This window comes from Eggerthella sp. 1_3_56FAA, assembly GCF_000185625.1.
Lineage (GTDB): Bacteria > Actinomycetota > Coriobacteriia > Coriobacteriales > Eggerthellaceae > Eggerthella > Eggerthella lenta.
Map to the genome: position 1 here is coordinate 870,917 of NZ_GL622580.1, position 42,478 is coordinate 913,394.

Annotated in this window: 35 protein-coding genes; 31 read left to right on the forward strand and 4 right to left on the reverse strand. The window is 61.7% G+C overall.

Annotated elements, in window-relative coordinates:
* The 24 genes from HMPREF1023_RS09010 to HMPREF1023_RS09125 all read left to right on the forward strand — a co-directional run.
* Positions 1–1,542: FAD-dependent oxidoreductase (locus HMPREF1023_RS09010; RefSeq protein WP_009305939.1), on the forward strand; the 1,542-nt coding region annotated here is incomplete at its 5' end.
* A 469-nt stretch (positions 1,543–2,011) separates the two neighbouring features.
* Positions 2,012–2,446, forward strand: a complete 435-nt coding sequence (gene rplM, locus HMPREF1023_RS09015; protein WP_009305940.1) for a 50S ribosomal protein L13 — start codon at positions 2,012–2,014, stop codon at positions 2,444–2,446.
* Positions 2,447–2,449: 3 nt separating this feature from the next.
* Entirely contained in the window at positions 2,450–2,842 is a 393-nt protein-coding gene (rpsI, locus tag HMPREF1023_RS09020; protein ID WP_009305941.1) for a 30S ribosomal protein S9, read from the forward strand.
* Between the two features lie 277 nt (positions 2,843–3,119).
* Positions 3,120–3,602, forward strand: a complete 483-nt coding sequence (locus HMPREF1023_RS09025) for a protease inhibitor I42 family protein (protein ID WP_009305942.1) — start codon at positions 3,120–3,122, stop codon at positions 3,600–3,602.
* Between the two features lie 19 nt (positions 3,603–3,621).
* A complete protein-coding gene (locus HMPREF1023_RS09030; protein WP_009305943.1) occupies positions 3,622–4,674 on the forward strand; it encodes a PASTA domain-containing protein in 1,053 nt (350 codons plus the stop codon).
* Between the two features lie 171 nt (positions 4,675–4,845).
* Positions 4,846–6,657 (forward strand): sensor histidine kinase, encoded by a 1,812-nt coding sequence (locus HMPREF1023_RS15040; protein ID WP_181870455.1) that lies wholly within the window; start codon positions 4,846–4,848, stop codon positions 6,655–6,657.
* Positions 6,654–7,448, forward strand: a complete 795-nt coding sequence (locus tag HMPREF1023_RS09040) for a response regulator (protein WP_009305945.1) — start codon at positions 6,654–6,656, stop codon at positions 7,446–7,448. Before HMPREF1023_RS15040 ends, HMPREF1023_RS09040 begins: the two co-directional genes overlap by 4 nt.
* 93 nt (positions 7,449–7,541) lie before the next feature.
* Positions 7,542–8,078 carry an N-acetyltransferase gene (locus HMPREF1023_RS09045; protein WP_009305946.1) on the forward strand — a complete coding sequence of 179 codons (537 nt, stop codon included), beginning with the start codon at positions 7,542–7,544 and terminating at the stop codon, positions 8,076–8,078.
* A gap of 395 nt (positions 8,079–8,473) precedes the next feature.
* Entirely contained in the window at positions 8,474–8,980 is a 507-nt protein-coding gene (locus HMPREF1023_RS09050) for a helix-turn-helix domain-containing protein (RefSeq protein ID WP_009305947.1), read from the forward strand.
* Positions 8,981–9,217: 237 nt separating this feature from the next.
* Entirely contained in the window at positions 9,218–9,919 is a 702-nt protein-coding gene (locus tag HMPREF1023_RS09055) for an EthD domain-containing protein (RefSeq protein ID WP_009305948.1), read from the forward strand.
* 202 nt (positions 9,920–10,121) lie between these two features.
* Positions 10,122–11,423 (forward strand): MFS transporter, encoded by a 1,302-nt coding sequence (locus HMPREF1023_RS09060; RefSeq protein WP_009305949.1) that lies wholly within the window; start codon positions 10,122–10,124, stop codon positions 11,421–11,423.
* Between the two features lie 67 nt (positions 11,424–11,490).
* Positions 11,491–12,873: a C4-dicarboxylate ABC transporter gene (locus HMPREF1023_RS09065; protein WP_009305950.1), complete on the forward strand. Its 1,383-nt coding sequence runs from the start codon at positions 11,491–11,493 to the stop codon at positions 12,871–12,873.
* 271 nt (positions 12,874–13,144) lie between these two features.
* Complete coding sequence (locus HMPREF1023_RS09070) at positions 13,145–13,846, forward strand: EthD family reductase (protein WP_021410074.1); 702 nt, start codon at positions 13,145–13,147, stop codon at positions 13,844–13,846.
* Positions 13,847–13,916: 70 nt separating this feature from the next.
* The gene (locus HMPREF1023_RS09075) at positions 13,917–16,016 is read left to right on the forward strand and encodes an FAD-dependent oxidoreductase (protein ID WP_009305952.1); all 2,100 of its coding nucleotides are present in this window, start codon (positions 13,917–13,919) and stop codon (positions 16,014–16,016) included.
* A 28-nt stretch (positions 16,017–16,044) separates the two neighbouring features.
* Entirely contained in the window at positions 16,045–18,105 is a 2,061-nt protein-coding gene (locus HMPREF1023_RS09080; RefSeq protein ID WP_009305953.1) for an FAD-dependent oxidoreductase, read from the forward strand.
* A gap of 184 nt (positions 18,106–18,289) precedes the next feature.
* Positions 18,290–19,525: an OFA family MFS transporter gene (locus HMPREF1023_RS09085; protein WP_009305954.1), complete on the forward strand. Its 1,236-nt coding sequence runs from the start codon at positions 18,290–18,292 to the stop codon at positions 19,523–19,525.
* A 127-nt stretch (positions 19,526–19,652) separates the two neighbouring features.
* The gene (locus HMPREF1023_RS09090) at positions 19,653–20,351 is read left to right on the forward strand and encodes an EthD domain-containing protein (protein WP_009305955.1); all 699 of its coding nucleotides are present in this window, start codon (positions 19,653–19,655) and stop codon (positions 20,349–20,351) included.
* A 64-nt stretch (positions 20,352–20,415) separates the two neighbouring features.
* Positions 20,416–21,312 (forward strand): SDR family NAD(P)-dependent oxidoreductase, encoded by an 897-nt coding sequence (locus HMPREF1023_RS09095; RefSeq protein WP_009305956.1) that lies wholly within the window; start codon positions 20,416–20,418, stop codon positions 21,310–21,312.
* A 100-nt stretch (positions 21,313–21,412) separates the two neighbouring features.
* Positions 21,413–22,168 (forward strand): SDR family NAD(P)-dependent oxidoreductase, encoded by a 756-nt coding sequence (locus HMPREF1023_RS09100; protein ID WP_009305957.1) that lies wholly within the window; start codon positions 21,413–21,415, stop codon positions 22,166–22,168.
* Between the two features lie 26 nt (positions 22,169–22,194).
* Positions 22,195–22,944: an SDR family NAD(P)-dependent oxidoreductase gene (locus tag HMPREF1023_RS09105; RefSeq protein ID WP_009305958.1), complete on the forward strand. Its 750-nt coding sequence runs from the start codon at positions 22,195–22,197 to the stop codon at positions 22,942–22,944.
* A 12-nt stretch (positions 22,945–22,956) separates the two neighbouring features.
* Complete coding sequence (locus HMPREF1023_RS09110; protein WP_009305959.1) at positions 22,957–23,448, forward strand: nuclear transport factor 2 family protein; 492 nt, start codon at positions 22,957–22,959, stop codon at positions 23,446–23,448.
* A gap of 44 nt (positions 23,449–23,492) precedes the next feature.
* On the forward strand, positions 23,493–24,227 hold the full coding sequence (locus HMPREF1023_RS09115) for an EthD domain-containing protein (RefSeq protein ID WP_009305960.1): 735 nt from the start codon (positions 23,493–23,495) through the stop codon (positions 24,225–24,227).
* A 377-nt stretch (positions 24,228–24,604) separates the two neighbouring features.
* Complete coding sequence (locus HMPREF1023_RS09120) at positions 24,605–24,877, forward strand: type II toxin-antitoxin system RelB/DinJ family antitoxin (protein WP_009608106.1); 273 nt, start codon at positions 24,605–24,607, stop codon at positions 24,875–24,877.
* A complete protein-coding gene (locus HMPREF1023_RS09125; RefSeq protein WP_009305962.1) occupies positions 24,861–25,304 on the forward strand; it encodes a PIN domain-containing protein in 444 nt (147 codons plus the stop codon). Before HMPREF1023_RS09120 ends, HMPREF1023_RS09125 begins: the two co-directional genes overlap by 17 nt.
* Positions 25,305–25,403: 99 nt before the next feature.
* Here the strand turns inward: HMPREF1023_RS09125 and HMPREF1023_RS09130 are convergent, their stop codons facing one another.
* Positions 25,404–27,245 carry an FAD-binding protein gene (locus tag HMPREF1023_RS09130; protein WP_009607954.1) on the reverse strand — a complete coding sequence of 614 codons (1,842 nt, stop codon included), beginning with the start codon at positions 27,243–27,245 and terminating at the stop codon, positions 25,404–25,406.
* Between the two features lie 311 nt (positions 27,246–27,556).
* Between HMPREF1023_RS09130 and HMPREF1023_RS09135 the strand changes: the two genes are divergently transcribed.
* The 4 genes from HMPREF1023_RS09135 to HMPREF1023_RS09150 all read left to right on the forward strand — a co-directional run bounded on the left by HMPREF1023_RS09135 (position 27,557) and on the right by HMPREF1023_RS09150 (position 34,895).
* The gene (locus HMPREF1023_RS09135) at positions 27,557–29,020 is read left to right on the forward strand and encodes a helix-turn-helix transcriptional regulator (protein ID WP_009305964.1); all 1,464 of its coding nucleotides are present in this window, start codon (positions 27,557–27,559) and stop codon (positions 29,018–29,020) included.
* A gap of 172 nt (positions 29,021–29,192) precedes the next feature.
* Positions 29,193–31,283 (forward strand): glutamine synthetase III, encoded by a 2,091-nt coding sequence (locus HMPREF1023_RS09140; RefSeq protein ID WP_009305965.1) that lies wholly within the window; start codon positions 29,193–29,195, stop codon positions 31,281–31,283.
* A 368-nt stretch (positions 31,284–31,651) separates the two neighbouring features.
* Positions 31,652–33,028 carry a helix-turn-helix transcriptional regulator gene (locus HMPREF1023_RS16145; RefSeq protein ID WP_009305966.1) on the forward strand — a complete coding sequence of 459 codons (1,377 nt, stop codon included), beginning with the start codon at positions 31,652–31,654 and terminating at the stop codon, positions 33,026–33,028.
* 184 nt (positions 33,029–33,212) lie between these two features.
* Positions 33,213–34,895: an FAD-dependent oxidoreductase gene (locus tag HMPREF1023_RS09150; RefSeq protein WP_009305967.1), complete on the forward strand. Its 1,683-nt coding sequence runs from the start codon at positions 33,213–33,215 to the stop codon at positions 34,893–34,895.
* A 236-nt stretch (positions 34,896–35,131) separates the two neighbouring features.
* Here HMPREF1023_RS09150 and HMPREF1023_RS09155 read toward each other — a convergent pair whose 3' ends face one another.
* From HMPREF1023_RS09155 to HMPREF1023_RS09165, 3 genes are all read right to left on the reverse strand, one after another.
* A complete protein-coding gene (locus HMPREF1023_RS09155) occupies positions 35,132–36,409 on the reverse strand; it encodes an MFS transporter (RefSeq protein ID WP_035578769.1) in 1,278 nt (425 codons plus the stop codon).
* A gap of 70 nt (positions 36,410–36,479) precedes the next feature.
* Positions 36,480–37,778 carry a cell wall metabolism sensor histidine kinase WalK gene (locus tag HMPREF1023_RS09160; protein WP_009305969.1) on the reverse strand — a complete coding sequence of 433 codons (1,299 nt, stop codon included), beginning with the start codon at positions 37,776–37,778 and terminating at the stop codon, positions 36,480–36,482.
* Positions 37,772–38,485 carry a response regulator transcription factor gene (locus HMPREF1023_RS09165; RefSeq protein ID WP_009305970.1) on the reverse strand — a complete coding sequence of 238 codons (714 nt, stop codon included), beginning with the start codon at positions 38,483–38,485 and terminating at the stop codon, positions 37,772–37,774. The genes HMPREF1023_RS09160 and HMPREF1023_RS09165 overlap by 7 nt, the downstream gene beginning before the upstream one ends.
* Before the next feature lie 196 nt (positions 38,486–38,681).
* On the opposite strand from HMPREF1023_RS09165, the gene HMPREF1023_RS09170 reads away from it, so the two are divergent.
* The 3 genes from HMPREF1023_RS09170 to HMPREF1023_RS09180 form a co-directional block, all read left to right on the forward strand.
* The gene (locus HMPREF1023_RS09170; RefSeq protein WP_009305971.1) at positions 38,682–39,626 is read left to right on the forward strand and encodes a polyphosphate polymerase domain-containing protein; all 945 of its coding nucleotides are present in this window, start codon (positions 38,682–38,684) and stop codon (positions 39,624–39,626) included.
* A 51-nt stretch (positions 39,627–39,677) separates the two neighbouring features.
* Positions 39,678–40,373, forward strand: a complete 696-nt coding sequence (locus HMPREF1023_RS09175) for a DUF4956 domain-containing protein (protein ID WP_009305972.1) — start codon at positions 39,678–39,680, stop codon at positions 40,371–40,373.
* Between the two features lie 227 nt (positions 40,374–40,600).
* The coding region (locus HMPREF1023_RS09180; RefSeq protein ID WP_009305973.1) for a carbohydrate-binding domain-containing protein at positions 40,601–42,478 on the forward strand (1,878 nt) is incomplete at its 3' end.

The following is a 42,478-nucleotide window of genomic DNA, read 5'->3' on the forward strand; positions in this document are numbered from 1 at the left end:
GGCGGCGACGCGGCCGGAAGCGCGGCGGCCGGCGGCGAGACGCAGTACGCGTGGGAAGTGGTTCCCGATCCCATCACCGACGTCACGTCGACGGTGGACACCGACATCCTCGTCATCGGCGCCGGTTTGGCCGGCTGCGCGTGCGCCGCGGCGGCGGCCGAGAAGGGCGGCAAGGTGACCGTCGTCGAGAAGACGTCCAGCTGGAACGGCCGCGGCGGCGGCTTCGGCGCCATCAACTCGCACTACATGGACGAGCTGGGCATCGAGGTGGACAAGGTGAACGCCAAGCAGCACTGGATCGCCCAGTGCGCGAGCCGCGCGAACGAGGACCTCATCGTGAAGTTCTTCAACAGCTCCGAAGAGGCGTCCAACTGGCTGCTGGCCAAGGCCGAGGCCGTGGGCGGCTCCGCGATGGTGGGCGCGTTCTACAGCCACGACGACGTGTACGCCGAGCAGCCGGGTTACCACATGCTCATGATCCCCGAGGAGGCCGGCCTCACCTCGACGGGCTTCGCCGGCGCCGAGCTGTGCTACAACGACGCCGTGAAGGACGGCGCGGAATTCGTGTTCGATTCGCCGGCCGTGCAGCTGGTGAAGGACGGCACGAAGGTGACCGGCTGCATCTGCGAGGGCAAGGACGGCTACGTGCAGTACAATGCCAGCAAGGGCGTGGTGCTGTGCACGGGCGACATCGGCGGCGACCTCGAGATGTGCAAGGCGTACGCCCCCATCTGCGCCGAGTACGGCCAGCCGCGCAGCCAGTACACGCCCGTGGGCGTGAACACGGGCGACGGCCACAAGATGGGCATGTGGGTTGGCGCGCAGCTGCAGGACCTGCCGCTGCCCACGATGATGCACCCGCAGGCGTTCTGCTGGTTCCACGGCCCGTTCCTGTTCGTGAACGACAACGGCGAGCGCTTCATGTGCGAGGACACCTGGGTGCAGGGCAAGTCGCTGGCCATCAACCGCCAGCCGAACGGCGAAGCGTGGTCCATCTTCGATGCCAACTGGAAGACCGACCTGGTGAACGGCCTGCCGTACGGCGGCGGCATGTTCTGGGACTCGTTCCGCCCCTACGGCAGCGACCTTGAGCTGGCTCCCCAGTACTTCGAGACGCAGATCCCCGAGTACATCAAGCAGGGCAACGCCTACCAGGCCGATACCCTCGACGAGCTGGCGAAGCAGATCGGCTGCGACGCGGCCGTGCTCAAGGCCACGGTGGAACGCTACAACGGCATGTGCGAAGCGGGCGAGGACACCGACTACTACAAGAAGCCCGTGTTCCTGACCCCGGTGAAGGAAGGCCCGTTCTACGCGCTCAAGGTCGGTCCCGCGCTGCTGGCCATCCCCGGCGGCCTGCGCACGAACAACGACTTCCAGTGCCTCGATGCCGAAGGCGCGCCCATCGAGGGCCTGTACGCGCTTGGCAACGTGCAGGGCGATATCTGCGCTGTCGACTATCCCATCAACGTGGCCGGCAACAGCCATGGCCGTTGCATCACCTACGGCTACCTGCTGGGTCACGAGCTGGCCGGCGCGTAAGCGCCCGGCGCTCGCGGGCGCGCTCAGCCTGCAACCCTCCCCGAGCCCTGCGCCACCTCCCTCCCGGCGCAGGGCTTTTTCGCGCCCGCCCGCCCCAGCGTCCCACCCCAAATGTTTCACGTGAAACATTCGTTCGCTGGCGGGGCTTGGGAGGCTTGGGGACTTCGGACTCTTTGTGCAGATCGCGCGCAACGTGGAGGATTTCCGTTGACTTCTGGCGAAACACCCGTATACAATGCAAAGGTTCGCTTTCGAAAGCCCCGTGCATGCAGCGAGAAGCGGAAGCGCGAACGAGGGAGTCCAGACCCGAGGTTGCGCGTCGGCGTAGGAACCCGGCATCCGATCGACCTGCACTTTTGAAACCGATCATTCGCCGCATCGCGGTCGGCCCGGCATCGTTCGAGCCGCCAACAGGCGACGGAGACCCGCCCCGCACGGCGGGGTAGGACAAGATTTTTGGAGGAAGATAGTGAAGACGTATTACGCGAAGCCCAACGAAGTTGAGCGCGAATGGGTCTTGATCGACGCTGAGAACCAGGTTCTCGGTCGCGTCGCAGCCAAGGCCGCTCAGATTCTCAAGGGCAAGCACAAGCCGCAGTACACGCCGCATGTCGACACCGGCGACTTCGTGGTCATCATCAACGCGGACAAGATCCGCGTGACGGGCACGAAGGCTCAGACGAAGAGCTACTACCGCCACAGCGGTTTCCCGGGCGGCCTGAAGTCCGAGACCTTCGAAGAGGCCATGGCCAAGCATCCCGAGCGCGTCATCGAGCACGCCGTGAAGGGCATGTTGCCGAAGAACACGCTCGGCCGCGCCATGGGCAAGAAGCTCAAGGTGTACACCGGCGCGGAGCATCCGCACATGGCTCAGCAGCCTCGCGAGATCAAGATGGAGGGTTAAACAATGGCAGGTGAAGCTCTGTACTACGGCACCGGCCGTCGTAAGAACGCCGTCGCTCGCGTACGTCTCGTTCCCGGCACCGGCAAGGTCACGATCAACGGCCGTGAGGCGCTGGCGTACTTCGGTCGCGAAGCGCTCGTGAACTACGCTCTGACGCCGTTCAAGGTCACGGACACGACGGATCACTTCGACGTCATCGCCACGCTCAACGGCGGCGGCATCTCGGGTCAGGCCGGCGCGCTGCGCCACGGCATCTCCCGCGCGCTGCTGTCTGCTGGCGACTACCGCGCCGAGCTCAAGAAGGCCGGCTACCTCACGCGCGACTCCCGTATGGTGGAGCGCAAGAAGTACGGCCTCAAGAAGGCACGCAAGCGCCCGCAGTTCTCGAAGCGCTAGGAACAGCCGCTCGCATTCGCGAACAGCACGTTTTCTGCAAAGCCCGTCTCTTCGGAGGCGGGCTTTTTCTATGGATCCGCAGCCGCAACGGGCGTGGCGGGAAGCGTGCGGCACCGTCTTGGCAGAATCCTTCTCTCGCGGGTTGATCCGCGGGTTCCAAAGCGTCTCCCGCTTTTCAACCAGGATGCAAATTATGGTGTTGACCTGGTGTGCTTGCATTGAAATGGAGATGATATGCTGGTGGAATACCGTTTCCCGACAAGAAAGAGGGGGATCGATGAAGCATCTGATCCGCTTTGCAAGCATCGCTCTGGCCTGCGGTTTGCTGGTATGCTTGGCCGGGTGCAGCTGCTCTTCGACGCAGCAGGAAGCGCAGAAGCCGGTTCCCGCGGAAACCGACGAGGGAACCACGATCGACCTCGATGGCGGCTGGGTCATGTACGCGGAATCCAACCTGCTGGTCGTGCTGGACGAGAACGCGACCACGGGGTATTCCTGGACGTCGGCGATCGAGGGTTCGACGCTGGCGCTGTACACCGAGAAATCCATCAGCGCCGAAGAGGCGTATCCGACCGAGGACGCGAACCGCGTAGGCGCGGAAGGCAGCCATCTGTTCTCCTTCAAGGGGATGGCCGCCGGTGACGGCACCATCGCGCTTTCGTACGAGCGCTCTTGGGAGCAGACCGACGATGACAAGAAGATCGTTCTCCAGGTGAAGACGGGCCAGAACGGTGCGATCGAGTCGGTGAGCGTTGGCTAGCCGACGGAGGGGAGCTTACATGAGCGGATTCAGCATGCACGGCGAGAAGGAAAGCGCGAGCGCATTCGCGCTGAAGCGCGCGCGCCGGATCGCGGCGATCTGCATTGCCGCGCTGATGGCCTTCGGCGCGTTGGGCCTGGTCGGGTGCAGTTGCAGCAACACCTCGACCAAAACCGACGACGACAACGCGAAAAAGGAGCAGGTGAACGACAAGAAAAACGCCACCAAAACGGTGCCGAACGTAGTGGGCATGACGAAGGACGACGCCGAGCGCGTCATCAAGGACGCCGGGTTCGCCGTGGGAACGGAGACGGAGGAGGCGAGCGAAACGGTGGTCGCCGGCGCCGTCATCAGCCAGAGCGTGAAGGCAAAGTCGGAGGCGAAGGCGGGAAGCTCCATCGGTATCACGGTTTCGAAGGGATCGGACAAGCCCGCGAAGCGCGTGTCGGTGCCCAGCTTGATCGGCATGACGCAAACGCAGGCGGAGGACGTGCTGGCCTCGCTGAAGCTGGTGTCGAAGGCCGAAGACCCGGTGTACTCGGAGGACGCGAAGCCCGGAACGATATTCAAGCAGTCGGTGGCCGCGGGCACGGAGGTCGAAGAGGGTTCGACCGTCAGCTTCACCGCGGCGTTGGGCAAGGACTTCGCCATCGTGCCCCGCGTGATCGGATTGGATAGGGACGGCGCATTCGATGCCTTGAAGAAGGCGTCGTTCAATGTGGACATCATCGAGGCGTACAGTGGAAACGTCGCCGCCGGCAAGGTCATGTACCAGAATCCCAGCGAAGGCGTTCAGTGCGTCAGCGGCACGAAGGTGACCATTACCCTCTCGAAGGGAGCCGCTCCCGCGCCTACCGAGCAGGTGGCCGTGCCGAATGTGGTAACTCTGACACTGGAACAGGCGCAAGGCGTGTTGGAAAGCGCAGGGCTGGCATGCAAGTTCGCCGGGGAGGAAGAGGGCATGGTCGTCGAGCAGAGCATTGCGGCAGGCACCAAGGTCGATCGCGGGTCGACGGTGACCGTCAAGCTCGAGATTCTTCCCACCGGTTCGGCGGAAGGGCAGGCTGCTTGACGTCGTGCTCGTATAAGAGCGCGACGCGGGGACGGGCGAATGGCTGAACAGGATAACGAACAGGCAGGTGAAGCCCTGCTGCAAAACGCTCGGCGAACGCTTCGCGAGCAGCCGCGCCGAGCGATCGCAGGTTTGTGCGTCGTTTTGCTGCTCGGTTTGTTGACGGCAGCTTTGGCGAGCTCTTTGCAGCGGGTGTCGGCAGACGATGTATGCGCCGACGCCGTTGCAGGGGCGGTGAAGCCGATGGCGCTGAGCGGGTCGTACGCCGTAGACGGCGGCGAGGAGCGGCCTTACGCGGCTCGTCAAGCTCTTGATGCGAAGGGCATCGGCGTGGAAGCGGTGACGGTGCGCGGAACGCTCGAAAACGACGTCGCCGCAGGCGAGCTCGTCAACATGCGCCTGAGCAGCACGGCGTGCACGGTGCGCGTCAACGGCGAGACGGTGTTCTCGTTCGACGGTATCGGCGATTCGGAGCCTGCGGGCGAGCCTTTGCTCGGCTGGATCGGGTTCCGTTCGCCAGGCATCTCGACACGTGACGAAGTGGAGATCGCGCTTTCCAGCGCGGCATCCTACAGCGTGCTGGGCGATTACGTCATCGTTTTGGACAGCCTGTGCACGGGTGAGCCCGATGCTCTGTTCGTCGCCTCGGTCGCCAGCCATCTGCCCATGTTCGTTTCGGGAATCCTGGTGCTGATCGCGGGGCTGATCCTGCTGCTCATTGCCAGCGTCGGTTATCTTATCGGCGTTCCAAAGGAAACGGGCGGCCTGCGATTCGCCTTCTACGTGCTCATCGGTGGCGTTTGGATATTCTTCTGTTTCGATTACATCACGTTGCTCATCCCGTTCCCTGCGTTCACCACCACGGTGAGCTTGCTGGCGCAAGACGTGCTGGCGCTGCTGCAGCTGTCGTTCATCGCTTCGCGCGCCACGGGATACCCGCGCAGGTTGGCCACGCTGCTGCTGGCGGCGTTGTCCCTGATGCTGGGAGTGTGCATCGTTTTGAGGCTCGCGGGGGTGGCGTCGCTGTACGAGGCGAACGTCGTCATCATCCCGCTGTTCGTCATAGGCGTCTTCTTCGCCGCGCTGGCGCTTGCCGTCGAGGCGCGCGAGAGCCGCGACCGGATGGCGGTCGATGCGACCCTGGTCGTGATCCCGTGCACGATCGGATCGGTCGTGGAGGGGCTGTCGTTCCTGTTCGGCGGGGTGACCACGGGCCTGTGGCTGTGCGCCGGCATCCTGTGCGCCGTGGTGGTGCGCTTCGTTGCGCTGTTCTCCTACGCGCGCAGCCAGATCGTTCAGGCGGAACGCGCGCATCGCATGGAGGCCGAGCTTTTGCAATCGCGCATCGCTGTGATGCTATCGCAGATCCAGCCGCATTTTCTGTTCAACGCGCTGAACACCATCGAGTACCTGTGCGAGGAGGATCCGCCGGTCGCGGCGCGCGCCACCAACGATTTCGCGCGTTATCTGCGGGGCAACATGGATTCGCTCATGGGGTCGCAGATGGTGTCTTTCCGAAACGAGCTCGAGCACCTGGCCCACTACGTGGCCATCGAGCAGCTGAGGTACCCTTCCATCAAGGTGGAGTACGACGTGCGCGCGGACGATTTTCTCGTGCCGTCGTTAAGCGTGCAGCCGCTGGTGGAGAACGCCATCAAGCACGGCGCTTCCCGGCGGGCTGGCGAGGGCGTCGTGAAGGTTTCGTCGTGGCGCGAGGGGCGGTCGTTCGTCGTGCGCGTGACCGACAACGGCCCCGGATTCGACGAGCGCTCGATCGCGCGGTTCAAGGAGGGCGTCGACGTCGGCATACCCGACAATCGGCCGCCGGGCGAAGCGTCCGCGCGCAACCATGTCGGGCTGGCGAACGTCGCGGCCCGCGTCGCCGCGACCTGCGGCGGCACGATGCGCGTGGAGAACGAAGCGGGCGGCGGCGCCAGCGTGACGATGACGGTTCCCTATGAGGAGGACGGAGGTTCGCGATGATCAAGCCTATCGTGGTGGACGACGAGCGGATCGCTTTGGATGCCTTGGCGAAGAAGCTGACGTGCATTGACGGCGTTGAAGCGCCGGAGTTGTTCGAGACGGCTGCGGAAGCGTGCGCGTTCCTCGAGGGCGCTGCCGCGGACATCGCCTTCCTGGATATCAGCTTGCGAGATTCCGACGGGTTGGAGCTTGCCGAACGTGTGCGCGAGCTGTGCCCCGGATGCGCCATCGTGTTCGTGACCGGGTATGCGGATTACGCTGTCGACGCGTTCAGGATCCATGCGGACGGGTACGTCCTCAAGCCAGTTTCCGTCGAGGACTTGGAGCGCGAGATCGCCCATGCGAGAGAACGCCGAGCGCCTGCCGAACGAGCGCTTGTGCGCGTGCAGACGTTCGGGGGGTTCGAGGTGTACGCATGCGACGTGCCGGTGCATTTCAAGCGCAGCAAGAGTAAGGAGCTGTTCGCCTTCCTTGTCGATCGGCGCGGCGCGGGAGCGTCGAACGTGCAGATAGCGCGCGCGTTATGGGATAACGTGTACTACGACGTCTCGCATCAGAAGATGCTGCAGACCATCATTGCGGACATGATGAAGGCGCTGCGGGAAGTGGGCGCGGAGCAGACGGTCGTGCGCCGTCGCAACCATCTTTCGGTGCGGTCTTCGATGATCGAGTGCGACTACTACCGGCTGCTCGAAGGCGATTCCGCCTTGAAGGGCGTGCCTTTGGGACCGTATCTTCCGGATTACGCATGGGCATCGAAAACCGCTGCGGCGCTGGAGCGTGCGCGCTGAATTCGGCAGGATGCGGGCGACGGTCGACGGATCGCGGGGGATCCTCTGGTATCGTATGCGCAGAAGAACAACCGCGATTGGGGAGGACGTCCGATGCTGAAGGTGCGGCGAGCGCGAGCCGACGAGTTCGACCAGGTGCTGGACTTCTACACGAACATGATCGACGGGATGCGCGGTACGGAATTCGACGTGTGCTGGGAGCACGACGTGCACCCGTCGTCGGCGTTTTTGCGCGCATCGGTGGATGCGGGAGAGGTGTACGTGGGGCTGGTTGAGGACGGCGAGGGCGCGACCTGCATCGCGTCGGCCATGGTGCTGAACGGCGAAGGCGATGCCGGTTACGAAAGCGTTTCCTGGCATGTGGCGGCCGCGCCCGACGAGGTGCTGGTGGCGCACGTGCTGGGAACGCTGCCGGCCTACCACGGCCGCGGATTCGCGCGCGCTATGATGGAGGCGGGCATCGATGTCGCGCGGGCGGCTGGCAAAAGAGCCGTGCGCCTCGACACGTTCACCACCAACGTGCGCGCGCAGAGCCTCTACGAGTCGTGCGGTTTCGCGAATTGCGGCGTTTGCGAAGGCTTCTACGACCGCCTCGGCCGCTCCGCCGTCATGTACGAGTACGCGGTGTAGAAGATCGCGTTATGCGTCGGCGGCTTTCCCGATCGACCGTATTCAGGACCAGCTGCTCTCCGTCCTTGCGGGTGCAAGGTTACTTTCAAGTGCGTTCTTGCGCGGCTCGCGCTCGCTATAGATACTTACTTTAGGGTAATGCCTTGATTTGCGTCCTAGTGGACATCTATAAGTCGCCTCGCGCCTTCTCGGGGATCTGAAGCGCTTGGCGAAAAGACGTCGGCGGTCGATGGGGAACTTTGAGAAAAGCCGGAGAGCGCGTTTTCGCTTAACCGGCATCTTGTCGGTTATAGTGCGGTTTTCTTGCCGACGGAATCGCTAGCTTGGCGATCCTCCGTCTTCTCTATAATCAACCACGTTGCCCGTTGAATCGTTAATCGAGGGAAGTAGGTCGTATGCTCGAGAAAATGGATGATTTAACTTCATGCTCCCTTTCCTATGTCGCTTCGATACTGGGAGGCAAATGGAAGCCCTTTATCGTGTGGTATCTGAGCATGGCTCCCGGCAAAAGGGCGCGCTACAGCGAATTGAGAAAGCGCATCCCTTACGATATCTCCCACAAAATGTTCAGTCAGCATTTAAGCGAGCTGGAGCAAGTGGGGATCATCGAACGTATCGTCGTGGAGGTTAAGCCGCTTCGGGTTGATTATCTTCTCACGGCGAAGGGCGTAAGCTTCGCGAACGTCTTGTATTTCATTCGGGATTGGGGGGCGGCGTATGGGGGATTCTCCGCAGAGACTCTGCAACGCACGAAAGGCACGATGGGTGATGGCGTGCTGATGTACGGCAGTGCCGCGAGCGACGCCGAACAAGGTAGCGGCGAGCGCATCATTTGGCAATTCGACCCCTCTACGTTCGACGTGCGCGGTAGCGCGGGCGAAGAAGATACGGACGAAGCGTAATCTTCGCCTGTCGAAACAAGGGAAAGCCTTCAATAATTTTCGCATTATGCCGACCGCCTTGCGGTTCTTGTCCTCGTTCTCTTCGATTGTCCGTCTGCCTCACTTTCAAGTAAGAAGCGCACTTATAAGTGCATTATTGCGCTGACAACCCTGCGTCAACAGAATACGAGGTAGGAACCGCATCTCGAAGTGACTTGCGGTGCAAGGACGGGGTACGTTTCAGAAAGGATGATCGGCATGATTTCGAGAATCAACTTGCTCAAACGGAAAGAGGGGCTGTCTGCTGAGGAGTTCTCTGCGTATCTGACGCAGGCTCACGCAGGGCTTCTGGCCACGATGCCCTACCTCAAGGGATGCGAGACGAACGTGGTGGTGGACAACGAGCAGCGTTCGCCGTTTGATCGCGGCTCGACGGAAATCGACGGTTACACGGAGATGTTCTTCGACAGCTACGGCGACATGGTGCGTGGCATGGCTGCGCTCGAGGAATCGCTTGCAGCCGATTACGCCCAGTTCGCGGCTCCCGATATCCCGGCGCTCGTGGCGGTGAAGAAGGTCGATACACCGGTTCCCGCCTTTCTCGACGGCGTCAAGCTGATCAAGCGCATGTCCTTTCTCGGGCGAAAGGACGGTGTGAGTGCGGCGGTGTTTCAGGACGAATGGTGGCAGATGCATTCCGCGCTGGTCAAGACCATGACGGGCTATGCAGGCTACAATCAGAACCTCGTCATCGACCGCATTGTGGACGGGGAGTCCGTGCCGTTCGAAGAGCTTCCGATCGAGGGTGTCGTGGAGTTCTGGTTCGAGAACATGAAGGCGTTCGACGAGTGCTACGGAACTCCTGCGTTCAAGCGCACGGGTGCGCACGGAGCTGAGTTCATCGACAACATCACGACATACCTGGTTGAGGCGAAGCCTATCGCAATGGAGCAGGCCTAGTCGAGCTTTATGGCGGCGTGCCCGATGAGGGCCGCCGCCATGCCGGATATTTCGAAAGGTACAAGGGGAACCTCCGGAGCGAGCGTTGTCCGCGTTCGCTCAACCCGACGTTCTTGCAGATGCGCCGCATCGTGGCAAGGGCGCCATCAGACCCATTGCGAGCGACGCGGTCGTCTCGGGCTTTTTCGGGAGAGGATGAAATATGGTGGCAACTGAAAAGAAAAAAACCTCGTTGGCCAGGGCGGTGTTCTCGGGGAGCCTTGGAAATATGCTGGAGTGGTTCGACTACGGGCTGTACGGGTATTTTGCAGCGATCATTTCCGCAGATTTCTTCGTTGCCGACGATCCTATCGTCGGCCTTCTGCTCAGCTTCCTGGTCTTTGGAACGGGCTTTCTCGTCCGACCTATCGGCGGCATCCTTATCGGCGCATACGCCGACAAGCACGGAAGAATCAAAGCATTGACGTTGACGATCTTATGCATGGGAGTATGCACCATGCTCATGGGATGCTTGCCTACGTACTCCCAGGTGGGTATTCTGGCGCCGATCCTGCTCACGGTGCTGCGCCTGCTGCAGGGCTTGGCGACGGGAGGCGAATTCGGCTCTTCGCTGACGTTCATCTCGGAATACGGGACGCCGAACAACCGGGCTTTCCTCTGCAGCTGGCAGCCGTTCAGCGTTGGCTGCGGTCTGCTTTTGGGCTCCGCTGCCGGTCTGCTCGTCACGACGCTCCTGCCCGAAGCCGCTCTGTACGATTGGGGGTGGCGCGTTCCGTTCCTTTTCGGCATCTTGATCGCTTTTTACGGCATGCATATGCGCAAGAACGTTCCCGATTCCCCTGAGTTCCTGAAGGCGAAGGCGGAAGTGAAAGAAGAGGACCATACGCCGGTCAAGGAGCTGTTCCTGCGCTACAAGAAGTCCATCATCACGGTCATCGGGCTGCTGGTCGGCTCGAGCGCGACCTACTATATTCTGATTACCTATATGCCGACGTATATCTCGCAGTTTATGGGAACCTCGTTCTCGAGCGCGTTCATCGTCAACACGTCAGTTATCGCGATCAACCTGCTGCTTTGCCCTGTCGTGGGCATGCTCATCGATAAGGTGGGAAGGCGGAGGTGCCTGATCGTCGGTTGCCTCGGGTTCCTTATCTTGTCCTATCCGGTGTTCTACATTTTGATTCAGCAGACCAACGCCGTCTTGATGATCGGTTTGCTGGGGATACTCATCGTATTCCAGACGATTTTGGCTGTCGCCATCGTGGTGGTTTCGGCTGAGGTGTTTCCCACCAAGCTTCGCAACAGTGGGATCGGTTTCTCTTACAACATCGCGGCCGCGGTCTTCGGCGGTTTGGCGCCCCTTGCTGCAACGGCGCTTATCGCTGCCACGGGCGATAATCTGTCCATCACCTACTTGATGATAGGATCCGTTCTCGTAACGCTGTTGACCTCGGTGTTCCTTTTGAAAGGGTATTACGTCAAGGGAAAGAGGGTATCCGATTAGCGAGAAGGGCGCGGGAGGCGACCCTCCCGTGCCCTTTTTAGTCGGGGCGGGTTAGGAAGAAGACGGCATGACCGACGTGAGAGGTCTCGTTCGCACGACGAGAAGCGCAGCCACCTTTTGTTTGGGCGTCAGCTTGATAGCAAACGTATTCTTTGCATCGTCGATGCTCGACGATTTGAACTTGATGTTGATGGTTGGCGTTATCGCGCTGAGCTTTGCAGCGTCGACCGGGTCGTCGAGAGTCATCGGGATTCTGCTTTTCGGTTCGAGCATAGCTTTGTTGCTGCATTCGCAAGCGCCGCTTGATGTGTGGAAGCAGGCGTTACGGGAAAACTCGTACCTCATCGCCATGTTCGTCCTGGTGCCGCTTTTGAGCATTCCTGTGCAGCATGGGGGATACGGCGAGTCGCTTCGCGAGGTGTTCGTCCGTTACGCAAACACCGACAGCCGTTATTACGCGCTGGTAAGCATCATGGCTGCGTTCGTCGGAGTGCTTATCAGCATCGCGGCGGTTCCGTTGACCTATGAGGTGTCCCGTGCGAGCGGCTGCAACTACGACGAAAAGCTTCTGGCTTCGGCTCTCAGCCGAGGGTTCATCACCTGCATGATATGGGCGCCGACGTCGGCAACGATTGCTTTGGTTGTCCAGCTGACGGGAGTCGATTGGGTGGCGTTCTTTCCTTTTGCTATCGCATGTGCGCTTATCGCCGGCGCCGTTGGTTTTCTGATGACGTTCGTAAGGGATGAGGCGGCGAAGGCCTCTTCGGATGAGGCGGAGGCGCCTGCGGGCAAGATTGATGCGGGGAAGGTCGTCGAGCTTAGCGCGTTCGCTTTCTTGCTCGTTGTTTCCGTAGCGGCGACGTCCCAGCTGGGCGGGCTTTCCGCCATTGTCGTCGTTGCCATGGCATCGCTGGTTTTCCCCGTTGCATGGATGGCTGCCATCGGGCGCCTTCCGACGTATGCGCGGGAATTCAGGGGGGACTACTTCAACAACAAGCTTCCCCAGTCGAAGAATCAGATCGTCTTGTTCGCCGGGGCTGGGTTCTTCGCGCAGAGCATCGGCTATTCCCATCTGGGTGATGCTCTGGTCGGATCTCTTTTGCATATGACGGGGCAAAGCGTGCTGTTGTTGACCGTTGCGATCATCGGTATCACGCTTGCGACGTCGGCGGTCGGTATCCACCCCATTGCGGTCGTTGCCGTGGTGGGAGGGACGATGGGCGCTTCTCAATGGGGCGTTTCGCCCATCTACCTCGCTCTTGTTTTGTCGATCAGCTGGGCGATGGGGAATGCGCTTTGCCCTGCGTCTGCGAATGTCGTGGCCGTTTCCGACATGGTCGGGCAATCGCCGATCAAGGTCAGCCTACGGTGGAACGGTCCGTACGTGCTGGTTGCGACCGCGGTGCTCGTGCTCGTGCTCACCATGGCGAGGATGGGTGGATTGCTGTAGCGGCGATTGCGATCGCCTCTTCATGGAAATGTATCGAAACCGCTGATCAAAGGCTTGATATCGGAGGCTTTGGCAGGGGGTTGCCGCTTACTTATAAGTGCCCTTATGACTTTAAAGTGCGTTATTGAGGCTGATTTCAAATGATCATAGTATGCGGTTATGCGGAGTTCGTAGGCGGTGGTTACAGCGGCGATGCTCATGCAGGCGAGGCGCAGGGGAGCTGCCGAAACACGGGGCCATTTGCACGTTCGATTCAAGGAGGGTGATCACCATGATCAGCAGATGCGGATTGATGCAGAAAAAAGACGGCATGGGCATGGAGGAGTTCAAGGACTACTGGCTGAACGTCCATGGCCCCATCGCAAGCAAGATGGCGAATCTGCGCAAGTACGACCAGCACGTCGTAGTCGATGCCGAGCATCGCCATGCCATCGGACAGGGTTCGGTGGTTATCGACGGATATTCCGAGCTGCAATTCGACAGTTACGGCGACATGGTCGAGGGCGTGGAGTCGCTGCACGGCGAAGGAGCGAACGATGTCCCGATGTTCGCCAACCCCCATTGCCAAATTCTCGTGCTGGCCAAGCGCGAAGTCATTCGGATCCCGGAGTACCTGCGCGGCAGGAAGCTCATCAAGCGCGTGTCGTTTCTCGGTCGCGCCGACGGCGTTACTTCCGAGCAATTCGTCAAAGAATGGTGGAACGTGCACGACCGCTTGGTGCAGACCGTTCCCGGGTGCGTAGGGTACAACCAGGATCTCGTCATCGACCGCATCGACGGCGGCGTATCCGTTCCGTACGAGGAGCTTCCTGTAGAAGGCGTCGTGGAGATGTGGTTCGAAACGAAAGAAGCGTTCGACGAGTACTACGCTTCCCCCGAATTCGCGCGCGCCTCTGCGCACAGCTCGGAGTTCATCGGGGCGATCAACACCTACCTGACCGAAACCTATCCGGTTGCCTTGCCGTCTGCATAGGAGCCTGCGATCTTCCGTCAAAAAAGCTGCGTTTCAGTAAAGAAGAAGCACGAGAAAAAGGATCAACGATATGAAAGCTTACGAGAAGTTGCTAGAGCCGATAACCATCGGTACCCACCAGTGGAGAAATCGCATGGTCAAAGCGCCGTCGTCCGCGATGTCGTGGGATCCGGGCCAGTTCTGCAACGAGAGGATCATCGGTCTGTACGATGCGATTTCCAAGGGCGGCGCTTCGGCCATCATCTTGGGCGGCATGATCTGCGACGATCCTGCCACTTTGATCGACGATGCCGACGGCGGCGTGTACACCGTGGAAACCTACCCGCTGGGCGGTTTGTACGATGACAAGTTCATTCCCGGCCTTTCTCAATTGGCTGACGCCGTGCACGGGAACGGATGCGAGCTCATCGCTCAGATATTCCAGAACGGTGCCGCTATCAAGACCAAGGGCGGGGCCTGGTGCTCTTCTACGTTGACCGCAGACGAGCTCCCGAGCCCCGAACCGTACTGCAATCCCACGCGCGGCCTTTCGCTTGAAGAGATCGAGGCGTTCAAAGAGCGCTATTTCGCAGCGGCCGAGCGCGCCAAGAAGGCCGGTCTCGACGGCATCGAGGTGCACGCGGCGAACGGCTACTTCCTGCTGAGCTTCGTGTCGCGCGTGTGGAACCATCGCGACGACCAGTACGGTTGCCAGTCCGTCGAGAACCGCACGCGCTTGGTATGCGAGATCATCCGAGGCGTGAAGGAGCGGTGCGGCGAGGACTTCATCGTGGGCGTTCGCACGAACGGCCAGGAATACGGGCATCCCGATGCCATCACCATCGAAGAGGGCGTGGAGATCGCGAAGTTCTACGATGCTGCCGGGGCCGACTACATCAGCGTGACGGGTTACGGCTACGGTCCGGTTCCTATGCAGTTCGCTCTGGACTACTGGATGTACCCGTCTCCCGACGAGGACATGAAGCAGTTCCTCGATCGTCTGGACGGCGAAGGCCTCTCCATTCCCCCCGCTGCCGCCATCAAGCAGGCCGTGTCGGCTCCGGTGTTCGGCGTCGGCTTCGCAACGCCTGAAAAGGCCGAGGCGGCGCTTGAGAAGGGCGAGATCGACCTGGCGATGTTCGCACGCGCTCTGTGGGCCGACCCCGACATGCCCAACAAGATCGCGGAAGGGGCACCCGAGGACATTCGCCGTTGCAACCATTGCGCAACGTGCGACGAGCTGCGCATGAACGAGACGCCGCACCGCCGTTGCCGCGTGAACCCGGCGTTCCTGCGCGAGCGAGAAATGGCCGTCGTGCCTGCGGAGACTAAGAAGAAGGTGCTGGTGGTAGGCGCTGGCGCCGCGGGTCTCGAGGCTGCCCGCGTCGCCGCCGAGCGCGGCCATGAAGTCACGCTGTGCGAGAAGGAATCCGTCCTGGCCCTCGAGCTCAACCTGGCCACCATGGTGAAGGGCACGGTGTGCGAGAACGTCCCCGCGCTCATCGATTGGCTGACGTCTCAGGCCAAGAAGACGCCGGGGCTTACCATCAAGACCAAAACGACGGTGACGCCTGATTTCGTGCGCGCCATGAAGCCCGATGCGGTCATCGTCGCGACGGGAGGCGTGTACGGCGCGCCCGACGTTCCGGGCATCGACTTGGGTATCGTCTCCACGGTTCCCCAGCTCACCCGCTTAGCCGAAAAGCCGCTCAAGCTCTTCGGCGCAAACGCCATCAACAAGCTCTCCCAGATCGCCCTGCCGGGCATCGGCAAGAACTGCGTCGTCCTCGGAGCTCAGATCGAAGGCGTGCAAGGCGCGATCTTCCTGCGCAAACGCGGAAAAAACGTCACGGTGCTCGAAGATTTGGACACGGTGGGAGAGGGGTTGCCGCCGCGGTACAAGAGCAGGTCGCTTAAGTGGCTGCGGGAAAACGACGTGGAGACGATCACCGGCGTCGAGTACCGCTCGATCGACAAGCGCGGCATCACGTACGTCAAGGACGGCGAAGAGCGCTATCTCAAGGCCGACAGCATCCTGGTGTTCAAGTCTCCCGGTTCCGGCCTGAGCTTGTACGACCAGCTGAAAGACCTGGCCCCCGAGGTGTATCCCATCGGCGCATGCCAGGGACCCGGATCCACGCTCATGGTCGACGCGGTGGGCCAGGGCCGAGCCGTCGCCCTGAAGCTGTAATCGCGAGACGAAGGGAGGGGAGTTTGCAATGAAAGGCTTCGAGAAGCTTTTGTCTCCGATTGAGATAGCGCCGAATTTCGTGTTGAAGAACCGGATGATCAAGGCTCCTCAGTCGTCGTGGCGCTGGAACGAGGACTGCACCGCCGACGGCAGCGATGCCATCGCCATGTACGAGAACATGGCGGAAGGGGGAGTTGCGGCTATCGATGTCGCGGCCATACTGTGGGAACCTGCGGGAGGCATCTACCTGGGCGCTTACGACGACAGGTTCATTCCCGGCATGATCGAGCTCAACGAGGCCGTTCACAAGCACGGGTGCCTCACCATCGGTCAGTTGCATCATATCGGCCCTTCGGCCGGCCCGACCCCTGACGGGCTTCCCCCGATCTCGTCCTCTACGTTGTCCGAGGACGAGATGCCGGTTCCCAAGCCGTGGTGCCAAGCCCCTCGCGGCCTGACGGTCGAGGAGATCCACGAGAAGCAGCGCTTGCAGATCGAGGCTGCCGTGCGGCTGCAGAAGGGCGGGTTCGATGCCGTCGAGGTGCACGTGGCTCACGGGTACTTTCTCGACAGCTTCGTCAGCCCGCTTTGGAACAAGCGCGATGACGAATACGGTTGCCAGAACGTCGAGAACCGCACGCGCATCGTACGCGAGATCATCGAAGGCATCCGCGAGGCGTGCGGCCCCGACTTCGTCATCGGCTGCCGTCTGAACGGGCGCGAATTCCATCCCACGAAGCAGGGTATCACGGCCGAGCAAGCTGCCGAGAACGCCCGAGCGTTCGTGGAGGCCGGCGCCCAGTACATCAGCATCGCCGGATACGGGTACGGTCCCACGCCGTTTCGCTACTGCCCCGACTACTTCCCGTACCCGGAACCCGATCCGTTCATGGAGCCCTTCATGGACGAGTACCGCGGGGTGGGTCTGTGGACGGCCGTTGCTCGGCGGATCAAGGATGCTGTGGACGTGCCGGTCATCACGGCGGGCCGCATGGACGAGAACTTGGCAGAGCGCGTGCTCGAAGCCGGCGATGCCGACGTCATCGCGCTCGGCCGCACGCTGTGGGCCGATCCGTGGTTCGCGCGCAAGGTGGACGAGGGGCGTATCGACGAGATCATGCGTTGCACGCGTTGCGCGAGCTGCGAAGATCCGGTCACGCAACCGCGCATCTGTCGCGTGAATCCCACCTTGGGTCAAGAGCGCCAACTAGCCGCCAAGCCGGTGGCGAAGAAGAAGCGCGTGATGGTGGTGGGCGGCGGTCCGGCGGGCATGGAATGCGCGTGCACGCTCTCCGAACGAGGGCACGAGGTGACCTTGTACGAGAAGGCGGGCGCTTTGGGCGGACGCATCAAGCTGGCGGCCATGATCAAGAGCGGCGGATGCGAAGAGGTCATGCATATCTTCAACCACTTGACCGCCATGATCGAGAAGTCTGACGTCGAGGTGAGGCTGAAAACCGAAGTTGACGAGCAGCTCATCCGCCAAGAAGCTCCTGATGCGGTGGTCGTGGCCGCTTCGTCGCCGTATCGCATCCCCGATATTCCGGGCATACATCGCAAGAACGTGTTCACCATCCCGATGATGTCGAAGCTTGCGCAGGTACCGCTCAAGATGTTCGGTCCGGACAAGCTTGCTTCGATGAGCGAGAAGTTCTTCCCCGTAGGCAAGAGGATCGTGATTTGGGGTGCAGGCGCCGAGGGCGCTCAATGCGCCGAGTTCATGCGCAAGCGCGGCAAGGACATCGTGCTGGTCGCCGAAGATGGGGATGTGGGCGGTTTGATTCCGCTCAAGTACAAAGAACGTATCGAGCCGTGGTTCAATCGCGCAGGGGTTCGTGTTGTACGCGATGCCACAGTGGCTGAATTCGGCAAGCAAGGGGCGCTGCTGAGGTTCTCGCAGGGGGGAGAAGAGCTGGTGCCGTGCGATTCCATGATGGTCATGCTGCCTGAGCAGCGCGACCCGGCGTTTTTCGACATGGCCGCGTCGCTCGTCGACGAGGTGTACGAGATAGGCTCGACGCTCGGCGGCGAGAACGCGTTCCTCAAGCATGCGTTCGCCGACGGACGCCGCGTGGGCTGTCTTCTGTAAGGCATCATCCCGTGTCCCGTCGTGTCAATGCGCGCGACTCGGCGGGACACGGAGTGCATGAAGGGAAACCGGAAGCGACGCGAACCGAGGGAGGTGACTGCCGGGCGAAGCCAGGGTTTCGCACGAGACGGACCGCTGTTCGTTTCGGAATGCAATTTCGAAGGTAAACAAGGAGGAAAGAACAATGTCGGTTAAAACTTATCGTCGCGGGGTCATCCTGATCTGCGCGGCCTTGTGCGGTGCGCTGACGGCGTCGTTGAATATTTGGAGCATCTTCCAGAAGCCCCTGATGGAAGCTTATGGCTTCTCGCCTCAGTCGGTTTCGTTCGCCTACACCATCGTTATCGCTATGATCGGTTTGAGCGGTCCCATCGGCGGATGGCTGCAGCGCAAGGCGCCTGCGCATATCATCATGACCGTTGCCGGCATCGGCTTCGGCCTGGGCTGGTTCCTGACGGGCTTTGCCAGCACCATCCCGGTGCTATACATATCGTTCGGCCTGCTGGTAGGCGTGTGCGACGGTATTTGCTACAACCTTGCCCTCGCTATCGCTACGCGGTGGTACCCTGACAAGCGCGGTTTCGCCAACGGCGTGGCTCTGGCCATCATGGCCATCTACCCGTTGTTCACGGCTCCTATGGGCAACATGATCATCGAGAACTTCAACGTGAGCATCGCGTTCAACATCGTGGGCGTGTTCTGCATCGTCGGCTTCATCGTGTTGTCCCGCTTCCTCAAGATGCCTGCTGCTGATTTCAAGCCCGAGGGTTGGAATCCGCCGGCCGAGAGCGATACGAAGCGCGTGAAGAACTACACGTCCGGTCAGATGCTGAAGACTCCGTTCTTCTGGACGCTGCTGCTGTTCTTCGGCACCGTTGCCTGCACCGGTTGCGTGATGCTGTCCACGGTGTCGCTGGTGGGGCAGGTCCAAGCCGGCATGGATGCCGCGACGGGCGCGCTCATGGTGGGCATCTTCGCCATCGCCAACGGCACGGGCCGTTTGGGTCTCGGCGCCATTTCCGACAAGTTGGGGCGTTTCCAAACCATGTTCGTCGCCGTTGCGGTGACGGCGGTCATCCACCTGTTCCTGTTCGCTAATGCAACGAGCACCGCGATCTTCATCGTGGAGGCATGCATTCTGGGTATCTGCTTCGGCGGCATCATGGCCATCATGCCGTCGGTATGCGCCGATGCCTACGGTCCCGGCAATGCGGGCCAGAACTACGGCTTCATGTTCATCGGCTACACGCTGGCCTCGTTCATCGGCCCGGTGGTTTCCGCCAACGCGCTTGCCACCACGGGCAGCTACAGTTCTGCATTCCCGTTCCTCGGTGCGCTCTGCATCGTCGGTCTCGTGCTGCTGTCGCTGGCGTGGATGTTCTTCAAGAAGATGAAGGCCAAGGACGCCGCTGAAGCGTAAAACGCGTATGTGCTGGTCGGATGCATCTTACCAATAAGTGAGTTGCGCACTTTCAAGTGCGTTGTTGAAGGCGCCCAACAGCTGCCGGATACTAAAATTCCCGAACGATCTGAGGAAGGGGTAGGACATGATTTCCAGGATTAGCTTGCTGAAGTGCAAAGAAGGGGTTTCCGAAGAGGCGTTTCGCGAGGGCATGATGGGGGATGTGCGCGACGTGATCGCCCGCATGCCCCAGCTGCGGAAGTGCGAGATCGATTTCGTGACCGATCGCCAGCAGCGCTCTCATCTGGGTCGCGGCGCCATCGACATCGACGGCTTCATCGAGATGTTCTTCGACAGCTACGGCGACATGCAGCAGGCGATGGACGAAGCGGGGGATGCTCTGCTGGCTGCTCTGGAGCCGCTCGTGGAAGAGCCCGTTTCCACGCTGGTTGCGGTGAAAAAGGTGGACACGCCCGTTCCCGCCTACCTCGACGGCAAGGCTATCAAGCGCGTGTCTTTCTGCGATCGCGCGGAGGGCGTCGATGCCGCGACGTTCCATGACGAGTGGTGGTACACCCATTCCCTGCTGGTGAAGCTGATGAGCGGGTACTGCGGCTACAACCAGAACCTGGTCATCGACCGCATGGTCCAAGGCGCGTCCGTCCATTACGCCGACCTGCCGGTCGAAGGCATGGTGGAGTTCTGGTTCGAGGACATGGACGCGTTCGACGAGTGCTACAGCACGGTCGGTTTCAAGTTGCGCGCGAGCGTGCATGCAGCGGAGTTCATCGGCACCGTCACGACGTATTTCGTCGAAGCCGTGCCTGTGGAGCTGCAGAACTAGACGAAGTTCGGACTGCATCGCGAACTCGGCGTGATGCAGTCCTTTTTGGAAGGGGAGCGTTGCTATGAAGTCAAAGCGAGCAGAGTTTTTCGATGATGCCGTTGTCTCGGGTCCTGATCAAAAGGCTTTCGAGGAGAAGATCTACGCCGAAGCGCAGGCCAAACGTTGGCCGCGCGTAGCGGAAGGCACGGGTAAATTCGAAGGTCAGGTGGTCATCGTGACCGGCGCCGCGGGCGGCCAGGGCGAGATGGAAGCCAAGATGATCGCCCAGCAAGGTGCCAAGGTGTACATGGCCGACATCGAAGAAGAGGGATTGAAGCGGGTCGAGGCTGCCATCATCGCCGACGGCGGAGAAGCCGTGGCGTTTCCGATGGACGTTGCCGACGAAGGCTCCTGGCAGGAGCTGGTGAAGAAGGTCGTGGACGAGAGCGGTCGACTGGACGTGCTCGTCAACAATGCCGGGATGTGCCAGAACGGCACCGTCCTCACCGAGACCCGCGAGTCCCTGAACCGCATCATGGACGTGGATTGCTGGGGCGTGTACAACGGCATGCACTATTGCGCACCCGCCATCATCGAAGCGGGCGGCGGCACCATCGTCAACACGTGCTCCTACCAAGGCACGCATTTCGGACCCGGGAGCTTCATCGGCTACGCCATGGCCAAGGCCGCCGTCATGGGCATGACGCGCGCCGCCGCCACCGACCTCGGGACCTACGGCATACGCGTGAACGCCGTGAACCCCGGCCTTGTGCTTTCAGGGATGACCTTGCCGCGCGGCCAGAACCGCAAGGGTCTGGTGGACGCCTCGTCGATGAAGCGCTACGCGCTGCCCGAGGAGATTGCCTCAGTGGTCATGTTCCTTGCTTCGGACGATTCCAGCTTTATCAACGGCGAGTTCATTGCCGCCGATGGCGGTGCCACGACGTATCTTCATCTGGCGACGGCCGACGCAAAGTAACGGCGCGTTCTGCGTCGATGAAGGCGTGCGCCAAAGGGGGAGGGTTGGCGCACGCCGATTGGCGCGCTCGCGGTAACTCATTAAGGAGAAGGGGTGTGTCATGGCTCGGTTCGATAACAAGATCGTGCTGGTCACGGGTGCGGCGAACGGTATCGGGCGTTGCATGGTCAAGTGTTTCCTTGCGGAAGGCGCCGAGAAGCTGGTTGCCGTCGACATCGAGCACGATACGTTAGAGGATGCGTTCGGCGACGAGGATCGCGTTCATACCATACCGTGCGATATCACCGATTACGATGCCGTGCACCGCATGGTCGACGAGGCCGTCGAACGCTTCGGCCGCATCGACATCCTCATGAACAACGCGGGCATCAGCATCAAGGACGGGCAGAAGTACGGTATGCTCACCTGTCCTAAAGATGCTTGGGATCGTGTGATCGCCACCAACGTGAACGGGTCGTTCTACGTGGCGCAGGCCGTTGCCCAAGCCATGGTGGCGAAGAAGACGAAGGGCGTTATCGTGAACACGTCTTCGAACACCTTCCGTTTCATACCGAAGTACCTTGGCGCGTATCCCGCATCCAAGGCTGCCATCGCCGTGTTCACCAAGCAGTTCGCCAAAGAGCTTGCCGAATACGACATACGCGTCAACGCGTTTGGACCCGGTACGACGAAAACCCGCATGAGCGAGCCGACGCGTTTGAACCCGCACATGAACGAGCAGTTCTTGAACGATATTCCCATGCACCGCTACGGCGAAGTGAAGGAGGCCGTGGATGCGGCGCTGTTCCTCGCTTCGGAAGAGTCTTCCTTCATGTTGGGGGAAATCATCTTCGAGGATGGTGGGCAGAGCCTCTAGCTGTGCGTTAGATTAGGAGGACGACAATGGAAAGAGAGCGGTTTGTTGACAAGATAGCCCTGGTAACCGGCGGTGCCAACGGTCTTGGGCGCGGCATGGTCGAGCAACTCGTGAAGGAGGGTGCCCAGGTTGCCATCTTCGACATCGAGGACGATACGATGGAAGAGGTGTTCGGGGGCAACGATCACGTTTTCTGCGTGCACTGCGATGTGCGCGACTACGATCAGGTGCAGGAAAGCGTGCAGAAGGTCATCGATCGATACGGGCGTATCGACGTTTTGATGAACAATGCCGGCATCTGCCATCGGGAGCCGTTTCTGGAGTGCAGCAAGGAGGGATGGCTCGATGTGATGGCCACGAATCTGAACGGCGAATTCTACGTCGGCCAGGCTGTTGCGCGCACGATGGTCGAGCTTGGCGTGAAGGGCTACATCGTGAACACGAGCTCGAACAGCTCCCGCAAGACCATCGGCGGCATCACTCCCTATTGCCCCTCGAAAGCCGCCGTCAAAATGCTTACGCAGGTGATGGCGCTCGAGCTGGCGAAGTACGGCATTCATGTGAACGCGATAGCTCCCGGCACATCCAAAACGCGCATTGCCGCCGGAACGATCAACGATCCTGAGCGGAGCGCTGCGTTCCTGGCGAAGATGCCCTTCGGACGCTACGGCGAAGTTCGCGAGACGGTCGACGTCGCGCTGTTTCTGGCTTCGGAAGACGCTTCGTTCATTACGGGCGAGACCATCTACAACGAAGGCGGTTTCAGCTTGACCTAGGAAGAGGGAGTTATGGCAACTGTTGAGGAGCTTGAGAAGCGCATCGGGGACTTGGAGGACATGAGGGCGATCGAGCGGTTGCAGGCCGAGTATTGGGATACCCTCGATGCCAAAGACTGGGATGGCCTGCGGGCATGCCTTGTGGAAGATTTCGTGTTCGCCAACAACACGACAGGAGGGCTCTACGAAGGACGAGAGGGGATGCTCGCCACGATGCGAGCCAAGTTCGCAGACGGCGTCACGTCGAGCCATCAAGGACACCATCATTGGATCGAGCTGACGGGCGAAGAAACGGCGCGTTCGCATTGGTCGCTCCAAGACGATCTGTACGATGCACAGCGCGGAGGCGAGTTCGTGGGTCGTGCCCATTATGACAACGAGTACGTGAAGATCGACGGACGATGGTACTTCGCCAAGATGTCGCTGACGTATCTGCGGGGCGAGGCGAACATCAAAAAGCGCTACGAAGACTGCGCGAACGCCTACCAGGTTTTCATGATGTGAGGGTTGGCTTGATGCGGGCCCTGTCCAACGAAGGGAGCGAGCACGTGATTGTTCGGTGCGGATTGCTTAAGAAGAACGACAAGTTCACCCAGGAATCGTTCTCGCATCATTGGCTGCATATCCACGGGCCGATTGCTGCGGGAATGAAGAACCTGCGAGTTTGCAACCAGAATCTCGTCATTGACAACGAGCATCGTCACCCGATTATGGGAGGCGTCATCGATATCGACGGGTATTCGGAGCTTCATTTCGATACGTACAGCGAAATGCTCGAAGGGGTTCAGTCGTTGGATGCCGAAACCGGTAACGCCCTTCTCGACGACGCCGAGGTCCTTTTGCAGAAGCGCTTGTGCGACATCCTGGTGTTTTCCCGCAACGTGGTGCGCGAGGTTCCTCCGTATCTGCGGGGAAAGAACCTGGTTCATCGCGTGTCGTTCTTGAATCGAGCGGAGGGGGTGAGCGTGGCCGAATTCCGTCGAGAGTGGTGTTATGCTCACGCGAAGCTGGTGGAGGCTGCTCCCGGCCATGCGGGCTACAATCAAAACCTCGTGATCGACCGATTCGTAGACGGGGCGAGCGTTTCCAGCGAGAAGCTTCCCTGCGATGGCATGGCCGAGTTCTATTTCGAGGACATGGATGCCTTCGAGTGCTTCTACGATTCCAAAGAATTCCAACGATTGACGGCTCATGGATCCGAGTTCATCGGCTCGGTTGACACCTACCTCGTCGAGACCCATCCCGTTGTGGCCGGGTCGGCACGCGGAGGGTACTGCCTATAGGCTGATAATGCGAGACGGATTGACAGCCCGCTTCCTCGGAGGCGGGCTGTAGGCTTTTGAGGCGAAGCTAGGGGCTTGTCTCGCCTCGCTCCCGTTTCGACCGCTCCCTCGCTCCGAGTTGTCCCCGAATGGCAAGCTATGACAAAGTTCGTTTTGGAGAACTTGGTTTTTAGCGAGTGGTGGAATTCGTGACCTGGCTGTATGCGGAGGCGTTTTCCGCATTGCCAGCTTGAACCGCTTTAATCCCTCTGTCGAAATTGTCATAGGTGCCGTTTTGCGCCCACGCGCACAAGTAGGAACCCGGTTGCGGGTTGCGACGCTTCCCTCTATACTGTAGTACACGTAATACGTCGATGGGAGGCACAATGGAGTCGGTTATGACCGTGCGGTTGAACGGCGATATGAAGGAGCGCGCTGCCGCGATCATGCGGCGTGAAGGCTACACGCCGTCCTCGGCCGTCAGGCGCCTGTTCGAATACACCGTGAAACACGACGGCCTTCCTTTCGAGAAGAGCGAGAAGCCCGATAGGGATGAGTTGCGCCGTCGCATCGAGGCGTTCGATCAGGTGCACACGAAGCGTCCTTTGACGATGTCCGACGAAGAGCTGCGGGAAGCGCGTTTGAAGGATCGCTATGGATTTGATGCTTGATACCAACATCATTCTCGACCATATCGGTCGACGCGAACCGTTTTATGAGCTGTCGCGCCGCGTATGCCTGCTGGGAGTGGTCCAGGAAGCGTCCACCTACATTAGCGTGAATATGCTGACCGACATCTACTATCTGCTGCGCAAGGACCACGGCAGCGATGCTGCCCAGGAGATGATCGAGCATAATCTGTCGTTCCTTCAGATCGTAGGGGTATCGCCGGAGGATGCAAGGCGGGCCCTCGGCTTGCGCTGGGCGGATTTCGAGGATTGCCTTGTCGCCCAATGCGCCGCGAAAATCAAAGCGGACTACATCGTCACGCGCAACGTCAAGGACTTCAAAGCGTCTCCTGTCGAAGCCGTCACCCCTGAAGAGCTGTTCGCCCGTCTGCGCGAGCAGGGCTTGGACTACGAAGAAGTGGAGTGGTAGCGCGTTCGAAAAGAAGCCCCGCGCGGTGGGAGGGAACCGGCGGGGCTTGGGATTCGATGCTCGGGATGCGCAGGGCGTCCCGAGCATCGAAAGGGAGGGCTACTTCGCCGAGGCCGTCACGGTGTTGACGCGGTCTTCCTCGGGCATCATGCCGCTGACGATCTCGAGATCGGCTATCTCCTTGTCGGCATCTCCTCCGGCGGCGTTGATGCCGGCGATGCGACCGAACGTCAGGCAGCGACCATGGTTCGTGCCGGGGCAGATGGTGGGGTAGTCGTTCGAGAAGTATTCGCCGCCTGCGGCACCGCACACGTACAGGCCTTCGATGGGGTTGTTCTCCTCGTCGAGGACGTGGCATTCCGTATCCTGGCGCAGCCCACCCGACGCTGCCAGCAGCGTGGACACCAGTTGGCCTGCGAAGTAGGGCGGCGTATCGATGGGCCACAGGATTTCCGGGCGCTTGCCGAAGTCGTCGTCGTTGCCCTTCGCGGCCAGCTCGTTGTAGCGTGCGACGGTGGCCTTGAGCCCCTCGGCGTCGATCCCCGCTTTTTCAGCCAGCTCGTCCAGCGTGTCGGCTTGGAACAGCAGACCCTGGTCGATCTTCGCCTGGCGCAGCTTCAGCTCTACGTCCATGTCGAACGGCACACCGAAGCGGCGGTACTGCTGATCGGACGAGATGCCGCCCGAGATGCCGTCGTTGCACGACTGGGCGAACGATTCCAGCGAGTTCGCATCGTAGATGGTGAACGCCTTGCCCTCGGGTTGGTACGACTTCACGCACGACTTCGACTGCGTGTTCACGTCCTCGTTCATGAAACGCTGGCCGTTCTTGTTGACGTGCAGGAAGTTGTAGCTTTGCGCACCGGACTCCAGATGGATGGTGGCGCAGTGCGGCTCGGACTCCTGCATGGCCCCGCCAATCCACATGGCCTGCTTGTGCAGATCGCCCGTGGAAATGCCGAAGGGGATGTACAGGCGGCTGTCGGCATGCCAAGTGAAGGGCTGGTAGCGCGTGCGCATCTCGTCGTCGTCCAGGTAGTCGCCGGTGGCGATGATCACGGACTTCGCGTTTATCTGCTTGTACGACCCTTCCTCGCCCACGATGGCGCCCGTCACGGGCCCGTTGCCTTCGCGCAGCAGGCGAGCGCATGGCGTTTCGTAACGGTACTCGACGCCCAGCTTCTCGCCCTGCTCGATGACGGCGGGGATGAGCACGGCCATGCCCAGGCCCTTCGACACGCCGTCGAGGTACACGAAGTCGGTGGTGTCGTCGTAGAAGAAGTGCGTGATGGGCTCCTCGGTGTAGTCGGGGCCCTTGTAGTAGCCGGCCCACAGTGTGGGCTTCAAGCCCGATTCGGCCACGAGGTCGACCAGCCAGTCCATGCACGCGCCCGATTTCTTGGCGAATTGCCACAGCAGCGGTTCTTTCACGCGGCCGGTAGCCCACTCGATCAGGCGCCGCACGATGTGCGCGTAGTCGGCCTCTTTGAACCAACCCTCATTCACGTATTGCTTCACGAGCTTCGATCCGTAGGCCGTGATGTGTCCGCCGCGTCCGGAGTACGTGTTGCACTTGTCGATGCACAGCGTTTTCGCGCCCTCCTGCGCTGCGGCGACCGAGGCGATGGCGCCGGCGAATCCGCAGCCCACTACGAGCACGTCCACGTCCTCGGTTCCCGTGATCTGGTCGGCGGGGATGTCGGCCGGCGGCGTCATGAACGACCATTCGACGGCCGCGTTGGCTCCCAAGGGGTTGCCGGCGAGGCTCGCGGAGTCGATTGCGCCGCTTGCGGTAGCTGTTTCGTCGGCGGCTTGCGTGCTGGGGGCGCAGCCGGCGAGGCCGGCTCCTGCGGCGCCAAGGCTTGCAAGTCCTGCTCCAATGAGGAACTGGCGACGAGAAACCCCTGTTGAAGTGCGTGCGGCGCGTTCATTCTTCGACATAATGGAACTCCCTCTCTCCCTGATGGTCGTCGGTCGCTCAAGATGGAAGCGACCGAGCTCTTGGCGTAGACCATACTGAAATTCCAACGCGTCCCGCCATCCCCCTTGCGTGGTAAATCGCCGGAAACCGAATCTACCCCCGGAAGGGGTAGAGGCGAGACACTGACGCATGCTTGCTCTGTGCTACCATGCAACCACGGAATCAAGCAGCTCGGGGAGGGGCGATGTTGACCGTGCCGAATGTACAGGATGGCCGCGGCGGGGAGGCCGCATCGCGCTGCGCTTTAACGGGGTGGCAAGAGCGTCATGGCATGCTGCGCTCGTTTCGCCGCGAGATGCGCGCGCATCCGCGGCTGTCGATGGGCTTCGGCCTGTTCTGGACATGGGTGTGGCTTGTGTTCCAAACCACGTTTTTCAACCCGCCGTTTCTCGCGGCGCTCGACTTTCCGCTGCCTGGATGGGTCGTGCCGCTGTCGGCGTACGCCTGTACGTTTTTGGTGTTGGGCGTGCTGCTGAAGGCGAGGAGGATTGTGCCGCAAGGGCGATGGTACCGCATTGCCGTGCCGGCCTCCATGTCGATCGGCGTGACTACGTGCGGCATCCTTTCCTTCTCGCCTTTGACCGTGGAGCTGGTGAACGTCGCGGCGGTGTGCCTGGGCGGTCTTCTCATGGGCGCGGGCACGGCGTGCCTTCATGTGGAATGGGGTCGCATCTTGGGCGATCTGGGACCGCGCACCACCATTCTGCACGGCGTGGTGGGAACCGTGGTGGCTGCCCTTCTTACCGTGTGCATCACGTTGTTGCCTGAGGCGGCGGTGTGGGCAGCGGCGCTCGTCATCCCCGCCGCAAGCATGGCGTTGCTCATGCGCGACGCTCCGGTGACACCCGATCTGCTAGCGCACGGTTTGGACGCTCCTCTTCATGTGCCGCGCAAGTTTCTGGCCACGGCGTTCGTCCAAGGACTGTCGTTCGGCATCGTGCAGGCAGTGCTGCTCATGGGCGGACACGACGAGCCGGTGGTCGCCCTGTCGGCAGCCAGCTTCGCGGTGTCTGCCCTCGTGCTGTTTACGTGTGCGCTGTTCTTCCGCATGGACTTCAACCAGCTGATCTACCAGGTGGGATTTCTCATCATGTCGCTGGGCTTCTTGTTCCTGGCCTTGGCGGGGCCCGATGCGCTGCCGGGATTGTTCGTGCAAGCGATGGGGTACCGCTTCGTTGATATCATGATGTGGGCGCTGTGCGCGCTGCTCATCAGCAAGCGCGGACTGCCCGCCAACTGGGTGTTTGCCATTACGACGTGCTTTTTGCTGTTGGGCCAGATCGCCGGCGCCCTAGTAGCGAGCGCGACGCTCTGGGTGCTTCCGCTGTCGGTCGAGACGGCGAGCGATCTGGCTACGGTGATGGTGTTCGTGCTGCTGGCAAGCTCGCTGGTGATGTGCGACCGCAAGAACCTGCAAACCGGCTGGGGCATGGTGCGTCCCGGCGACATGGAGGAGCTTCCTGATAGCTTCGAGCGCGGATGCGAGCTGGTGTGCCATCGCAACGATCTGACCGCGCGCGAGCAGGAGGTGTTCGCGCTCCTTGCGCGCGGATCCAGCCGTGCGGCCATTTGCGACGAGCTTACGCTGTCGAAGGAGACGGTGAAAACGCATGTGCGCAACATCTACCGCAAGATGGGCATTCACTCTCAGCAGGATCTGCTGGCAGCTGTGGTGGCCGAACAACGTGCGCTCGGCATGCAGGAGGAGGGCGAGCTTGCCGAGGAGGCGCTGTAAACTGCCCTTCGGGTTCGAAAACTTCTTGAAACATTTCGCCGTTAGTTTGATTACGGCGTATTGATCATGCGGTTTGACCTGCGGCCGTGCTATCGTATGCGGGTGGTTCATCCGCGCGCGTCGCGGGAGGCCGCGCACCGCCTTGAACGCAACGAGTAAGGAGCTCATTCTCATGGCGAAGGTTTCGGAAATCTACGGCTCGATGGTATTCAACGAGCATACGATGCAGGAGCGTCTGCCGTCTGCCACGTACAAGAGCCTGATCAAAACCATGAAAGAGGGCAAGCCCCTCGAGATCGAGGTAGCGAACGTCGTGGCCCACGCCATGAAGGAATGGGCCATCGAGAAGGGCGCCACCCACTTCACGCATTGGTTCCAGCCCCTGACCGGCATCACGTCGGAGAAGCACGACAGCTTCCTCGACCCCTGCAGCGACGGCCGCGCCATCATGAGCTTCTCCGGAAAAGAGCTGATCCAGGGCGAGCCCGATGCCTCCAGCTTCCCGTCCGGCGGCCTGCGCGCCACCTTCGAGGCCCGCGGCTACACCGCCTGGGACCCCACCTCCTACGCCTTCATCAAGGACGAGGTGCTGTGCATCCCGACGGCATTCTGCTCCTACACCGGCGAGGCCCTCGACAAGAAGACGCCGCTTTTGCGCTCGATGAGCGCGGTGGAGGAGCAGGCCAACCGCGTGCTGGCCCTGTTCGGCGAGCCGCGTCAGCGCATCGTGCCCACGCTGGGCGCCGAGCAGGAATACTTCCTCGTGTCCGAGAAGGCCTATGCCAAGCGCCAGGATCTCATCATGACGGGCCGCACCCTGTTCGGTTACGCCCCCTGCAAGGGCCAAGAGCTCGACGAGCATTACTTCGGCGCCATCCGTCCCACCGTCAACGAGTTCATGAAGGAACTGGACAACGAGCTGTGGGCGCTCGGCGTGCCGGCTCGCACGAAGCACAACGAGGTGGCTCCGGCGCAGCACGAGCTGGCTCCCATCTTCACGAACGTGAATCGCGGCGTGGACGAGAACCTTCTCACCATGGAGAAGATGCGCCTGCTGGCCAGCCATCACGGTCTCGTGTGCCTGCAGCACGAGAAGCCGTTCGAGGGCATCAACGGCTCGGGCAAGCACAACAACTGGTCGCTGTCGGCCGGCAAGAAGAACCTGTTCGACCCCGGCGAGAGCCCCATGGACAACCTGCGCTTCCTCGTGTTCCTCGCGGGCGTCATCCAGGCGGTGGACGACTATCAGGAGCTGCTGCGCATGTCGGTGGCGTCCGCGGGCAACGACCATCGCCTCGGTGCCGACGAGGCGCCGCCGGCCATCATCTCCATCTTCCTGGGCGACGAGCTAGACGCTATCGTGGACGCGCTCATCGACGACCACGAGTACACGAACGCCGAGAAAGTGGCCATGGACCTGGGCGTGGCCGTGCTGCCGAACTTCCTCAAGGACAACACCGACCGCAACCGCACCTCGCCGTTCGCGTTCACCGGCAACAAGTTCGAGTTCCGCATGCCCGGCTCGGGCGTGAACCTGTCGGATTGCAACATGATCCTGAACACGGCCATGGCGAAGAGCCTCAAGGACTTCGCCGACGCGATGGAGGGCAAGGCCGGCGAGGAATTCGAAGCCGCCGCCATCGATTACATCCGCGACGTGCTGACGGCGCACCAGCGCATCATCTTCAACGGCAACGGCTATTCGGAAGAATGGACGCGGGAGGCGGAGCGCCGCGGCCTGGCGAACCATCCTACGACGGCCGACGCCCTGCCGTGCTTCGTCGAACCGAAGAGCATCGCGCTGTTCGAGGAGTTCGGCGTGCTCACGGAAACCGAAGTGCGCAGCCGCTACGAGGTGAAGCTGGAGAAGTACAACAAGCTGCTGAACATCGAGGCGCGCACGATGAAGCGCATGGTGCGCCGCGCCTACCTGCCCGCCATCAACAGCTACGCCGCCGAGGTGGCCGGCCACATCAACGCCATCCGGTCGGCTTGCGCCGGTGCCGACACCGACCAGCAGGAAGAGCTGCTGCGCCGTTTGCTGCTGGGCATCAAGGAGATCGACACGCAGCTGCGCGCCCTGGGCAAGCTGCACCACGAGACGCTGGAGATCGAGAGCGAGCAGGAGAAGGCGAACACCTACGCGCACGAGGTCATCCCCGTCATGGACAGGCTGCGCGCCGCCGTCGACGGGCTCGAAGTCCTCGTCGATCGCGACCACTGGCCCGTTCCCACGTACAACGACATCCTGTTCTACGTGTAAGCGAAACGCTTCCAGCGGCCCCGGCTATGCCGGGGCCGCTCGCGTTGTTGGGGGCGGTTGGAATCGAGGCCTGCCGGCAAAAGCGAGGTTTGACGGCAAAAACGAAGCCTGGTAACTTTGAAGGCGCTCTGCTTCGCGCAAATGTAGTCGAATGTAAGGCAGGTCCGTTATTTCCCCAGGTGGGAAAGTATCGCCTGATATTCTACCTTTGCCATAGGATTACCAAACCGCCTCGCTTTTACCGTGCGGAAGCGTTTTCGGCGTCACGGATCGGTGGAAGCAGTTCGCGAGGGTGTATACTCGTTTTCGTTGCGCCATACGAGTGCAAAGCCTGATGAATCCTTCGATGTCTGACGGAGGTTGTATTGATGAAAGCCGAGGGACGGCTTTTCGAAGAAGCCCTTGCCTCTCTGCGGAAGTGGCGTTTTCTGGTGATCGGTGGCGCGTTGTGGTGGTGCTGCCATTTTCTCACTCTGTACCAAAACGATATCGTCTCTTTGGATCCGATTGTCGGTTTTCCCGACATTATTTGGCTTTCGTGCGTGCTTGCAACTCTCGTGGTGTTCGTGGTGCTTATGTTCTCTCCTCGGCTTCGTCGGGCATACGGAGGGACTCGAACCTATATTGCGGCATTCTTCTGCGTTATCGGCGGTCTAGCGTGCTTTCCTCTCGCCGCCACAGAATCTGCTTTGGCGTTCGCTGGCTCGCTTCTTTCGGGGACGGGTATCGGCATCGTGTTCGCCTTGTACGGATGCCTTCATGCCCGCTGCAGGCATCGAGACATTCTTTTGCTTTGCGCCGTGGAGCAAGGTATCGCGCTGCTCCTTTTTGCGGCGGTGAACATTCTTGAGATTCCTGCGATTCCGGTTGCCATGGTGTTCGGCACGTTGTCTTTGCTGTTAATGCATGCCTCGAGCCGCGTGGGTGCAGACGAGAATCGCGAACCGTCCGTTGCGCTCGATGCGAATGTGGGGCAGCTTGCATTTTTGGCCTTCTTGATAGGGCTTCCTTACGGTCTTGTGCGCAACATGGTCTCGCAAGTCGGGGAAGGTTGGGCAAGCGCGGCGTTGCCGCTCGTGCTGGCGGGCACCTTCGTCGCCGCGGCGCTCTTGTTGGCGGTTTACTTCTCGCGACAGCGTTGGGGTTTGGTGAAGCAGTTCGCGGTTGTGGTGGCTCCGTTGACTGCGGCGAGCATGGCGTTGTTGCCCCTTGCATCGTTGAACCAGGTAGTTCCAGCGATTGTGGGGAATGCGGGCTTCGTGTCTTTTCTTATGCTGCAGTACTACTACGCGGCGGTGCTCAGCGCTCCATCCGAAAAGCCCCAGTCGAAGCTGTTGTTCATCTTGGGTGTGTTTACGCTGGCTGACAATTCGGGGCAGCTAGTAGGGGCCCTGCTTCCTTCTGAGTTTGCGAGCGCTGCTTCATCGGTGATGATCTACATTATATTAGTATGTTGCATATTCCTATTCTCGCGCAGACGAGACGCGCCCTCGAAGCTTCATGCTGAATCTATCGCCGACGATTCCGTCAGGCTTTCGGAGCTTTCGCTCGACGATGCGGCGTTCGAGCGGTACGACCTCACTATGAGAGAGCGAGAGGTCCTTCTATTGCTGCTCAATCGGCTGACGTACGAGGAAATAGCGGAGCGGCTCTTCATAAGCACGAATACCGTCAAAACGCATGTGGGGAACGTATACAAGAAGACGGGCGTGTCTTCGCGCAAGGAGCTTGTTTCGAAGTTTTAAGCGAAGGCGCAGGATGCGGGGCGTTGAGATGGCAGTAGTACTTTTCCGGTGATCTGTTTGACATGCATCCAGCTCAGCTCATCGATTGCGATGATCACCCGCTTCCTCCGATGTAAACCTTCCGTCGGATCCGTACCCTTGGTCCTGCTTGCAGTCGGGCAAGCGAACGACCAAGGAGGGACGTATGGAATCAACGATGGATCGACGCTCGTTTCTGAAGGGGTCTGTGCTTGCAGGAGCTGTCGCTTCTACGGGCATGCTTCTTGGAGGTTGCGCGCCGAAAAAGGAAAGCGAATCGGCCGTCGAAAAAAACGGCAAGAGCGCTGGCGATGGAGGGGCTGTCGATTGGCTTGGCGCTCCTCAGACGATCGACGAAGGCGATATCGCCGAAACGTTGGAGTGCGATGTGCTTGTAATCGGCGGCGGGCTTTCCGGGCTATGCGCCTTGAATGCGGCTGTTGAGGAAGGCGCGAATGCCATCCTTATCGAAAAGCACAGCTGCTCGCGTTACGGCGGCATCTTCCATTCTGCAATCGGTTACGAAAAGCAGGTGGAGGCTGGAGTGACCCTCGACCCGGAAGAGGTGCTCAACAACGAGCTTGTTAAATACGGGCCGCTGTGCGACACGTCGTTTTGGGCAACCTGGGCGCACGAAAGCGGTGCGATCATGGATTGGCTTTTGGAGAAAGCCGAAGCGAACGGGGTTGTTATAGGCATGCCCTTCACGCAGTACCCCGAAGGCGTCGATCCAAGCAAGGAGCCCTACATCACGATCCCCGGCAGCTTCACCACGGGATGGGATCACTTCATCGAAGAGGGGAAGGAACGCGAAAAGTATCTTCTCGATGCGCTGACTTCCGAAGCGGTGAAGTCTGGAGCGCAGGTCAAGTACAACACGCCTGGTTTGTACCTGGAGCAAACGGATAACGGCGCGGTGGGTGGAGCCGTCGCGCAGGCCGAAGACGGGTCGTATCTGCGGATCAAGGCGGCAAAGGGCGTTATCGTGTGTACGGGGGACTTTGCAGGTAACGAAGACATGTGCACGGCGTTGCTGCCTGAAACGATCGCCAAGGATATGTACGACTGCAACGCATACACCTCCTACATGGAATCAGACGAGCAGCCGAAGGGTCGTTTGGATACGGGAGACGGCCATAAGATGTGCATCTGGGCAGGCGGTGTCATGGAGGACAATCCCGTCGCTACGATGGGGTGGCCCAGCGTAGCGGAGGCTGGGCTGCTGCCGTACATGGGCGTGAACTCCATCGGCGAGCGGTTCGCCAACGAGGCTAATGCGTTCATGATAATCGGCCGTATCGCATACGATCAGCCGTGCGCCGCAGAGAAGGGCGCTCATTTTTGGAAGATCGTCGATGCGAACTATGCTCAGCAGACTGCGGACATGAAGCCGATATGCATGTTCGGCGTCATGGAGAGCGGGCTGGACGAGGAGACGATGTCGAAGAGCCCGAACGTAAAGGCGGACACGATCGAGGAGCTCGCTTCCGAGATGGAGGTCGATCCAGAGGTGCTGAAGGCCTCGATCGACCGGTACAACGAAATGGTCGCCCAAGGGTTCGATTCCGACTTCGCCAAGCCTAGTCGCTACTTGTATCCGATCGAGACCGCGCCGTTTTACGCGATCAGGGCGCAGCAGTCGTTCATTCATACGATGAGCGGCGTGCTCTGCTCGCCTGATCTGGAGGTTTGCGGTTCGAACGGGGCGATTCCCGGACTCTACGCTGCGGGCAACGTGGTTGGACGACGCTTCGGCAACCATTATGAAGCATCGTTGCCGGGCATGTCGAACGCTTTTGCGATCGTTCACGGTTACCTGGCTGGGAAGCATTGCGCGGCGCGCAGGTAAAAGGAATCGGTTCCCAGTAGATGCAGCTCCCTATGCGGCGCAAGCCTCTCCGGCTTGTGCCGCATTTGCCGCCTGCGCACGCCGTGCGTTCCCTTAGGCTTATGCTCCTCATCGGACTATGCCATTGTGAGGGAGCTCAGATAACCAAGCGTCTCGTTGGAGCAGGCCCCTCTTGCAAGGCGCAAGATCATGAAAGAAGATTAAAGCTGCATGAAGCGTGCGAAAGCCGCAGCTATCTAGCGCTCTTGCGGGGCAAGGTCGTTGTCGGAGGCAGCGGCGGGTTCGCTCCCTGCATCCTTGATGCCCCTGAGCGGCACGTTCGAGCGCAGCAGAGCCACCCAGCCGGCGATGGCGACGCCCATCGAACCGACGATGATGGCGCCCACGCCCACCACGTAGTTCGGCCACGGCAGTACGGCGGCAAGCATGCCGACGCAGCCGATGGCGGTGTGCGCGAAGTTGATCAGCGACGATGCGGCTCCGGTATCGCCTTCCTGCTGCGACAGCAGGACGTTGGTGCTGTACGGCCGAACGGCAGCCTCCGTCAGCGCGAACGCAAGGAACGTGATGCAGAACAGCTGCGGGCTCGCTTGGCCCACGGCCAGCATGGCCGCGCCGGACGCCAGCGCGATGCCCAGCAGGATGCTGGTGAACCGCCGCGCGGACATGAACCGCGAGGCCGCAAGCCAGATGAACGGCCCCGCAGCCGTCAGCAGCGCGGCGAACGCGAAGTACATGCTGTACTCCAGCTCGGTCAGCCCGAAGAACGTGATGTACACGTACGAACCGACGGCGATGTACGCCATGAACGGCAGGTTGTACAGCCCGACGATGCCCAGGAACGCCGAGAACCCCTTGTTGCGCGCCACCGCGCCCAGCTGCTTCACGCTTCCCAGCACGGTGCCCTCGTAGCGTTCGCTGACGGGAAGCGTCTCGTCGAACAGCAGCGCCAGCCCGGCGCACAGAAGGCCGATGCCCGCCAGTACCCAGAACGTCATGCGCCAGTCGGCGACCTGCAGGATGAGCGCGCCCGCCACCGGCGCCAGCACGGGCCCTACCACGAACATCACCTGCACGACGGACAGCAGAGCCTCGCGCCGTTCGGGAACGACGGCGTCCTTCACCACCGCCGTGGACACCGCGCTCACCGCCCCGGCGCCCAAGGCTTGCAGGATGCGCGTGGCGATGAGCATGACGATGTCCACTGACAGCGCGCATAAAGCGCTGGCCAGCGCATACGTGAGAATGCCCGCCAGCAGCATGGGTTTGCGTCCGTAGCGGTCGCTTGCGGGCCCGAACGCCAGCAGCCCGACGGCGAAGAACAGGAAGTAGCCCACCAGCGTGAGGTTCACCATGCTCTCCGACGTGTTGAAATGCTCGGTCATGTGCGGGACGGCCGGCGTGTACATGTCCAGCGAAAGCGGCGTGACCAGCGACGTGATGACCAGCAGCACGATGAGCCCCAGCGGCCCCAACCGCCGTTGAGGCCGTGCGAGCCACGAGTGTAGTGCCATGTGCGAGATCTCCTTGCGAAGCAGGTGTGTCCAGGTTGAGCTTCCAGTATAGAAGACTTCGCCAGCGTCGTCAGGCGGGCAAGGTGGGCAGCGTGAGGGTGAACGTGGTGCCGCGCTCGTCGTCGCTGGCGGCAGCGAGGTTGCCGCCGTGCTCCTCGGCGATGGCGTGCGCGATGGCCAGCCCCAGGCCGTAGCCGCTGTCGTCGCGCGTGCGCGCCTTGTCGGCGCGGTAGAAGCGGTCGAACACGTGGGGGAGATCCTCGGGCGCGATGGCGAAGCCGGTGTTGTGCACCGCCAGCTCGATGCGGCGCACGCTTTGGCGCAGCGATACGTTCACGCTGCCGCCGTCGTCGGCGTACTTGCATGCGTTGTCCAGCAGCGTGCCCACCAGCTTGCGCAGCCTCATCGCATTGCCGCGCACCATGACGCTCTCGTCCAGCTGCGATTGCAAATCGACGGCGCGCTCGAACGCCACGGACTCGAACTGCAGCAGCTCGCCTTCCACCAGGTCGGTGAGGTCGAGCCGCTCCATGGGCGGCGGCGCGGCGCCCTCGTCGACCTGCGCGAGCAGCAACAGGTCGCCTACCAGGCCCTGCATCTGCTGCGCTTCGTGCTGAGTGCTCTCGATCCACTGGCTCTGGCTGGCGATGCTGCGCTCGGGATGCTCCAGCAGGATGGACGTGTTCGCGAGGATCACGGTGAGGGGCGTCTTCAAATCGTGCGAAGCGTCGGCTACGAACCGGCGCTGCTGGCGCCATGCGCGATCCACTGGCGCCAGCGCCCACCGCGAGAAGAACATGCTGATCACGAAGAACGCAGCCAACGCCGCCGCGCCCACGCCCGCCAGTGTGACGGCCAGGGTCTGCCAGCCGCTTGCGGCGCTCATGTCCGCGAACGCGAGGTACGCGGCGCCTCCCACGGTGCGCTTCTCGTAGAACAGCCCTAGGCCGTCCAGGCTGCCGGAGCCGTCGGGCTGATCGGCCAGCGCGGCCGCGGCCTGCGCCAGCACGTCGTCGGCGATGGACGCCGTAGTGCGCGTTTGAACAGCTGCCAGCGAGCCGTCGGCCTCCACCGAGAACACCGCTACGGGAATGGCGGGATCCGATCCGCCGCGCTTGCCGCCGATCTCGGGGGGCATTCCGTTTGCACGGGCGGCGTCCGCTGGCACCTGGGCGCCGGGCTGGGTGCCGCTCGACGGGCCGCCGCCCGCGTCGCCTGCGTGGGCAAGAGCAGCGTCGAGCGTCTCGTGCACGCGCGCGACGCTCTGCTGGTAGTCGATGACGCAGATGGCGGTGAACACCACGGCCAACACCACGGCAACGGTGGCCATGTTGAGCGCGATGAACTTGACGCGCAGCTTCTTCAGCATGGAAGGCCCGCGCTTTCCGAGGCGTCGTCGGGCGCGGCATCGGCCACGAACCGGTAGCCCGCGCGCCGCAGCGTCTCGATGCGCGCCGTCGATCCCAGGAACTTCATCTTCTTGCGCAGAAACGACACGTAGGCCTCCACGTTGTTGTCTTCGGCGCTCGACTCCACGCCCCACACCTTCGCGATGAGCATGTCCTTCGACACCACCTGCCCGGCGTTCGCCATGAGCACCTTGGCCAGCGAGAACTCCTTGTAGCTGAGGTGTATGGACTTCGACCCGCACGCCAGGTCGTAGCTTTCCAGGTTCAGCACGAGGTCGCCGGCGGCCAGCTTCTCGAACAGCACTTCGCCCTGGCGGCGCGTGAGCGCGCGCAGGTGAGCCAGCAGCTCGGCGGGCGCGAACGGCTTGGTCATGTAGTCGTCGGCGCCGCTGTCGAGGCCGGTGATCTTGTCGGGCACGGCGTCGCGCGCGGTGAGCAGCAGCACCGGCACGCTGATGCTTTTGCGGCGCAGCTGGGCCACCACGGCGAAGCCGTCCATCTTCGGCAGCATCACGTCGAGGATGATCACGTCGTAGTCGCCGCATTCGGCGTAGGCGAGGCCGGAGGCACCGTCGTGCACGACGTCCGTCTGGTAGCCGTTCTCGGCGAGTATGTGCGCCAGCGCCTGCGCCAGGCGCACGTCGTCTTCAACGATGAGGACTTGCATGGCGACCTGCTTTCTTTCGCGCGTCCTAGCTTCCATTGTACCGTCAGACCTGAAAAGCGTCTGAAAGAAACAGGCGAAGGCCCTTTTCGCGAGCGTGTTGCTTCTGCGCGAGCGCTCGGGCGGAGGCAGGCCCTTTCAGGGAACTTTCAGGCAGCGCGGCTAGGATGCGGTGTCTGATGGAAAGGACCGGTATCCCATGACAACGTTCACCGACGTATTCGAACGCAAGGAAGTGAAGTACCGCCTGGATGCGCGCCAGCACCGCGCGATGGCAGCCACGCTGCGCGGTCGCATGGCACCCGACGCGTTCGGCCGGACGCGCATCGTCAGCCGCTACTTCGACACGCCCGAGCGCGCGCTCATCGAGCGGTCGCTGGACAAGCCGCTGTACAAGGAGAAGCTGCGCTTGCGCAGCTACGGGTCGTCGCAGGCCGACGACCGCGTGTTCGTGGAGATCAAGAAGAAGTACAAGGGCATCGTGTACAAGCGCCGGGTAGGCTGCTCGTTGGCTGCGGCCGAAGCCTATCTGGGCGGAACGCCGTACGAGCAGGCTTGCATGCGATTCCCGCTTCCCGATCCGGCGATGGCCGCCGAGTCGCTGTCGCCGCGCAGCGCGCAGATCGCCCGCGAGATCGACGAGTTCATTGCGCGGTACCGGCCTCTGCGGCCTTCGATGCTCATCGAGTGCGAGCGCGTTGCGTACGCATCGATCGCGACGATCGCCGCGGCGGCAGGCGACGGCGCAACCGGCTTGCGCGCGCTGACCGACGTGCCGGACGACCTGCGCATCACCTTCGATACCCGCATCGTCTACGGCGATCTGTTCGCAAGGGATGCCGGAGCTGCAGCGCATCCGCTGCTCCCCGACGGCGATGCCGTGATGGAGATCAAGTCGTCCGGCCCGTTTCCGCTGTGGCTCGTTCGCGCGCTCGATGCGTGCGAGGCCTACCCGACGTCGTTCTCGAAGTACGGGGAAGCGTACCGGGCCTGCATGGCCGCTTATCGCGGCGCGCCGTCGTTTGCGACAGCGCGCGCGTCCCAAGCGGCCGCCGAGCAGAAGGCCGAGCGGTTCGCCGCGGCGTTGCGCGGCCGCCGCCCTCGTCGCTTCCGTGCGCCGTCGCACACGCCTACGCGCTGCTGAGGTGCCTGACCGTTCGAAAATCCCTCCCTCTCTACCCGAAAGGAACCAATTGTGCTCGATACTGCATTGACCTCGATATTCGGACCGACGGAATCGCTCGTTGCAGGCGTGTCCACCGTCGATTTCCTACTGTGCTGCCTCGCGTCCATCGTGCTGGGCGCGGCGGTGGCGCTCATCTACATGTTCCGCCACACGTACTCGAAGAACTTCGTGGTGACGCTGGCGCTGTTGCCGCTCATCGTGCAGATGGTGATCACGCTGGTGAACGGCAACCTGGGCGCAGGCATCGCGGTGATGGGCGTGTTCAACCTCGTGCGCTTCCGTTCCATCCCCGGCAGCGCGAAGGACATCGGCAGCGTGTTTCTGGCCATGGCCATCGGCCTGGCCACGGGCATGGGCTTCATTGTGCTGGCCGTGCTGTTCACCATCATCGTGGCTATCGTGAACGTGGGCTACGTGCTGTCGCCCTTCGGCAAGCAGAAAGAGCCGGAGAAGACGCTGAAAATCACCATTCCCGACGACTTGGAGTACGACGGCGTGTTCGACGACGTGCTGAAGCGCTATACCGATGAGCACGAGCTGACGATGGTGCAAACCACCAACATGGGAAGCTTGTTTCTGCTGGAATATGCGGTGCGGATGAAGCAGCCGGGAACGGAGAAGCGCATGATCGACGAACTGCGCTGCCGTAACGGCAACTTGAAGATCACCTGCGGGCGCGCTGCTGCGAGTAAGGACGTGTTGTAATGGAGGGGGCGAAAGCAATCTTGTTGCGGCTTTTCCGGAGGGCGCGTGGGGCGATGCCCAGTCGCTCAGACAGTCCTCGCTGCGCTGTGGAACTCGCTTGGTGGGCATCGCCCCACGCGCCTGGTCGAAAGGCGGTCGCGGTTGCGCTTTCTTTCGTGTTGGTAGCGGGGGTTGGCTCCCTGGCGGGGTGTTCGTCGGATCTGGGGGGCGGGGGGTCGGCTGCTGGGGTGGCCGTTGATGGGGGTGAGGCGGACTCTTTCGGGTCTGCTTCCGACTCTGGCGAGGCTGCTTCGTTTGCCGAGGTTGCGGCGGCTTTCGACGCGTCGGCACTCGATCTCGACTACAGCAAGCGCGATACGGATGCTTCTTACGACGATGCTTCCGCCGTGCATATCGTGCTGGGCGGGGGGTCGGCCAGCGTGGAGGGCAATGGCGCGACGGTTGACGGCTCCACGGTGACCATCACGGCCGAGGGCGTCTACGTGGTGTCGGGTTCGCTCGACGACGGGCAGCTGGCGGTGGAGGCGCCTGAGGACGCGAAGGTGCAGATCGTCCTCGCGGGCGCGACCATCCACAACGAGGACGGGCCCGCCGTGTACGTGAAGCAGGCCGACAAGTGCTTCATCACGCTGGCCGACGGGACGCAGAACGCGCTCACCGACGGCGCGGAATACGTGCTCGAAGACGGCTCCGACGAGCCGTACGCCACGCTGTTCAGCCGTGCCGACCTCACGTTGAACGGAACGGGAGCCTTGACGGTGACCAGCGCGTACCGCCATGCGGTGTGCTCGAAGGACGACCTTGTGATCACGGGCGGCACCTATGTGGTGAACGCGGTGGAAGACGCGCTGCGCGGACGCGACTGCGTCAAGATCGCGGACGGCGACTTCACGCTGATCGCGGGCGGCGACGGCATCAAGTCGAACAAGGATACGAAAGCCACGAAGGGATTCGTGTCCATCGACGGCGGAACGTTCGTCATCGAGGCCGGCGACGACGGCATCCATGCGCAAACCTACCTGCGTATCGCGGGTGGCGACATCTCCATCGCTGCGGTGGACGACGCGCTGCACTCCAACCTCGAGGGCCTGCTGGCGGGCGGCGCGCTCGATATCGAAGCGGGCGACGATGCCTTCCATGTCGAGACGAAGCTCGTCATCGACGACGGCACGGTGAACGTGAAGGCGTGCTACGAGGGCTACGAAGCTGAGAAGCTGTACATCAACGGCGGCGACACCCATATCGTGGCCAGCGACGACGCCATCAATGCGGCTGCCGCCGATCTCGGCGACGACGATGCCGACGAGGCGGCCGATGCGTCGGTCGAGGCGCCCGGCTCCGAGGACGGGGCGCTGCCCGGCGGCATGGAGGCGCCTGAAGGTGCTCCCGACGGGATGACGCCTCCGGACGGGGTGAACGGCATGGATGGCGAGGCTCCCGAACTGCCCGAAGGCGTGGAGACTCCCGACGTGATGGGCGGCACGCCGCCGTCCGGCGCTCCGCAGCGAAACGGCGAGGGCGCCAACGAGCGCGAGCTCAACGGCGGCGCGCCCGACAATGCATTCGCCGAAGGCGGCGCGGGCGGCATGGGCATGGGCGACGAGAACTGCCTCATCCAGATCAACGGCGGCTACACCGTGCTCGATGCTCAAGGGGACGGCGTGGACAGCAACGGCTCGGTGGAGATCACGGGCGGCGTGCTGCTGGTCTGCGGCCCCACGAGCAACGGCGACGGAGCGTTCGACTACGATCTGACGGCGACGGTGACCGGCGGAACGGTGCTCATGGTGGGCTCCAACGGAATGGCGCAGAACTTCACCAGCGGAGAGCAGCCTTTCGCGTTCGCCACGGTCAGCGGCTCGGCCGGCCAAAACGTGGCCGTCGTAGACTCCGACGGCACGGTGGTCGCCTCGTTCACGGCGGCCAAGCAGTTCGGCATGGTGCTGGCCACCAGCCCCGCGTTCGTCGAAGGCGGCACGTATTCGCTGGTCATCGGAGGCACCGTGACCGGCGCGAACGCCGACGGCTACACCGACTCCGGCACGGTGGAGGGCGGCTCCACCACCGAGATCGCCGCGTCAACCACCGCATCCGGCGGCATGGGC

Bases quoted from the DNA above. Each gene is read 5' to 3' on its own strand.
- HMPREF1023_RS09090 (WP_009305955.1), top strand. From the start codon at position 19,653: ATGATTTCCAGGATTAGCTTGCTGAAGTGCAAAGAAGGGGTTTCCGAA.
- HMPREF1023_RS09130 (WP_009607954.1), bottom strand. From the start codon at position 27,245: ATGTCGAAGAATGAACGCGCCGCACGCACTTCAACAGGGGTTTCTCGT.
- HMPREF1023_RS09120 (WP_009608106.1), top strand. From the start codon at position 24,605: ATGACCGTGCGGTTGAACGGCGATATGAAGGAGCGCGCTGCCGCGATC.
- HMPREF1023_RS09070 (WP_021410074.1), top strand. From the start codon at position 13,145: ATGATCAGCAGATGCGGATTGATGCAGAAAAAAGACGGCATGGGCATG.
- HMPREF1023_RS09065 (WP_009305950.1), top strand. From the start codon at position 11,491: ATGACCGACGTGAGAGGTCTCGTTCGCACGACGAGAAGCGCAGCCACC.
- HMPREF1023_RS09110 (WP_009305959.1), top strand. From the start codon at position 22,957: ATGGCAACTGTTGAGGAGCTTGAGAAGCGCATCGGGGACTTGGAGGAC.
- HMPREF1023_RS09155 (WP_035578769.1), bottom strand. From the start codon at position 36,409: ATGGCACTACACTCGTGGCTCGCACGGCCTCAACGGCGGTTGGGGCCG.
- HMPREF1023_RS09080 (WP_009305953.1), top strand. From the start codon at position 16,045: ATGAAAGGCTTCGAGAAGCTTTTGTCTCCGATTGAGATAGCGCCGAAT.
- HMPREF1023_RS09170 (WP_009305971.1), top strand. From the start codon at position 38,682: ATGACAACGTTCACCGACGTATTCGAACGCAAGGAAGTGAAGTACCGC.
- HMPREF1023_RS09050 (WP_009305947.1), top strand. From the start codon at position 8,474: ATGCTCGAGAAAATGGATGATTTAACTTCATGCTCCCTTTCCTATGTC.
- HMPREF1023_RS09150 (WP_009305967.1), top strand. From the start codon at position 33,213: ATGGAATCAACGATGGATCGACGCTCGTTTCTGAAGGGGTCTGTGCTT.
- HMPREF1023_RS09160 (WP_009305969.1), bottom strand. From the start codon at position 37,778: ATGCTGAAGAAGCTGCGCGTCAAGTTCATCGCGCTCAACATGGCCACC.
- rpsI (WP_009305941.1), top strand. From the start codon at position 2,450: ATGGCAGGTGAAGCTCTGTACTACGGCACCGGCCGTCGTAAGAACGCC.
- HMPREF1023_RS09055 (WP_009305948.1), top strand. From the start codon at position 9,218: ATGATTTCGAGAATCAACTTGCTCAAACGGAAAGAGGGGCTGTCTGCT.
- HMPREF1023_RS09165 (WP_009305970.1), bottom strand. From the start codon at position 38,485: ATGCAAGTCCTCATCGTTGAAGACGACGTGCGCCTGGCGCAGGCGCTG.
- HMPREF1023_RS16145 (WP_009305966.1), top strand. From the start codon at position 31,652: ATGAAAGCCGAGGGACGGCTTTTCGAAGAAGCCCTTGCCTCTCTGCGG.
- HMPREF1023_RS09100 (WP_009305957.1), top strand. From the start codon at position 21,413: ATGGCTCGGTTCGATAACAAGATCGTGCTGGTCACGGGTGCGGCGAAC.
- HMPREF1023_RS09105 (WP_009305958.1), top strand. From the start codon at position 22,195: ATGGAAAGAGAGCGGTTTGTTGACAAGATAGCCCTGGTAACCGGCGGT.
- HMPREF1023_RS09095 (WP_009305956.1), top strand. From the start codon at position 20,416: ATGAAGTCAAAGCGAGCAGAGTTTTTCGATGATGCCGTTGTCTCGGGT.
- HMPREF1023_RS09135 (WP_009305964.1), top strand. From the start codon at position 27,557: ATGCTGCGCTCGTTTCGCCGCGAGATGCGCGCGCATCCGCGGCTGTCG.
- HMPREF1023_RS09085 (WP_009305954.1), top strand. From the start codon at position 18,290: ATGTCGGTTAAAACTTATCGTCGCGGGGTCATCCTGATCTGCGCGGCC.
- HMPREF1023_RS09060 (WP_009305949.1), top strand. From the start codon at position 10,122: ATGGTGGCAACTGAAAAGAAAAAAACCTCGTTGGCCAGGGCGGTGTTC.
- HMPREF1023_RS09045 (WP_009305946.1), top strand. From the start codon at position 7,542: ATGCTGAAGGTGCGGCGAGCGCGAGCCGACGAGTTCGACCAGGTGCTG.
- HMPREF1023_RS09140 (WP_009305965.1), top strand. From the start codon at position 29,193: ATGGCGAAGGTTTCGGAAATCTACGGCTCGATGGTATTCAACGAGCAT.
- HMPREF1023_RS09040 (WP_009305945.1), top strand. From the start codon at position 6,654: ATGATCAAGCCTATCGTGGTGGACGACGAGCGGATCGCTTTGGATGCC.
- HMPREF1023_RS09075 (WP_009305952.1), top strand. From the start codon at position 13,917: ATGAAAGCTTACGAGAAGTTGCTAGAGCCGATAACCATCGGTACCCAC.
- HMPREF1023_RS09125 (WP_009305962.1), top strand. From the start codon at position 24,861: ATGGATTTGATGCTTGATACCAACATCATTCTCGACCATATCGGTCGA.
- HMPREF1023_RS09025 (WP_009305942.1), top strand. From the start codon at position 3,120: ATGAAGCATCTGATCCGCTTTGCAAGCATCGCTCTGGCCTGCGGTTTG.
- HMPREF1023_RS09030 (WP_009305943.1), top strand. From the start codon at position 3,622: ATGAGCGGATTCAGCATGCACGGCGAGAAGGAAAGCGCGAGCGCATTC.